The following is a 57,671-nucleotide window of genomic DNA, read 5'->3' on the forward strand; positions in this document are numbered from 1 at the left end:
TGTTTGCAAGCAGCTACTAGAATGCCAGTAGTTCATCACGGCTCACAAATCCGCCTTAAGTTAGCGCCATTCGGGACCGACCCCATGGGGTGGGTGGATCGGCCGCCAGGGACATGGTGGGCCGGAGGAGGGAGGCGATCGGGATCACCAGCCGCCGTAGTGCCATTGGTGCCAGCCGCCGCCGAGGCTCTCCTGGCTGTAGTAGTGGCTGCTTTCGACGGGGTTTCCACTAAGGCTGTAGTAGAGGCCATGCTTGCCCCACGGGATCTCGGATTTGCCGAAGGTTAGCTGGAGCCGGTCGCCCTCGTGGACGATGTAACTGAACGAGAAGAGGCCGACCCAGCACGGTCCCGAGCTCCTCTGTCCCGGGGTTGAGGCTTTGGCGAAGCGCTCGAGGCTTGGACGGCTCAATGCCAGCGCCGCCTTGAATGGCAGCTGATAGAAGGCGAGAGCTACGAGCCCGACCGTAACGCAGAAGAACAGCCCCCAGGTGGATGCCCCCTCGAAGACCCGCGGAGTGTCCGGCCTGCGCTTCCATGCGAGGATCATGCGCACTAGAATCCGGATGACGATGAGGAGCGGGGCAAGTACGAAGAGGATCGTAATTGCAGCGAGGAGGATGGAGTCCAATCCCGGCGTCCTCAGTGCCCAGAGGGCGAGCCCGCTGCCGAGAGCGAGGGCACCGTGGAGGAGCCGGTCATTCCGGGAAGCCAGGTAGCGGAGGATCGAAATCATTGGCGCGCGTCAGGATGTGCGATGTCGTGTGGTGTCGTGGATGAGAATTGCAGGTCCTTCGCAGTTCCACGAATCGGTTCTCTCGGTCGAACCATCGCTCCTGGCGATGTTCGCGGACATGCCTTCGGGACACACGGTCTTGACTGCCGCAGGCGGGAAAATGAACTGACCGGAAACTTTAGGTGATAAAATCACACGACCGGTGCCGCTGAGGGGGCGATGAAGACGCAATTCGGCTTTTTGGCGGTGGGCATTGGGATCGGCTTGGGGATGGGTTGGATGATGGGATCGAGCTCCGCTTCGCCCGATGCTCCGGCCATGGCTGCGGCCACCAAGAGCGATCGGCCGGTAACGGGATCGGACGCCTCCACCGCCGCGGGGCCGGATGAGAAACGCGCCACCAAGCGCGAACGTCCCGAGGCCGCGGACAAGAAGCCCGACGAGCCGAAGGTCATGACCTTCTCCTCCACCGCGGGTGGCGAGATGACGCCGGAGATGAAGGAAATGTTCGCCAAGATGGAGGAACAACAGAAGGAGGCGCGGGCCCGCAAGATCGATGAGCGGCTCGCCGCGCTGAAATCGCGGCTGAAGCTGACCCCGGATCAGGAAACCAAGGTGCGGGCGCTGCTCGAAGCATCGCCCGATATGGGGCGTGGCGCCGGGCTCATGGATGCCGTCAGTTTTGCCGTGAATGGCAGCTCCGGCACGGTCTCGGCCGCAGGCGCAACGAGCGCTGCTAGCGCGACCGCCGGAAACTTCAACGAGCAGCTTCAGGCCTTGTTGTCGCCTGACCAGCAGGAGGAATTCGGAGCCTTCCAACAGGAGCAGAAGGAGAACCGCGTGGAGATCGCGACCAACCGCGAGATGACCCACCTGCAACAGCAACTCACGCTCACGCCGGAGCAAAAAGACCAGGCGTTCCAGGCCTTGGGAAACGTCGCGCGGAATGAAGCGGAGGAATCCTCCGGCAACCGACTCGACCTCGAGACGATCAAGGCGGCGAAGCAAGCCCGCGTCGAGGCGATGCGTCCGATCCTCACCCCGGAACAACTGAAGGTCTATGAAAGCAACCCGGCGACTCTCCTCAACATCCCGGAAGTCACCGTGACGCCGGGTGGCGGTTCGGTCGGAGCCATTCAATTGCACGTGGGGCCGGGCGAGTGACGGAGACTCCCGGACGAGGGGGCAACGGCTGACGATTTCGGCATCGATGTTCTCTTGCAGAAAATTCGATGAGCGCCGGGTGGCAACACGTTACGACAAACTCGCTGAGGTGTTCTTCAACTTCATGCTCCTGGCCTCAACCTTGGGCGGGTTACATTCTCGAGAACGTCTTGAATCACGCCCTGGGGTGGTTTTCTTGAGATCCGGGTAAGGTTAGGGCTGAGCTACAAACTCTTTGAGGATGGCCACGAATCGTTCGGCGTGGGGACTATGTTGCGTCTCGAGTATGCCCACTTTCGCCACGACGGGATCAAACTTCGGGTGGAAGGGGCGCCCTACAAGTGAACGTGGGAGAATCTCTGAAACCGTGTCGGCAAGGATGGCGGCCGCGTTGTAAGCCTCCACGCCAGCGAACAGTGTCGACACCCCGTCTTCCTCCAGCGCGACAAAATGAGGAGTGCACCCGAAAGGCTTCAAACTCCGTCGTATGGAAGGCACATATTCCGGGAAATTTTTCCGGCCCAGACCTACGAGTGGGAGACCGCACAGGAGCTTCGGAGAAATACGTTTCCTGCGCGCCAGCGGATGATCGGCTCGCATGATCAGGATCAGTGACAGTCGGCGGAATTCGGACCATTTAAAGCCGGGGGTGGCCACCACCGACGGCTCAAGCGCGATGACGACATCCAGTTGCCCACTGACCGCCATCCGGATCATTTCCGGGGGAGAGACGTCAAACAGCTCCACCTTCACCTGGGGCATTGCAGCGTGGAAGCGCTCCAAAGCACGCGGAAGAATTCCGGCAGTGGCCGACGGCGCATATCCTACACGCAGCACCTCTGCACGATGATCCGTCCGGACCTTTTGCACGGCAGTCGCCACCCGCGCCAATAGGTCTTGCGCCTCCTCATAAAATCGCTCACCCGCATCCGTCAGCTTCACGGAGTTCTTCCCCCGGTCAAACAGCGGCACACCCAACTCATCCTCCAAATCCCTTACCTGGCGGCTAAGGGCGGGCTGGGTGAGGTGCAGGGATTGAGAAGCTCGATTGAAGGAGCCATGCGCCGCCACTGCCACAAAGTAACGGAGGTGACGGAGTTCCATTCCCCTGACCTGACTCATACTTTGGGTATGAGCCAGCCCAAAAACACGGCATTGGCCCGTTTTCCCGAGGAGACATAGCGTCGGGGCAACTTCCACCCGCTATGAATACCAACAACACAATCTCCCTGCCCGCGGTGGTGGCGAGCTACTTAGAAGCCGCCAACCAGTTCGATGCCGTAGCTGCTGCCGCTTGTTTTACTCCCGACGCGAGGGTCTGCGACAATGGTCGTGAATTCATTGGCACTGCTGCCATTGAGCGCCTGATGGAGGAGTCGAACGATGTTCAGCCGCAGGTCACCGTGACCCGCGCGAAGGTTGATGGCGAGATCGCGAAGATCGTCGGCACCGTGGAGGGGAACTTCCCCGAAAGCCCCGTGGAACTGGACTTCGAGTTCCATCTTCAAGACGGAAAAATTTCGCAACTAACAGTCTCATGAAAACCGAACAACCTAACTTCCCGATCGCTCCCGAGGAATTCGCAGGGCGCCTTGTATTTGTCACCGGCGGTACGAAAGGTGCGGGTGAAGCCATGGTCCGCCGCTTTGCCGCCGGGGGCGCCACCGTCATTACGACAGCGCGGCAGGCACCGGAGGATCCGGGCTTCCCCGCCTCGGTGATCACGGGTGATCTGGCCACCGCCGAGGGCGCTGCCGACGTGGCCGCTCAAATCACCGAGACATTTGGCGTGCCCGACATTCTGGTGCATAACCTGGGCGGTTCCGACTCGCCCGGCGGAGGCTTCGCCGCCCTGACCGATAATATGTGGATGAAGGAACTGAACCAGAATCTTCTCGCCGCCGTTCGCCTCGATCGTGCGTTCGTCCCCGCCATGCTGGAGCGGCAGTCCGGCGTGGTGATTCACATTTCATCCATTCAAAGGCTGCTCCCGCTTCATGAATCCACGACCGCGTATGCGGCAGCGAAGGCGGCCCTTACTACCTACAGCAAGGCGCTCTCGAAGGAAGTGGGACCGAAAGGCGTTCGCGTCACCGCGGTGTCCCCCGGTTGGATCAAAACCGACAATACCGCGGCCTTCCTTCAGCGTCTTGCGGATAGCGGTGGCATCACCACCGAGCAGGCACAGCAAAATGTGATGGCAGCGCTGGGCGGGATTCCCTTGGGTCGGCCAGCCTGGCCGTGGGAAGTCGCTGAACTTGTTGCTTTCCTTGCTTCGGACCGCGCCGCCTCTATCCAAGGAACGGAATACATCATCGACGGAGGAACCATTCCAACCATCTGAGTCCAGCGGGATCGGGAACGTCTTAAGCCATCCTGCGGTAGATCCTTACCGGGACCTCTTCGGCGACGATCATCACGACGACCACTGCGATCAAAGCCACAACCCCGTGAAACGGGCCATCAAAACGCACCTTGTCGCCAAAGGCCAAGGTGATTACTTCCAGAATCGCGAACTTCGATCCGAACAGGACGAGCCAGGCCCCGAAGAAGCGCATGAAGGTCATGAAACCGCCAGCCCGAGCCTTGAAGAATACCGCCACCTGATGTTCAAGGGCGATCGTCAGCTTCAGCATGAGCTGCAATAGCACCGCCGCGAGCAAGGCAATCGAGAAGGAATCGACCGATACAAGGTCCCAGAATTCAGCGAACAGGCCGAGCACCACCAGATCGATCAATACGCCTAAGGTATAGCGAACGAACAGACGCTGACGGTTATTCGGCGTCTCGGCTGTGGCGGGTAGGAAACCGTGGATTTTGTCTGACATCACTCCGATAGTGGATCTGGCTCGGCCACGAAGCTATCGTTGCGGTCGGTGATGTCGAGTTGCCATTATGCGGCAGGCGTTCCAACGAGGCTCGTCATTGCCGGTGCCAAGCATGGAGACCAAGTGACCTCCGGCCGAAAAACCGATTACGCCCTAACAACCCGCCCGAGGGTTTCCGCGATGGAAGCCTGATCCTGCTGATGGTGGTGCTTCTTTCCGCGGCCGTCGCCTTCGGGCTGGTGCTGGTCCTCCAGTAGGGAGCGGGTCATTCGGGACCGGCTTCCTTTCGGCTGTCTGCCGACTCACTCGTCGTCCGGCAGGCGCTCCCACCAGGTCTCGCGGAGGACCAGCGCGCAGGCGGTGCCGATCACCACGACGGCGGCGGCCCATGCCCACCAGCGGCCGAGCAGGTAGAACGGACTGAGGAACAAACACAGCAGGCCGACGTGCGATGCGAGCAGGGTGACGAAGGTGCTGCGTCCTTCACCGGCGGGTGGGGGGGGCGTGCCGGCCGCGGCTTTCACCGGGCCCCATGAGCCGAACGGGCGGACCTTGCGATAGAATCCCACCAGCGTTTCCATCGCGACCGGCTGGCCGGCGAGCGACACGATGACCGACCCTAACAGCGCGGCGACGTGGATCACCGGGGCATAGCCGTATTCCGGCCACGGCACGGGCGCGGAGCGATTGTGGAAGAAGACGACGGTGGCCACCGCCATGCCGGCCAGCACCCCGGCGGCATAGCCTGCGCCGGTCATCCGCCACCAGTACCAGCGGAGCACGTTAGGCACCATCATCGGTCCCATCAGGCCGAGCAGGATCCACATCCACAGGTCATTCACCCGTTCGAAATGCAGGCCGATGCCGATGCCGCTCACCACCAGGAAGGCGATGAAGACATAGCCGGTGGCCATTAGCGTGCGCTCGCCGGTTTGCGGGCGCAGGACCTGCACCACATCGCGCACGAAGATCGCCGAGCCGGCATTCAGCGCGGAGCTGAAGCTGGCCATGAAGGCGGAGAGGAAACCGGCGACCACCAGCCCGCGCAGGCCGGCCGGCATGGCGCTGAGAACGACCTCCGGCAGCACTTTCTCCGGGTCGCCGCTGGTCCCCGAGAAGCCACTCGCCGCGAGCACGAGCACGGCGGCCACCAGCACCCAGCGGAACCACAGCACCAGGCCCCAGCCGAGGCCCGCCAGCGCGGCGTCGCGCCCGGTGGCGGCGGCAAGGAAACGCTGCTCGCCATAGTGGCCGCCGGCTCCGCCGAAGCCGAGCAGCAAGCCATTGCTCAGCCAGACCAGGATCATCAGCCCGAAGGGTGCGAAGGTCGCGTAGTCGGTCGGCAAATTTTCAAGCCGCCAGACGGGCATCGGCGATGGATCGACGGCGGCATGCACCGCCGCGACATCGGTGTGGAAGATCGCAAAGCCGGCGATGACCAGCGAGGCCACGCCCATCAGGCCGGCTTGCACGGCATCCGTCACCACCACCGCGCGGAAGCCACCGACGACCGCATAGCAGAAGGTGAAGAGCATCGCCGCGGTGGCGCATTGCGCGGGCGACCATGGAAAGAAGACCGCCAGGAATTTGCCGCCGCCGGCGAAGGCGTAGGCCGACATGAAGACCAGCAGCACCAGCGTGGCGATCGCGGACATCAGCCGCGCCAGCACCGCGCCGCGGGTGACGCCGAAGCGCACTTGCAACAACTCCACGCCCGTCAGCACGCCGGTTCCGCGGATCCAGCGTGCCATCCACGACATCAGCACCGCCGAGATGAGAAAGGCGAAGCTCCAGAAGACCCAGAACGACTTCACCCCGAGCAGCGCGACCATCGAGACCAGCCAGAGGGTGCCGGAAATGTCGAAATTCGACGCGCTGCCCGACAGCGCGAGAGCCCACCAAGACATCTTGCGATCGCCGAGGAAGTAGGCGGCCAGTCCCTGCGACGAGCCCCGTGCGAACCACACGCCGACGCCGAGCATCGCGATCAGGTAGAGCGCGATCACGATCAAATCGCCGAATGGGAGCGGGGAGTTCGCGGGCATGATGAGGGAAGGGCTCAGCAAACAGATTCGCTGTCGCCGCCAGCAAGCGCGGAATCGCTGACGGTCAATTCAGCATGTGGATTTTAGTAATGGAATACCGGCATTTCCCGGCCGCACATGGGTATTCTCCACCCTTCCCAGGCCGCGAAAGCTTTTCGCCTCGATGTCGAGGACCTGCCCGAAACCGGGGGGAAACACGCCGCATGCCGGAGCGTCGGGCGGATTTGCACGTTTTGTCACCTGGCCTGCATGATTTGGAAATTGAGGGCAGCACCCTCAAGCGGCGAGCCTCCAAGGCGTTTCCATGGCGTGTTGTTTCCCGTCCCCCTGCACTCCCGTCTTGGCTCATTTCGGCTTGATCGCCGCACCGCAGGGCAATTCCGGAGCCGACGTGAGGTGACGCGGACTGCCGACGATAAACCACATCCGGAAAAAATTTTCAGAGCCCCATCATCCAACGAATCGAACCCTGAGCCTCCCAAAACCCATGCAAAACCGGTACTTCCCTGTGGCCTCCCGCGCCACCCTCCTTACCACCAGCCTCGGCATGGCCCTCGCCAGCCATGGTGCGGTCACTCCCATCAATTGGTCCGGCGCTTCCGGCGTTGACCCCACCGCTTGGGCCGACACCGGCAACTGGACCGGCGGCGCCGCTCCGGCGAACGACCTGGTCACCGATCTGGCAGTCTTCGAGCTCGCCGACTTCACCGGCAAGCAGCCCAACGCCGGCACGCGATCGGTGGCGGGCGTCCAGATCGGCAGCGGAGCCGCCACCGGCGCGCTGACCCTCTCCGGTGCGCAAGTCACGCTCGGTGCCAGCGGCATCGACATGAAAGCGAATGCCGCCGCCGCGACGATCTCCGCAGCGGTCGTCCTCGGCGCCGCCCAGACCTGGGCGAACGAGTCCGCCAATGCGCTGACCATTTCCGCACCCACCAGCGGCGCCTTCGCGCTCGCGAAAGGTGGCAGCGGGAGAATCATCCTGACCGGCGCGAACACCCGCAGCGGCACCACGACCCTCAGCGGCGGCACTCTTCAAGTGGGCAGCAACGCCGCCAACGCCCCGATCGGCTCGGGCACCTATGACATCGGGGCCGGCAGCACCTTGCGGATCGAGTATGCCACCACCAACACGGCAGCGACGAATCTCGGCAGTCTCCCGTGGGCCAACTTCTCGGGCGGTGGAACGCTCAACATCGCGACCAACGGCGCGTTCGACTACATCAGCAACGCCACGGCCCTTCCGGCCGGCTTCACCGGGACGCTGCAAATCGATGGCGGCCGGGTTCAGGCCGCTCCATCGACGGGCGGTCTCGGCAGCACCAGCACGATCGTGGTGAAAAGCGGCGGCCAGTTCGGCATGTGGGAAGGCGGCACCTTTAGCCAAAACTTCACCATCGCCGGCGCCGGCTATGGCGAAGGGGGCTACGAGGCGGCCCTGCGCCTCTCCAATGACGCCGCCACCAACGTCACGCTGAACGGGACGATCACGCTCGCGGGCGATGCCACCATCGGTGCGCGGAGTACCGGCGTGGCCACGATCAGCAACCCGATCGGCCAGTCCACCGCCTCCAACCTGACAGTTGGCACGGGGTTCTTGAACGGCACGGTGATCTTCCAAGCCGTCAACACCTACACCGGCAACACCATCGTCCGGAACGGCGTGCTCTCGCTCAACGGTTCGGCTCCGACGGTGCTCGGCAACCTGCAGATGATCGGCGGCGACGGGACCTACCTCCGCACGCAACAGGCGAACCAATTTGCGGCTGGCTCGGTCGCCAACTTCACCTCGGCAAGCGGGTCGTGGAACCGCTTTGAATTCTTCGGCAAGGACCAGACCTTCGCCGGCATCAATACCGGCACCACCACCGTCCAAGGTGGCGGCATCTTCCAGAACAGCGAGGCCAATGGTGCGGCCGGCGCGAACGCCACGCTGACTTTGAATGGCAGCGGCAATTACGTCTTCAACGGTCACATTCGCGACTGGGGAAGCCCCAATGTCGGCACCCACAAGGTGTCGCTGGTCAAGAATGGCGCGGGGACCCAGACGCTGGCCGGGAGTGTGGTGACGTATTCGGGCACCACTTCGATCAATAACGGGACCCTGGAGCTGATCAGTACCTCGGGCTTCAAGAGCGCCACGACGGTTGCCAGCGGCACCACTCTCAAGCTCGGGAACAATGGCAACACCGGTACGGGAACCGGGTTCACCGTCGATCTCAGCAACGGCGCGACGCTTGTGCACGATGGCCAGTCGGCGAGCCATTTCTGGACGATCGGCGGCGCGACGACCAATACCGGCACCACCACGGTCAACCAGAGTTCGATTGCGGCCGGCCTGCTCGACAAGGGCTTGTTCTTCGACGGCGGCTTGAAGGGCAGCGGCACCGTCACGATCAACGCGACCAACGCTGGCAACGGCGTGGTCTTCCGCAACAACAACACCAGCTTCAGCGGGACGCTCATCGTCAACGGCATCGCCGACGCGACCGTCAATCTCGGCAGCGGCATCGGTGTGGGCGGCTGCACCACCGGCCTCCAGAACGCCGACATCCAATTGAACGGCACCATGGAACTCCTGAATCAGGGTGTCAGCTGGGCTGGCAGTGCTTCGGGCGCCTTCCAGATGGGCGCGCTGTCGGGATCCGGCGTGATGGTCGGCAACTACACCACCGGCGGTAATACCACCGTCACGATCGGCAAGACCAACAACAGCGGCAGCTACTCCGGCGTGATTGCCAACGGCACTGGCAACACGGTGCATCTCGTCAAGGACGGCAGCGGCACGCAGACGCTGTCCGGCACCAACAGCTACACCGGCAACACGACGGTCAACGGCGGCACGCTCAGCCTCAGCGGAGGCAGCTCCCTATCCGACACCGGCAACTTGACGCTGGCCAATACCGCCGGCGTGCAGGTGGTCTTCAACGACAGCGAAACCACCGGCGCCCTGGCCGGCGGTGGCGTGACCGGTGGCGACGTGAATCTTCAAGACAACACGCTGACCCTGGCGGGCGATGCGAACACGACGTTCAGTGGTGTAATTTCCGGAACCGACGGCGCCTTGGCCAAGACCGGCACGGGCACGCTGACGCTGGCGGGTGCCAGCACCTATACCGGAGCGACCACCATCGATGCCGGGCGGCTCAATCTCACCGGCGCGCTGCCTAACAGCTCGCTGACAGTTGCCGACGGAGCCTTCGTCGGCGGCGAAGGCAGTGCCGCGGCGATGACGCTCGGATCGAGCGTCGGCGTCGATATTGTCACGTCACCGGCCACTGCCGAGGTGCTTACGGCGAACGGTCCGCTCAGCGTGACCGGCACGACCCTGGTCGATTTCTCCGGCCCGATGCCCACGCCGGCCTTCAAGGTGCTGCAGTTCGGCAGCAACGCGAACGGCTTCACCGCGGCGAACTTCGACCTTGTTGACCCGACCAGCTACCGCCCGGGCTATGCCTTCACGGTGAATGCCAACGACGTGACCCTGACGATGGCGAAGAAGTCGCTCGAGTGGACCGGCAGCCAGGACGCGACGTGGGAAAACGACATGCTCGCCAACTTCCGCGACACCACGACCCTGGCGGACGAGAAGTTCTTCACCGCGGACGACGTGCTGTTCGGCAACCTGCCGGCGACCGATCCGACCGTCACCGTGATCGGGACGGTCGCGCCATCGAGTTTCACCTTCAACTCCACCTTGAACTACACGATCGAGGGCGGTGCCATCACCGGACCCGGCGGGCTCACCAAGGAGGGCAGCGGCACCGCCACGCTCTCCGGTCCTAACACCTTCACCGGTGCCATTGCCGTGAACACGGGCACGCTTGTCTTCAAGGCCCCGGCCAATGCCGCGTGGACGATGCCGACCGGAGCCAAGACCATCGCCAGCGGTGCCGTGATGCAGATCGATTTCACGCCGCAGACGACCCTGCATCTGCAGACGAACCCCGGCTCCACCGCGATCAGCGCCGGCGCTGTGCTCGATCTCTACAGCACGGCGTACAACGTCAATTCCTACCATCTCCTCAACGGCGGCTGGACGGCGACCGGCACCGGCACCATTCGCATCAGCGGGGGCGGTGCGGTCGCGTGCTGGACGGGCGGGAACAATGCGCTGGCGGGGTTCACGGGCCTGCTCGACATCCAGAACGGCCAGTTCGCCGTCAATGTGGACAACGCGACGACGCTGGGCGGAACGCTGGACGTCAACGTCACCGCGACCGGCAAGCTCGACATGCGCTCCGGTCACTTCACCGTCGACTCGCTGGATGGGGCGGCTGGCAGTGAGATCATCAAGTCGCACAATACCGCCGTGACCCTGACCGTGGGGAATAACAGCGGCTCGGGTGCCTTCGCCGGCAACCTGTCCAACGCGACCGGCACCATCGGCCTGACCAAGGTCGGCACCGGTACCCAGACGTTGTCCGGCACCAATACCCACACCGGCCCCACCACCGTCAATGGCGGCACGCTCGCCCTCACCGGCGGCGCGGCGATCGCGGATACTGGTGCGGTCGTGCTGGCCGATGCCGCGGGCGCCCAGGTGGTGCTCAATGCCAGCGAAGCCATCGGCTCGCTGGCGGGTGGCGGCGCCACCGGCGGCACCGTGAACTTGCAAGCGAACACGCTGACGGTTGGCAATGCCAGCAACACGGCCTTCGCCGGCAGCCTGTCCGGCAGCGGCGGGCTGACCAAGGTGGGTGCCGGCACCCTCACCCTGAGCGGGGCGAACAGCTACGCGGGCAACACCGCGGTCAACGCCGGCGTCTTGTCGGTGGCCAGCGCCTTCTTCGGCGACGCCTCCACCGTGACGGTGCTCACCGGCGCGGTGCTCAACCTCAACACGGGCACCGACGACACCGTGGGCACACTGATCCTCGGCGAAACCACGGTCCCGGGAGGCACCTACAATGCCAGCCATCCGACCTACGGCAGCTACTTCACCGGCAGCGGCAGCCTGGTGGTCGAGGGCAATGCCTACGACTCGTGGGCTGCGACCAAGGGACTCACCGCGCTCAACAAGGGCTCCGCGGTGGATGCCGACTTCGACGGCGTGAGCAACCTGCTCGAGTACTACCTCGACGGCAATCCGCTCGCCTCGGACCACTCGATCCTGCCGGCCGTGACCCGCGACGCCACCCATCTGATCCTCACCTTCAAGCGCCGCGACGACGCGAGAGCGGATGTGAGCGCCCAGGTCGTCGAGTATGGCACGAACCTCACGGCATGGCCGCTGAGCGCGGTGCTGGGGACCGCACCCGGCACGACGACCGACGGCAATGGCGTGGTCGTGACGGTGGCGGAAAACGGCAGCAATCCGGACGACATCATGGTGAAGATCCCACGGACTCCGCACGGTGCGGGTGGCAAACTCTTCGCTCGTCTCAAGGTGACCGAGTGATCCTCTTCGTTCCGACGAATGCAATTCAGGGTGGCCGGCGGGATTCCGTCGGCCGCCTTTTAGAGTAAGCCCGATCGCCCTCACCGCCAAGCGCTGGCGCTTCCGGCAGTCAATCCAGTATCGGATTAATAGCAACGGAATACCAGAAACTCCCGGAAGGACCGGGTAGAATGGAGAGTTCTCGCGCTGCCCTGTCGCCACCGACGGACCGTTTCCAAAGACAAAAGCCCACTCCCCGATCCTCCTAAGTTCCATGCAAATCCCATCGCTCCCGTTTCTAGCCTCTTCCCGCACGACCCTTCTCACCACCAGCCTCGGCATGGCCTTGGCCGGTCACGCCGCCGCCGCGCCCATCACGTGGTCCGGTGCTTCCGGCGTCGATACCACCGCGTGGGCCGATGGCACCAACTGGGCCGGCAGTGTCGCCCCCGCCGACGATGCCACCACGGACCTCGCCATTTTCGCGCTGGCTGACTTCACCGGCAAGCAGCCGAACTCGGGCACCCGCTCGGTCACCGGCATCCAGATCGGCACCGGCGTGGCCACCGGTGCGCTCACGCTCAGCGGCAGCCAGCTCACGCTGGGAGCCTCGGGCATTGATATGAAAGCCCTGGCGGGCGCTTCGACCATTTCCGCTCCCGTCGTGCTGGGTGCCAATCAAACGTGGGCGAGCGCTTCCGCCAACAACCTCACCATCTCCGGTGTCATCAGCGGCACGGCCAACCTGACCCGCAGCGGTACCGGCATCGTCCGCTTCGAGGGCACCGCGAGCAACACCTTCACCGGCGAGCTCAACATCAGCACCCTGGGCGGCACCGGCAACATCGCCAATACCACCACCTATTTCGGCAAGACCGGCGGCGCGCTGGCCGTGCCCGCCAATACGGTGGTCACCTTTGGCAGGGGCACCACGGGCCAAGGCAACCTGGTGATGTCGGCTTCCGACCAGTTCGGCAGCGGTGTCGAACTGAAATACCTCAATGCGAACGCGCAATGGGCGCGTCTCGACCTGCGCGGCACCAGCCAGACTCTGGCGGGCCTGAGTGCGGGTGCGGTGGCGAACACCAACCAATCAGGCGCCATCGTCCAGAACCGCAGCGTGGGCAACGGCACCGCCAGCTCCCACGGCCCGGCCACGCTGACGCTTACCGGCAGCGCGGACTACGTGTTCTACGGCTACGCGCGCAGTGTGGACGGCGGCACGGTCGGCACCGACACCCTGGCGCTGACCAAGACCGGCAGCGGCAAGCAGACGCTGGTGGGCAACCAGATCACCTATACCGGGGCCACCACGGTCAGCGGCGGCACCCTGGCTTTCGCCAAGACCAGCGCGCTCAATACCTCGATCACCAATAACGCGGTGGTCGAAATCAATTCCATCACCGGCGATGACTGGATCCTCGGTGCCAGCAACACGCTTTCCGGCGCGGGCACATGGAGAAAAACCGGCGCGGGAAGGGCGACCTTCAACAGCGCCACGCTGACCACGAGCGGCAAGTTCGAGATCCAAGCGGGCAGCCTCCGCAACAACAGCAACGCGGGCAACTGGAGCGGCAGCACCGCCGACATGGACATCAGCAGCGGAGCCATCCTCGATCTGTTCGCGGATGCCATCCATGTCGATGAACTGACCGGTGACGGCATCGTTCAAAATGGATTTGGCAATACCGCCCCCAACCAGTCCGGCGCGTCGGCTTTCATCGAAAAGCTCGTCGTGGGAGTCGCCAATGGGAGTTCCACGTTCTCCGGAGTCATTCGCAACAATGCCGCAGGAACTGCGCCTGCCAGCGGCACCGCGGGCGGCGGAGTCCAACTCGAAAAGGTTGGCACCGGCAGCCTGACCTTGACGGGAACGAACACCTATACCGGCCTTACTTCGGTGAACGCCGGGCAGTTGATCCTGGACTACGGCGCGAGCACCGATGTCCTCGCCCCGACCACTCCGCTGCGGATGCAAGGAGGCGAGCTGGTGTTTCTAAATCTGGGGTCTAACAGCCCCATCTTCCCTTCGACCACGGTTGCGTCCGGCGCGACCAATGAGATCACCCGCGGCAGCGGTTACATCAGCGGTGTCGTGGATCTGGGGACCCTGTCCGCCACCGGCGGATCGGTGGATGTTTCCGATATTGCGGGAGCGCCGGGGTGGATCAAGGCCTCCGGCAATCCTTCGTCACCGGCCTTGCTCTACGGCACGGTCACGGCCAACGGCGGTGCGAGTCTGGTGGGGACGGATGCGGATGGTTTCCTGATTCAGGCGGCCACCACGAACCGGAGTCGCGGCGGCGCGGCGACCGGGGGCGGCGTCCTGCGATTGGTCGGCACCGGCACCGGCCCGAATACGCCTGGTGCTCCAGTCACGCTTGCCGCGGGAGCGGGAACCGTGACCGATGTCGAGGGCGTCTTGAATTCCTACACCGCTGCCACCGCGAGTCCGGACACCGGGATCGCCTTGAACATCGGGGCCACCAAGACCCTGCGCCTCGGCGCGGCCGGCTTCGTCTCGTCCTTCGCCGGGACCAGCCTCGCGATCTCCAATGGAACCCTCACCGCCGGTGGTGCGGACAACACCGACGGCGTGATCACGGTCAACGCGGTCAACGACATCAGCATCGGTTCGACGATCTCGAACAATGGCAGCGGCACGGTCGGCCTCACCAAAATCGGAGCCGGAACGCTGACGCTCACCGGCACCCACACCTATACCGGCACTACCACGCTGAGCGGTGGCACCTTGGATATCTCCGGGGCGAGTGGCATCCTGCCTGCCGGTGCGCCCGTGCATTTCAAGGGGGGAAGCCTCAGCATCGGATCGCAGAGCCCGACGCTCGCCTTGTCGGTGGCGGACGGGATTTCCGCAACGATCTCGGGCGCAGGGGTGGTCCTCCAGGGTGATGCCGACCTTAAGATCGGCGGCAGCGGCGCGGGCAACCAAGCGCTCGATCTGAGCGGGCTCAGCTCGTTCACCTACAACGCTCCCACCCGCTTGCTGCAAGTCGGGCCCAGCGTGGCGGGAGTGACCGCGGCTAACAAGAGCGGCACGCTCACCCTGCCTCCCTCGGCCACCATCACCACCGCCACCATCAACGTCGGCGGGGAAGATGGTAACGAACACAGTGCCGATCAGGCACAGCCCAACGCCCAACTCTACATGGGAGCTTCCACGATCCTTAACGTGGACAATCTCAGGGTCGGGCAAGAAGGCGGCGTTCGTTCCACGCTTGCCTTCAAGAGTGGCACTGCCAATCCGGTCCTCACCATCCGGGGGGCTGCGGGCGGATCCAGCCGCGCCAACATCTCCGTCGGGAAGGCACACGACGTTTACACGGTGCCCTTCTCCACCATCGACCTCGTCACCGGAGTCACTGGCACGAGCACCCTGGACGCCATGGTGAACACCCTGGATGTCCACTTCGGGACGACGGGCAACAACTCCGGCAGCACGTTCCTGATGGGGGCCGGCACGCTGGATGCCACCACCCTCCGCCTGGCCAACGTTTACGCCGGGACTCACAACAACACGATCACCGGCACGTTCACGACCGGCGGCGGCACGGTGAAGGCCAGCAGCCTGGTCTTCACCAATGACGCGGGCGGCAACGGCCAAGCGACGGGCGTCTTCAACCTCAACTCCGGCTCCACGCTCAGGGCCGCCTCGGTGACGCCTGGGAACGGAGCTGGCAAGACGCTCAACTGGAACGACGGCACCATCGCCAACTACGATGGCTCCACCGACCTGACGATCGCCTCCGGCATCACGATTGCCTTGGCGACCGCTGGCACGCACGCCTTCAACATCGAAACGGGCCGCACCGGCAGCGTCGCCAGCGTCCTGTCCAATGCGGCCGCCGCCACCGGCACGCTTGCCAAGACGGGAGCGGGCATCCTCACCCTCACCGGCGCGAGCACCTACAGCGGTACCACCACGGTGGACGGCGGCACCTTGCGCGCGAGCAACGCCACCGGCTCCGCCACCGGCACCGGCGCAGTCTCCATCAATACCACCGCCACCTTTGGTGGCACCGGTGCGGTGAGCGGCGCGGTCACCGTCAACTCCGGCGGCACCCTGGCTCCCGGCACTTCCATCGAGTCGCTGGCCACCGGCGAGCTGACCTTGGCCGCCGGCTCGACCTTCGCCGTCGAGTACAGCTCCAGCGGCGCGCCGACCACCGACGTGGCCAATGTCACCGGCAATGTCACGCTCGCCGGCAGCCTGAGCCTGACCGACCTGGCCGCCGTGCCCATCGGGATCACGCTCGGGAACAAGCTGACGATCATCACCTACAGTGGCACCCTCACCGGCACCTTTGCCGGCCTGCCGGAAGGCGCGACCGTCACCTCCGGGGCAAACGCCTTCATCGTCCGCTACGCCGATGGTAACGCGGTCACGCTGGAATCCACCAACGCGGTCGCAAACCCGTACGACTCGTGGGCTTCCTCCAAGGGACTCACCGCGCTCAACAAGGGCTCCGCGGTGGATGCCGACTTCGACGGCGCGAGCAACCTGCTCGAGTACTACCTCGACGGCAATCCGCTCACCTCGGACAGCTCGATCCTGCCGGCCGTGACGCGCGACGCCACGCATCTGATCCTCACCTTCAAGCGCCGCGACGACGCGAGAGCCGATGTGAGCGCCCAGGTGGTGGAGTACGGCACGAACCTCACGGCATGGCCACTGAGCGCGGTGCTGGGGACCGCACCCGGCACGACGACGGACGGCAATGGCGTGATCGTGACGGTGGCGGAGAACGGCAGCAATCCGGACGACATCACGGTGAAGATCCCACGGACTCCGCACGGCGCCGGCGGTAAACTCTTCGCTCGTCTCAAGGTGACCGAGTGATCCTCTTCGTTCCGACGAATGCAATCCAAGGTGGCCGGCGGGCTTTCGCTGGCCGCCTTTTTCTGCAAAAATGTGGCAATAAAGTGAAAAAAGTGTGCAGTTAAACCCGATTCAGTGACCTTTTCCGTGATCCTCATGCATCCGCTCCTCCGCCTGCTCGCTTGTGCCACGCTGCCGTCGCTGGCCTTGGCCGCCGCTCCTGACATCGTTCCTGCCGTTCGCTCGTGGACTCCAGCTGCGGGAACCCTCGATGCGGGTCATGCCACCGTCGAAATCGATCCGGCGCACGCCGCCGCGCTCTCCGCGACGGCCGCGGTGATCCGTGAGGACCTCGCCGCACTCCAGGCTCCGGGCAAGGCGGCGGCAGGGAAGGGCACCGTCTTGTTCCTTACGCTCGGCGGCGATGCGGCCCGGCCGGAAGGCTACACCGTGGAAGTCGCGGATCGCATTACCATCCGCGGTGCCACGCCGGCCGGGGTCTTCCTCGGCTCGCGCAGTGTGCTGCAATTGCTGCGGCAGTCGCCGGAGCTGCCGAAGGGCACGATCAGCGATTGGCCGGACTACAAGGGCCGCATGCTGATGCTCGATGTGGGCCGCAAGGCTTACCCGATGTCCGCGCTCAAGGACTTCATCCGCCTGATGGCCTGGTACAAGATGAATGAGCTGCACCTTCACCTGAGCGACGAGGCCTTCGGCGGGACCTATGCTGCCTTCCGCGTGGAGAGCAAGACGTTCCCGGGACTCGCGGCGAAGGACCTCCACTACACCGCGGCCGACATCCGCGAGTTGCAGGATTTCGCGAAGGCCCGCGGCATCGTCATCACGCCGGAGATCGACATGCCCGGCCACGCGCGCTGCTTCACGAACTACTGGCCGGAGATCACGCTGAAGGGCTACCCGGACTACATGGACGTCACGAATCCGAAGACGATCGAGGTGATGAAGAAGCTGCTGGATGAAATGATCCCGCTGTTCGATGCGCCGGACTTCCACATCGGCACGGACGAGTATCGCGTCAGCGGCCCGCGCAAGGACGAGCTGCACGAGGGCTTCCGCCAGTTCATCAATACGATGAACGCGCATGTCCGCTCGCGCGGGAAGAATTGCCGGATCTGGTCGGGCTTCGAGCACATGGGCGGCACCACCCAGATCGATCCCACGGTGATCATCGACATGTGGGAGACGGACGATGCGAAGGGCCAGATCGCGAAGGGCCACCCGATCATCAATTCCAACCACGGCCGCACCTACCTCGTGCCCGGCGCGCACTACTATGGCATTAGTAGAGCGGGGATCTATCAGGGCTGGGAGCCGTGGATGGTGAGCGGCGACATGGCCAAGAACCCGGCGAAGGACGATCCGAAGCTGCTCGGCGGCAAGCTCCACGTGTGGTTCGACCAGGGGCCGACCGGCTGGACGCTGACCGAGGTCGGCGAGGACACGCTGACGGGCATGCACGTCTTCTCCGAGAAGCTGTGGGGGACCAAGGGGTCGCCGGATTACAAGGCTTTCACCGAGCGTGCGGGCAAGACCTTGCCGGTGCCGGCGGTCACGCTGCTCGACCGCATCGCGGCTGGGAAGAATGGCGTGCTGCTCGACCTGCCGCGCGAGGTGAGCCTGAAGAACGAGTCGTCGGTGATCCCGCTGCCGCTGGCCAAGGCAGAGCGCGGCGACCTCGAGTCGCCGTGGACGCTGACCATGGAAGTCCGCCGCACGGCCGACACCAAGGGCCGCGGCGTCATCATCTCGTCCGACCTCGCCGAGATCTGCGCGAACTATACGCGCCAGGAAGAGATCACGGTCACCGATCCCAACGGCCAGAAGAGCAAGAAGAAGCTCGCCTTCCAAGGCATCTCCACCTTGCGCGCCGCCGGCACCCTGGAAGGGAATGGCACGCCGGGGAAATCCCGCGTCGCCCATGACACGGCGAAGTCGTCTAACAAGATGCTGCCGCTCAATGAATGGGTGACCCTCACGGTGGTCGGCGAGACCGGCCGCAACACGATGTGGCTGAATGGCGAGAAGATCGGTGAATCCGGAAACCAGCTTGTCTGTCCGCTGCGCCAGCTCGGCGGCGGGGCAGGGGAGTCCTTCGTCGGCAGCATCCGCAAGCTGCGGGTGATCAACCGCGTGCTCACCCCGAAGGAGATCGGCCGCGCCGCGGGACTCGACATTCCCGACAACCAAGCCGCGAAGGCCAAGGTCACGGCGACCGCCTCGGATACCGCCCATGCTTTCACTCCCGACCTGGCGACCGATGAAGACCCGAAGAGCCGCTGGTCATCCGGCCCTACCCAGGCACCGCAGTCGCTGGCGATCGACCTCGGCCGTAGCGCCACTTTCAACACCGTGGCGATCGATTGGGAAAGCGCGACGCCCGGCGAGTATCACGTGGAGGTTTCGGCCGATGGCGAGAAGTGGAAGGACGTCTTCACCGGCAAGGCCGAGCCGGGCCGGACGACGGCGCGCTTCGCGAATGCCAGCGGCCGCCACGTCCGCATCGTGATGAGCAAGCCGACGACGCCCTGGGGCTACTCGATCCACGAGGTGGAAGTCCTTCACGCGAAGAAGCCGTGAGACGCTGGCTCGCTGGCATCACCCGCATGGCGGCGATCTCGCTGATCGCCGCTTTCTCTCTGCCCGCGATGGGGCAGGCGGAACCTTATCCCGCGGCTGCGGCCTTGGTCGCATCGCCCGGTGGCACGACCTATCATGTCGATCCGGCGAAGGGCGACGACACCCGCGATGGCACCAAGCCGGACACGGCGTGGAAGAGCTTCGTGCGGGTCAACGGGCTGAAGCTGGCCGCGGGCGACCGGGTGCTGGTGGCACCGGGCGTGCACGAGCTTTCTCTAACACCTCATGCGGCGGGCACGGCAGAGAAGCCGGTGGTGATCCGTTTTCTCCGCGGCGTCCACGAGTTTGCGGTGGGGCGATCGTTGCGGCGGCCGTGGCATATTTCGAATGCCAGCGACGCGCCCGACGTGCCGAAGCCGATGGCGATCCTCGTCGAGGATTCGCGGCACTTACAATTCGAAGGTGCGGGGCCTGCAGGCAAGGATCGTAGCCTACTGCTGATGGGCGGGCGGATGATCGAGTTCGTGAACAGCCACTCGCAGGACATCGGCTATCGCGGTCTCGCCTTCGACCTCAAGCGGCCGACGGTGTCGGAGTTTCGCGTGGAGGAGGTCGCGGCCGACAGCGCCGTGATCCGGATTGCGGAGGGCTCGACCTTCGCCATCGACGGCGGCAAGTTCCGCTGGACCGGCGACATCGGCAGCGGGGGAGTGATGGTCCAACAGGCAATCCCGGAGGAAGGCCGGGCGTGGCGGGTCGGCATCGACTGGGATCCTTTTTCAACAGCGACCGCGACCAGCGTCGGCGAAGGCAAGGTCCGGCTGGTGTGGGACAAAGGGAACTTCGGAATGACCAAGGGCCGGCAGTTCCAGTTCCGCCACATCTTCCGCGACTCCGCGGGCGGCTTCAACCAGCGCTGCAAGAACATCTCATTCCGCGACTGCACCTTTCACGCCCTGACGAACATGGGCATCATCAGCCAATTCACCGAGAACATCGCTTTCCAGCGGGTCGAGTTCGTCCCGCCGCCGGGCACCATCCGCACGTGCCCGTGCTGGGCGGACGCGCTGCATTTCTCCGGCTGCAAAGGCCGGCTCACGGTCGAGGACTGCCGCTTCTCCGGCCTGCAGGATGATGCGATCAATGTCCACGGCACCCACCTGCGGATCATTGGCAAGACGACGGACAACCAACTGCACCTGCGCTTCATGCAGCCGCAGACTTATGGCTTCGCGGCCTTCATGCCGGGCGATGAGATTGCGGTGATCAGCCACGCCAGCCTGCGCGAGCTTCCTGATAACCCGCGCCGCAAGGTGACGGCGATCGAGCCGAAGGCCGGCAGCAATGGCAAGGACTGGCTGCTCACGCTCGATGGTCCGGCTCCGGCCTTCGGCACCGATGATGTGGTGGACAATGTCACGTGGTATCCCGAGCTGATCGCGAAGAACAACCGGGTCGAGATGGCCTCGTGCCGCGGCTTTCTTATCACCACGCGGGGCAAGTCGCTGGTGGAGGGCAATACCTTCCACCGCTGCACGATGCCCGGGATCCTGATCGAAGACGATGCCAATGGCTGGTTCGAGTCGGGGCCGATCCGCGATCTAACGGTTCGCGACAATCGCTTCATCGGCTGCGGGATTGAGATCAGCCCGAAGACCCGCACGCCGGAGCAGCCGGTGCACGAGAATGTCCGCCTGCTTGAAAATCAGTTCGATGGCGGCGGGATCTCCGTGCACTCGGTTGGCGGCCTGACGCTCCGCGGCAATAAGTTCACCGGCAAGGAAGCGATCTCGCTGCATCACTGTACGGACGTGAGCCGCTGAGAAGCGTCGACATTCTGTCGACACGGCGTGGACAGGATGTCCACGCTCCTTATCCGTGGCAGCGCCAATTCCGCCAGCGGAGTTTGAAAGCGGGTATGGAGAAAGCGGGTATGGGTCTTCCTGCAAGCGAGTATGGGTTTCGGGATGAGCTCTCGCGTATGATGGGGAATCCCGTCGGAGATCAGGTCGAGAAGCCAGGCCATGGGCGATCCTGATTTCAGGCCAAGCGTTCGACGGTCACGGGAGAGCGGTTTTTTCCGAAAGAACGGAACGGTTTTCGGTAATCAAGAGTGAGAGATGAAATGTCCGCCCGCCCATCCGCAGGAGCATCCTGTCGCGCCGATCACGCGCCACCAGGGAGTATGGTCCGGCGACATGCAGTCGCTGATCTCGCCGAAAACTGTCCGACCAAGCCTCCTTCAGCATTCCGCAGCCTGATGACTTCCATCCATCGACATTCCCTGAGAAATGATTGCCGGTTGAAGGACCAAGGCAGGGGACAAGGGGCGGGACGCCCCTTGAACGGACTGGGGCAAGATGCCCCAGCTACATTTTTCAGACAGGCATGGAGAGGAGCCTTTGTTGCGTTCTTCGCGGTTACTTTGCCCCTCGTTGCCCACGGGGAGATCCGCTATGGGCGGGACATTCGGCCGATCCTCTCGGACAAGTGCTTTTTCTGCCACGGCCCTGACCCGAAGACGCGCGAGGAGGACCTGCGGCTGGACATTCGCGAGGAGGCCATCGAGGCGAAGGCATTCGTGCCGGGAAACCCGGAGAAGAGCCGGCTAATCAAGTTCATCAATGCCACGGATGAGGATGACTTGATGCCGCCGCCGGAGAGCCACAAGACGCTGACGCAGGCAGAGAAGCAGCTTCTTCAAGACTGGATCAAGGCGGGTGCGGAGTATGAACCGCACTGGGCCTACGCGGCTCCCAATCGCGAGCCGAACCAGACGATCGACAGTCTGGTGGCGCGGGACTTGGAAGCGCGGAAGCTGGGGTTTTCGCCGCCGGCGGATCCGACGACGCTGCTGCGTCGCTTGCACTATGATGTGATCGGTTTGCCGCCGACGCCGGAGCAGGTGGCGGCATTCCAGCAGGCCCATGCGAAGGACCCCGAGGCGGCGATCCGCGGGGTGGTGGAGCAGTTGCTCGCCTCGCCTCATTTCGGCGAGCGGATGGCGGTGGGATGGCTGGATGCCGTGCGCTACTCCGATACCGTGGGCTACCACGGCGATCAGGAGCGCTCGGCTTCGCCCTATCGCGACTACGTCATCGACGCCTTCAATTCCGACAAGCCCTTCGATCAATTCACCATCGAGCAGATCGCCGGCGACCTGTTGCCCGAGGCCACGCTGTCGCAGAAGGTCGCGGCTTCGTACAACCGCCTCAACCAGCTTTCCGAGGAAGGCGGCATCCAGGACGCCGAGTATCTGGCGAAGTATCAGGCGGAACGGGTGCGCACGACGTCCGCCGCTTGGCTGGGATCGACGATGGCTTGCTGCGAGTGCCACGATCACAAGTTCGATCCCTTCACCGCGAAGGATTTCTATTCGTTCGCCGCTTACTTCAGCGACATCCTGGAACGAGGCGCGTGCAACAATGACGGCAAGTATCAGGAAGACCTGGGGAAATGGACGTCGCAGGGCATCGCTTTCAACGAATGGGGGCCGCTGCTTCCGGTGCCCTCGGCGGAGCAGAGCGCGCGGGTCCAGCAAGTCGATGCGGAGCTCGGCCGCCTGCGCCAGCAGCATGAGAGCCGCGGTGGTGTGGACCCGCGGGAACTCGATGCATGGATTTCCAAGCAACGGGCGATGCTGGCTTCGAAGGCGCCGTACGATGCGCCGCTGCTGGATGAGACCTTGCCCAATCCCGCGTCAATCGATCAGCCCGGATTCGTGGACCGTGCCGCCGCGCCGGTGCAGGCCGGCACGCACTCGCGCAAGCAGGAGTCCACGGGGCTGGTCCAGCACATCGCCACGCTGAAGAAGCCGGTGACGGTTCGCGAGAAGGACGAGCTGTATGTGTGGGTCTATCTCGACCGGGCCAAGCCGACCAAGGCCTTGATGCTGCAGGCGAACGTGGCCGGCGATTGGTCGCACCGCGCCTACTGGGGCGATGATGCGATCAGCTATGGCAAGGGTGGGCCAACCACTGCCTACCATCACGCGGGCAAGCTGCCGCGCGCCGGTGGCTGGGTCCGGCTCACCGTGCCGGCCGCTGCGATGGGGCTGCCTGCGGGGTCCGTGGTCGGCCAGCTCGCCTGCACCCAATTCGGCGGCCTGATTTACTGGGACAATGTCGGCATTCACACCAGCGATCCCGCGCTGCGCATGAGCCATCTGCCGGCGGAGGCCATCGCACTGCTGCAAGCCGCAGCACCGGACAAGGCCAAGCTGGCGACGATCTATCAGCAGACGACACCGGCGTGGCAGAAGCTCGCGGGTGAGATCGCGACCTTGGAAACCGAGCGGACGAACCTTCTGAAATCGGCACCCACCGTGCCGATGACGATCTCGGCGAAGCCGCGCGAGATCCGGCTGCTCGACCGCGGCGATTGGCAGGACAAGTCCGGGCCGATCGTCGATCCTGCGCCGCCCGCTTTCCTCACCGCGGCGGCTCCACCCGCCACCGGACGTGCGACCCGCCTCGATCTCGCGCGCTGGATCGTCCGCAAGGACAACCCTCTAACAGCTCGCGTGTTCGTCAACCGCCAGTGGGCGCGGCTCTTCGGCACCGGCCTGTCGAAGGACACCGGCGACCTGGGGTTGCAGGGCGAATATCCGGTCCATCCCGAGCTGCTCGATTGGCTGGCCGTCGAGTTCATGGAGAACCGCTGGAGCGTGAAGCACGTGATGCGCTCCATCCTGCTGTCGCGGACCTATCAGCAGGCGAGCACGCCGTCGCCCGCGCTGGCGGAGAGCGATCCGCAGAACCGCCTGCTGGCCCGCCAGAGCCAGCTTCGTTTGCCGGCGGAACTCATCCGCGACAACGCGCTCGCCGTGTCCGGACTGCTCAACCCCGCGATCGGCGGACGGAGCGCCAAGCCCTATCAGCCGGCGGGCTACTATCGCCATCTCAACTTCCCGGAACGCGAGTACCAAGCGGACAAGGGCGCGCAGCTCTACCGGCGCGGCCTCTACACGCACTGGCAGCGGACCTTCCTGCACCCGATGCTCAAGGCCTTCGATGCGCCGACACGCGAGGAATGTTCCCCCGAAAGGACCTCGTCCAACACCCCGCTCCAAGCGCTGAACCTGCTCAACGACCCGTCTTTCAACGAGGCCGCGCGCGTCTTGGCCACCCGCTTGCTGACGGAGAAGGAAGGCGAGAATCAACTGGTGGCCCGCGCCTGGTTGCGCTGCCTGAGCCGGCCGCCGACGGCCGAAGAACTCCGGATCCTCGGCGAGTTCCATGCCCAGGAGCTGGCTCGCTTCAACTCCACTCCGGCGGCCGCCGCGCAGTTGCTAGCTATCGGCGAGCTACCCGCCGCCAAGGAAATTCCCCCGGCCCGGCTTGCCGCCGCGACCTCGCTGGCCCGTGCGATCCTCAACCTTCACGAAGCCATCACCCGCTACTGAAACCGAGATCAGAGTCTTTGGTTGAGTGTTGAGAGTTCAGAACCCGTTGCAGCGCGGATTGCTCCTCACCAACTATCAACTCTCAACCATAAGCTCTCAACTTCCCCGCCATGTTCCACGATTCCTCTCGCCGCACCTTCCTCGGTCATGGCTTGACCGGCCTCGGGTCGATCGCCCTCTCGCGACTTCTGGCCGCCGATCTCGCCGGAGGCTTGGCGACGCCCACCCACCAGGCGAAGGTGAAGCGCGTCATCTTCCTCAGCATGTCCGGCGGGCCGTCGCACTTGGAATCCTTCGATTTCAAGGCCAAGCTGCGCGAGCTTCATGGCAAGCCGATGCCCGAGTCCTTCACCAAGGGCCAGCAGCTGGCGCAGCTCCAGGGGAAGGCGCTCAACTGCATGGGCGCGCAGCATGATTTCTCCCGCCACGGCAAATGCGGCATGGAGATCTGTAATATCTTCCCCCACATCGCGAAACACGCGGACGAGATCGCGGTGATCCGGTCGATGCATACCAAGCAGATCAACCACGATCCCGCACAGACGTTCTTGAACACCGGCTCGATCATTCCCGGCCGGCCATCGATGGGGTCCTGGGTGCTGTATGGGCTCGGCAGTGAAAGCCAGAACCTGCCGGGCTTCGTGGTGCTCACCAGCGTCGGGGGCGGCCAAGCCCAGCCGATTTCGTCACGGCAGTGGAGCAGCGGCTTCCTGCCCGGGCACCTGCAGGGAGTGGAATTCCAATCGGCCGGCGATCCGGTGCACTATGTGCGCACCCCGCCGGGCAACACCGCGGAGTCCCAGAAGAACCTCATTCAAACGGTGAACCGGCTCAACCAACTGAACTCGCAGAAGACCCGCGACCCGGAGGTGGCCACGCGGATCGAGCAGTACGAACTCGCCTTCCGCATGCAGGCGTCGGTGCCGGAGCTGATGTCGAACCACGGTGAGTCGAAGGAGACGCTGGAGATGTATGGCTGCACCCCGGGCGATGGCTCATTCGCGTCGAATTGTCTGCTGGCACGCCGGCTCGCCGAGCGCGGCACCCGCTTCATCCAGCTCTATCACCGCGGGTGGGACCACCACGGCGGCATCAAGAACGGCATCGCCACCACCGCGAAGATCGTCGATCAGGCGACCTCCGCGCTGCTCACCGATCTCAAGCAGCGCGGCATGCTGGAAGACACGCTGGTGGTTTGGGGCGGGGAATTCGGCCGCACCCCAATGGCCCAAGGCGATGGGCGTGATCATCACATCAAGGCATTCTCCATCTTCCTCGCCGGTGGCGGGATCAAGGGCGGCAAGGTGCATGGCGAGACCGATGAACTCGGCTACGGCATCGTCCGCGATCCGGTCTCCGTGCATGACCTGCACGCGACCCTGCTGCACCTGTTAGGGCTGGATTTCCAGCGCTTCACCTACCGCTACCAAGGCCTCGACCAGAAGCTGACGGGGGTAGAGCCCGCGTCGGTGATCCGGCAGGTGCTGGCGTAGGCGGGCGGGACCTCAGAGGTTCTCGGCGGGGGCCGCGGACTTGCGGGCGCGGTAGGCAGCCTGCTTGTGGGCATTCGAGCAGTAGCTTGCCTGGCGTCCCCCATTGCCACGCGCCGGCGCGGTGAAGAGCTGGTGGCACCACTCGCAGCGCCTTTTGACCGATCGGTCGGAGGCGGTGGTCGGGATTGGACTCGGGTTTGTAGTGGCCACTGGTCGGCTATTGTAGGGGTAGAACCCTACAAGGCAATACCGGGATCGCGGGGGGACGCAAAAAATTGCCTCCTCTCCTCGCAAGGCGCGAGCTTGTCCAATGGCGACGGGACTTTCTCAAGCGGTATTTCACCATTGCTCATTTTCGTGACGGGATTCCCGCGGGCGATCAGGGCGGCGGCGGCAGACCGAGCCAGAAGCTCTTCGGGCGATGGAAGGGGGCGGGGATGCATGGGTTCGGCTTTCGGGCTAACTTGTAGTCAGGTTATATTGATAAGGTGGCGGTTTGGATATTTTAAGGAGAAGAGGTTAGAGGGTTGATAAAGATAAGGGATGGAGCAGCCATCGCTTGACTAACAGAATGCGGGTGGCGTTGCATTCTTCACGAGAAGTCGACCCTGGTCCCCCTAGGCTTCTTCACGCTCATGCGGGCTCCTCTCTCTCGAATGGAAGAGGCTTGGAGCCCGTCAGGCTATCAATACCCCCGTTCCTCCCCCCCTATGAAATTCGAGTGCAGCAACAACGAGTTTGCGGAAAAGATCAGTGAGCTCCTGGCCGAGGGTTTCGGCATCACGCCATTCTTGGGCAGCGGCTGTTCCGCTGCTTCCGGGATCATGATGGGCCAGGAATTCACCGACTATCTGGGGCATGCGGTCTATATCTGCGTCGGAGGAAAGGGCGGGAAGGGGGAGGCGCGGTGGGACATCGCGAAAAAGGGCTGGCCGGAAACTCCGAGCGAGAGCGAGATCGCGGAAGCGCGGGTCTGGGTCGCCGACCGGTTCGACACGGTGATCAAGGAGTACGGCATGCGCGCGCTCTACGACCCAGAGAAGCGGGTCACCGATTGCCGGCTGGACGGCACGGTTTCCTCGCCGGAGCTGTTCGCCAAACTTTTCAGTGCCCCGACGGTTCCTCCATTCCTGCGCTCGCCGGTGTTGAAGACGGAGGATGCTTCGGTGCGTTCCTTCCAAGAGAGGATGATGGGCAAGAAGAAAGCGAACGAGCGCATCATCTTCACCCACTCGAAATCCGAGACCTCCCATGCCGCCATCTGCGAGATGGCCATCCGGGCGCTCTCGGACTGGCGCGCGACCCTCCATTTCATTGCGATGCTCCGCTACGTGAAGACGGTGAGCGGGAGTCGCCTGAGCATCGGCGATGTGGATCTTTCCGTGATCGACCGTTTCAACGTTCACATCACCAAGAACCGGAAGCCGAACCTGACCCACCAGATGATCGCGCAGCTCGCCATGAGCGCGCGCATCCGCATCATCCTCACGACCAATTTCGACCGGCTGATCGAGAACGCCTTCGAGTCCTTCGGACGCCCGGTGTCGAACATCCCGGTGGGGATCCACGGCGGGCTGCCGCATCCGGACCTGGTGCATGCTAACGACTGCCTCGTGAAGCTCCACGGCGACTGTCACGAAACGCGCGCGGACTACTCGCTGGATGACCCCCCCTCCGGGGAGGACAAGCGCCGATTCTTCCACTACGTCCGCGGGGACTATCCGGATTCGGACGATGCCTCGGGGTCGCACCGTTATATCCCCAGCCAGCTCCTCGTCGTCGGCTACTCGGGCTCCGACCGCCGGTGCAACGACATGATCAAGTACGTCCTGGATTCGGACGAGCGGGCGAAGATCTATTGGGTCTGCCACAGCAAGCGCGACATCGAGCGCCTGAGTGGCAGCTTCAACGAGAGCGACTACACGAGCGACCGGATCATCGCGACGCAGACGGAGCGGCCCGACCTGCTGCTCTACGATATCTATCAGAAGCTCAATCTCACGCTGCCGAGCCCGGGAGTCACCTATCACTTCCCGGACCGCGTGATTCCCGCGAGGTCGCCCTTGCCGAAGGATGAGGACCTGCGGGTGGCGGAGGGTGATGCGGAGACGATCGAGGGACTGCTCTCCACGAAGCACGAGGATCACCGGGGGGCGATCGTCATCCTGAAGGGGAAGTCCGGGGTGCTGACGGTGATTCACCAGACCTTCGAGCTGCTGCGGACGAAGGGGAAGCATCGCATCTGGCTGGAGCTGGAGGATTTCTCGGATGCCGCTTCGGTGGGTGCGGAGATCCGCACCGGGGTGTCCGTGCGGACGGGTTCCCTGCCGCTGGGCCACCTCAAGCCGCTGCCGCGGGCGATCATCGATCGGGAGGCCAACCCGGGCGCGACGAAGGTGCAGAGGGAGAAGAAGTCCGCCGACATCATCGAGGCCTGGAAGACCTACTTCAGCGAATCCTGCAAGGAGCTGGGCATCACCGCGGGGATGTGGACGGTAGGTCTCTACGGGCGCAATGGGGCGGGCGGTTGCTCAGGGTGGGACGGGATTCACAAGACCTGGGAAGCCGAGGAGTATGAGGAGCTCCAGGAACTCATCCGCGGTCTTTCCAAGGCCGGGTTCAACATCCTGTATGCGCCCTACACGAGGGAAAGGGACGCCAGGGACAAGGAGCGGTTGGCCACGCTTGATGAGCTGCGGGTCACGCCGAGCAAGTGGGTTCAAGACAACGAGATTAGGGAAAATCTGCCACGGCCTGCCTGGGATAGCATCTCGCCGGATGTGACGCCGCTCGTCATGGACGATCCTGTGCCGGGCGAGAACGTGTTCATTCACCAATGCCGGTACCGGCAGCCCAAGCAGCTCAATATGGAGCGCGTGATCCGTGAGGTGAGCGCGCACATTCTAGAACTCCACACGGGAGTGGATGGGACCGGCGGCCTCGGCTACAAGAAGATGGACCGGGACCGGTGGCTGGAAGGCGTGCGAGCGCTCTACTCCGCCACCCTCTTCCGCCAGTCCCGTCACTTCTCCGCCTTCATCAACGACGCGGTCTATCGCTGCCCGAACCAGTTCAATACGGATCGTGACGACAATGATGAGACGCGTCAGGCCACCATCCAGAAGTGGATCGGGGATCTGAAGGAATACGGGGTGTTTTACACGAAGCCGGGCGGATTCGCGTGGGCCTACCGGGACGTCCGCCTCGGGATCCGGAATGTGATCCATACCCTCCACTTCGATCCTGGCATCGCGAAAGCCGGTAGATTCATCCGGATGCGGAACTTCACGCCCGGCTGCCATTTCTATATCGGCGAGTGGTATGCCAAGGCCCACCGGGTGACACGCCATCCCCTGCCGATGATCGAGGGCCTGCACCACTTCTTCGAGTCGATCCGGACGCTTCCCGACTTTGGCTCGCTGTATACGGGGAAGGCCGATGTGGGAGACGGGCACACGGTGGAGGTAAGGGAGGCGCTTTTTGCGAGCCGCCGGAAGATGATCTTCTTCGGTGCCATCATCGCGCTGCTGAATCTGCTCAAGAATGGAGAGTCCAGCCTTAGGTACTGGGCTTCGATCCCGCTCCGCAGGTCGATGTTTTCTCCGGGCGAGGCGGACAAGGTTTTGAAGCAAATCGCGGAGGTCATGGCGTTCATCTTCGACGCCGAGATTGTCGCGAAGGTGAATCATCCCGCCAACTTCGGGCTGCTGGATCTTGGCAAGGTCGCTTGGTCCCGTCTTGCGTCGCTCTATCAAGGCCTGCCGGAGGAGGGTAAGCCGGACCCGTCAGGCGGATCGAAGAATGACTTCGCCGTCGAAAGGGTGGGTCTGACCCTCGAACAGATGAACGTGAATCCGCGGGGGGTGGATTACTATGCCTGGACGCTCCTGGACGATGTGGCAAGGGAGCTCCGGTATATCGAGAAGCGCATCGCCTCGGACTACCGGGTGACGGATATTCCGTTCCAGAAGAGCATCCCAGCGACGGGCCGATTCACGTATGAGTTCGACGGGAACTCGGCTGTTTCCGCGTGGGCTGCGGGGAAGATTTCGGGGCTCCTCAGGGGCGTCGGCATCCTGAATTCGGCAGCGATCAAAGAAAGCTTCGCAGGAGGTCCCGCGAAGATGTTTTGCCTCGATTCCAGAATTTTCGAGATCGTCGATTTGATCCAGAAGGAGCGTGCCTCCACGAAGGCCTCCGACGCGACGGAGACCCCGCTTTCACGGAAAATCCGCAAGGTGATGGAAGGGGTGAACTTCGCGTTCCTGCTGAAAGAGGATGCATGTGTCGCCAATCCGCATGAGATCAACCTCTTCATCCAGTCGCTGGTGGAGTGGGCATTCCTCTACATCCGGCGGGCGAAGAAACTCTACCGAGCCCGGGTAACTCCCCCCAGTGTACAGGCGGACGGAGAGGTCTCGATCGAAGACTACCAAGGGTGCTTCCTTACCTCGACGGTCTTTTGTTATATGGCGATCAACCTGTGCCGGTTGCTGCCGCCTGCCTATGCGGAGTCTGCCGCCAAGGAGCAGGCGAAGGCCCAGGCCATCTATGGTCTGGCGCTCGGGCACCTGGGGAGATTCCGCGAAGCATACCGCCGGCTGGGGGAAGCCCGTGTCCTCTGCCGCTCCATGAAATCGGAAGATGGCATCGTGCTGCTCGGCATCGCGGAGCTGAGGCGGGCCGAAGTCCTCTGCTTGGAGGCCCGCGAGTACGGAGCGGTGCTCCGGTGGCTGCTCACACGGCCGGAAGGGGAGACTGTGGAGGACGAGGAAAAGAAGTTCGCCGGGATGACCGAGGAACAGAAGAAAAGCGCGATCGAGAAACAGAAGAAGATCGCCACCGAGGAAGAGCAGATGCTGCTTGGGAAGGTCTTCCGGGAGCACGTGGAGCATCACGAACTCTCCTCGCTGGATCGCAAACCTCCCTCGGATGAAGTGATCCAATCGGTGGTCGATCTTCTCTCCGAGAATGGAGAGAGGGAGGCCGGAGAGAAACTGGCGGCCTGGGTCGAGGGGGCCAGGAAGACGCGTGATGGGAAGGTCGCGGGAGTGAAGGACTCATTCCCGATCAATCCGAAGGCGATGGGCAACATCCTGCACCGGAGGGGACTGTCCCTCTCCCAACAGGACTTCACGAACGCCCCTGAGAAAATCCGGGAAACGGCGGAGAAGCTGAACCGTGTCTTGCAAGCGAAGATCGGGGATGCGTGGCGCTGCCTGGAGGAGAGCCGGCGGGGCTTCTCCGGCAGGACGCACTCGTCGCGTTGGTGGGGTCGCCTCTACTCCATGGAGCTGCGGGTCTTCGGGGAAGCAGGTCTCGCGATCAAGCACGCGGCTGACTACCCGGCTCCGCTGGAATGGTACCGGATGCTGCCATGCCGGAACCGCAGGGATCTGGCACAGCACCTCGACAAGATCTGGCGCGCGGGCATCGCCGTCGCCGGAGACGGGCCGGTGGAAGACCGCTACTACCGGCTCAAGGTGACGTATATCTACCTCTTCGCCTTGACGCTGGGAGACGTGCGACAGCCGGAGCTTGAGAACTCCGCGGAAAGCTATCTCGACCACCTGCGGCTCACCCGGGACGAGGTGAGGACGGGCGTCCGCGAGGTGCTCAAGTTCCTTGAGAAGGAGTTTCCGGGACGGAAGGATGAAAATCCGGAGGATGAAAAACCCAAGGACGAAGGAGCCGTGGTTGGAGGAGCTCCGGTTGGAGGATCCGTTGGTAAAGGCACCAAGCCGGAACCCTACGGCTTGCCCTATCTGCTCGAAAAGGAACGGGAGATGGAAGATGGCGGGATCAAGCCCAAGAAGACACCCGAGAGCGATCGCGAGAAGATCCGAAAGAACAGGGACGACATTACCCACAAGGATCTCTTCGGACCGGAACCCGAGGATCTCGACCACTCCTACTTCCTCATCATCGTCAAGAAGGCCTTGCGGATGGAGATCGATGTAAGGAAGTGAGATGCCGTCCCGAGGGGCGACTAGCGCCAGCCCGGCACGCAAGTGCCGGGTTGGCGGGGCGGATGTGAACGGGTCGTGTTGGATCCTCCGGCAAGCCGCAGCTCTGCTTGCGGCTGACGGCGACGGCGTGGTAGGCGTTACTTTCCCGCGCTAGTGAAGTTCACCGCGATGTCCGCTTCGTTGTCCTTCCAGCGGACGGTCGAAAAGCGGCGGCGTTTCTGCGGAACAGCATCCGCTACGGGGAGTACGAAACGGCACTGAAGTGGTACGATAGCTTCGTCTCACCGGCGTGGAAATCCGCGCTGGTCGATGCGCAGCGGGATGCGATGAACGGGATGAAGAAGGATGCCGCGACGGAGCAGGAGAGTCGCTGAGAGGCTGCCTGGAAAACATCTTTGCACCCGCGTTTCCTTGAGATTCCGTATGGGGAAATCAAGGGAACGGGCGGGACGCCCATTCAACGGACTCGGGAAAGATGCCCCAGCTACATTTTTCAGACGCTGTGAATACGGGGTGCGCCGGTAATGGGATGACCCGTCGGCCGGGGTCAGCGGCTTTCCAATCTTCCGAGGTGGTGTTCGAGCATGCGTTCCAGCCGGTCTGCCGCGCCTTGGACGGCATCTGATAGAGCGGCGGCATCATGATGGACGCCGAGCGGCTGAAAGCCTTCCAGCCGCGCTTCGATCGCGCAGCGGACGTCGGCGTCTCCACCCTTCTCGCTATTCTGGTCGCTGAGATGGACCTCGACGCGGGTGGTGCGGCTCGCGTGATTCGTGAGGGTGGCTTCGACAATGGAGGCGACATCTTCCTGGAGTTCGAGGCTGCCGTGGATGTGGCGATCGGTGTTTACTTGGACCATCATGGTGACCGCAACCTCCGTCACGGTGGGCACTTGTAAAGCGACCTTGGGGTGGAAAAATTCATGCGTAATTCCAACTCCTACGGTTGCAGTAGTCACGCCGGTCACGGCGGCGAAGGTGTGGACGGCACGATGAGTTCGCCCGGAGCAGGCATCACGGGCCGGCTGACCGGCAGGTCGTCGGTCCGGATGTTTCTCAAGATGGCGGCGATGGCCAGGATCAGGGCGGCGACCATCATGGCGATGGTAAGGATCCATGCGGATCTTGTCCGAGAACCATGGGATGGAGCTTGGTGGGTCGCATTCATGCATGGACTTTCGCACGTCGCATGCGCTTTTCCAGCGGAGTCGTTGCCTTGGCTCTGCGTCAGGTGTGCTGCGGCCGAGGGAAACGGGGCGGGAGTCCCGTCAACGGACTGGGGCAAGATGCCTTCGGCTACATTTTTGAGATGGCTCCTTACCCGGTGAAGGGCATGGCGGTGAGGGATGATATCATCCGCCTGGCCGTGGATCCGGAGCGGTTTTGAGGAGGCTGATAGAAGCGACGCGCCGGCTTCGGGGCCGTGAAAAAGAAAGGCCGGGCGATGGTCCGGGAGGGTCTCCCCGGGCACCTTGGTCAGCGGGATTTTGTCTCAGTGCAGGACGGAACCCAATGGCACGGCATTAAGCCCGTGATCGGAGCGTCGTGGAACACTGGGAGCGCGGAATTTATTCCGCCTGATAGGTAGGTTCGCCGGGCTTTCGGCGCTCCCGTAGTGCGAAGCTGCTAGCGCATTTCGGCATGCCCGCGTGTCCGAAGCGCGTAGTTCCTTTGAGGAGATCATTCACCCGGTGCTTCCCCGCGGCAGGGCTGCTGGCATTGGGCGGCAGCAGGGCTGCGCGCAGTCCGGGTCTCCGACGACTCGGGGAGCGCCTGGAAGGCAGGTTCGCGGGGTCTGCCAGGCGGAATGAATTCCGCGCGCCCAGTGCGATTCCGCGAGTCGCTGGATGATCGTGCCCGAGTGAGATTGAGCCAGCGCATCCTGCATTGAGCCTGCGCAAATTGACATGTGAGGGAAGGGGGCGGACCACCGGCTACGAGGATTTTTCGGGAAAGTGCCATCGGCATGCGGCTTGCGAGAGGGGCGTCTCCGCGCGGGTCAACCCCTGCGCGCACACATCGCCATGGCCTCAAAGAAATCTCCTCCTTCGCCTCCTGCCGCCGCTCCCTCTCCCAAGCTCCCCGCCGAGACGCATCAAACCGCGGTCGAGGGCGAGCAGCACCTGACCACGAATCACGGTCTTCCCATCTCGGACAACCAGAACTCGCTGAAGTCCGGTGTGCGTGGCGCGGTATTGCTCGAGGATTTCATTCTCCGCGAGAAGATCACGCACTTCGACCATGAGCGCATCCCCGAGCGGATCGTTCATGCGCGCGGCTCGGGGGCGCATGGTTTTTTCCAGCCGTATGAATCCGCAGCGGATATCACGGAGGCAGGGTTCCTTCAGGATCCGAAGAAGAAGACGGAGGTGTTCGCCCGCTTCTCGACGGTGGCGGGTGGTGCCGGGTCGGTGGACCTGCCGCGGGACGTGCGCGGATTCGCGGTGAAGTTCTACACCGAGCAGGGAAACTTCGATCTGGTGGGCAATAACATCCCGGTCTTCTTCATCCAGGATGCGATGAAATTCCCGGATGTGATCCATGCGGTGAAGATGGAGCCGGACCGCGGCTTCCCGCAGGCTGCCTCCGCGCACGCGACCTTCTGGGACTTCATCTCGCTGACGCCGGAGAGCATGCACATGATCATGTGGGCGATGTCCGACCGGGCGATCCCGCGTTCGCTGCGGATGATCGAGGGCTTCGGCGTGCATACCTTCCGCTTCATCACTGCGGAGGGCATGAGCCGCTTCGTGAAGTTCCACTGGCGGCCGACCATTGGCAGCGCCGCGGTGGTGTGGGATGAGGCGATCAAGATCAGTGGAGCTGACCCGGACTTTCATCGCCGGGATCTGTGGGAGGCGATCGAGCGCGGGGACTTCCCGGAGTGGGAGCTGGGTGTGCAGGTCATCGAGGAAAGCCAGGCCGCGGAGCTCGACTTCGATCTGCTGGATCCTACCAAGCTGATCCCGGAGGAGATCATCCCGATCCGGATGCTTGGCAAGATGGTGCTGAACCGGAATCCCGACAATCACTTCGCGGAGACCGAGCAGGTCGCCTATTGCCCGAGTCACATCGTGCCGGGGATCGGCTTCTCGGATGACCCGCTGCTGCAGGGGCGGCTCTTCTCGTATCTGGACACGCAGCTCAGCCGTCTCGGCGGGCCGAACTTCCATCAGATCCCGGTCAATGCGCCGCGCTGCCCCTTTGCCAACAACCAGCGCGATGGGCTGCGGCAGATGCAGGTGCACAAGGGCAGGGTCGCCTATGAGCCGAGCCAGATTTCTCCACCGGGCGCGCCACGCGAGTGTCCCGTGCATGGCTTCCGGACGCATCCGGAAACGGAGACGGGCGAGAAGATCCGGAAGCGCTCGGAGACCTTCGCGGATCACTATTCGCAGGCGCGGCTGTTCTTCCGCTCGATGACTCCGCCGGAGCAGAATCACATCGCCAGCGCGCTCGCCTTCGAGCTCGCGAAGGTGGAGGTGGTGAAGATCCGCGAGCTGATGCTCGGGCACCTGGGCCACATCGATGCCGACCTGCAACAGACCGTGGCGGATGCCCTGGGCATGCCGGTGAAGAACAGCGCGAAGGTGCAGCCGGCGGTGTCGCCGAGAGACCTCGCTCCTTCACCCTCGCTCAGCCTGATCGGGAAGGATCCCCACACGCTGAAGGGACGCAAGGCTGGCATCCTGATCACGGATGGGGCCGACGCGGGGCAACTGGCGGCGCTGCAAGCCGCTTTCAAGAAGGAGAAGGCGGCGGTGGAATTGATCGCGCCGAAGATCGGCGGGGCCACCACTTCGGATGGCACGCTGGTGGAGCCTCATCATTCGCTTTCCGGCGGGCCGTCGGTATTCTTCGATACGGTGGTGATCCTCGCCTCGGAAGCGGCGATGGGGGACTTGGTCCGTGAAGCTGCCGCGGTGAACTGGGTGCGCGATGCCTTCGGCCACCTCAAGGTGATCGGCTACTCGCCCGAAGCGGTGCCGCTGCTGGAGGCGGCGGGTGTCGAGCTCGATGACGGCACGATCGCGCTGGATGGCGCGAAGGCGATCAAGGGCTACGTCACCACTGCCAAGGGCGGCCGACGCTGGGAGCGGGAGCCGAGTCTTCGCAGCATCGGCTGAGGCGCATTTGGGGGAGCATCAACGAACCTTCAACCGACGAATCATGAAACCGAAAATCATCTTCATTCACGGGATGTTCCAGAATCCCAAAAGCTGGAATCGATGGTTGTCTCACTTCGAGTCGGCAGGCTTCGAAGCGGTAGCTCCCGCTTGGCCGCTCCACGACGGTGAACCTGCCGAGCTCAGGGCGAATATGCCGTATGGGCTGGGATCGCTGCCGCTGGAGCGCGTGTACGGCCACTATCGCGACATCGTCCGTGAAGCGGTGGAACCACCGGTCGTCATCGGGCATTCGCTCGGGGGACTGATCGCGCAGAAGCTGCTTGCGGAGGGATTGGTGCGGGCGGCCATCGGCATCGCTTCGGTGGCTCCGAACAAGATGTTGGCGTTGGACTGGGGCTTCATGCGCAACAGCGCTTCCATCACCAATCCCTTCGCTGGCGATGAACCTTACGAGATGACGCCGGAGCTATTCCACAAGAACTTCGCGAACACGCTCAGCCGCGAGGAAAGCGATGCGGCATGGGAGGCTTACGCGGTCCACGAGAGCCGGCAGGTGCTGCGCGACATCCTGGGGGAGGAGGGCGAGATTGACATGAAGCTGCCTCACCATCCGCTGCTACTGATCGGTGCGGAGAAGGATGAGATCATTCCCGCCTCACTGGTCCGGAGGAATGCGCACGCCTACGAGGACGAGCGGTCTCACCACGAATACAAGGAGTTCACCGGGCGCGGGCATTTCATCTGCGGCGAACCGGGCTGGGAAGAGGTGGCCGCTTCCATTTCCAACTGGCTTCAAGGGCATCTTACCGCGCTTCGTTCCTGAAATCCGTAGTACTGCTAAATCTTATGAAAGCACTTTGTTGGCACGGCGTGGGAGATGTGCGGGTGGACACCGTACCCGATCCCGAGATCCTCGATCCGAAGGACATCATCATCCAGATCACCGCGAGCGGGATTTGCGGCTCCGACCTTCACCTCTATGACGGCCTGATGCCGACGATGGAGGAGGGAGATATCATCGGCCACGAGCCGATGGGAATCGTAGTGGAAGTGGGGAGCGAGGTGAAGAAATTCAGGAAGGGCGATCGCGTGGTGGTTCCCTTTGTGATCGCGTGCGGTTCCTGTTTCTTCTGCGAGAAGCAGCTCTACTCGGCCTGCGATACCACGAATCCGGGGGCGGATCTGGCGAAGGTGGCCATGGGCCACGCGCCGGCCGGGCTCTTCGGCTACTCCGGGATGATGGGCCGCTACCCGGGCGGGCAGGCGGAGTATCTCCGGGTGCCGCATGCCGATGTCGGACCCATCAAGATCGAGTCCGACCTGCCGGATGAGAAGGTGCTTTTCCTCTCGGACATTTACCCGACCGGGTACATGGCGGCGGAGAATGCTGGCATCGAGCCCGGCGATACCGTGGCCATCTGGGGCTGCGGTCCGGTGGGCCAGTTCGCCATCCAGTCCGCGTGGATGTTCGGTGCCGGCCGCGTGATCGCGATCGACCGGGTGCCAGAGCGTCTGGAGATGGCAAGGGTCCACGGACGGGCGGAGGTGATGAACTTCGAGGAGGAGGAGGTCCACGAGCGCCTTATTGAAATGACCGGTGGACGTGGCCCGGACCGGTGCATCGACGCCGTCGGCGCGGAAGCCCACGGGACGGGATCGCTGGATGCCGTGGTGGATCGTGCGAAGCAGGCGATGCATCTCTCCATGGACCGGCCCCACGTGCTCCGGCAGGCGATCATGGCTTGCCGGAAGGCGGGCACGCTATCGATCCCGGGCGTCTATATCGGCTTGCTCGACAAGATTCCCTTCGGAGCGCTGGTCAACAAGGGCCTGACCGTGCGGTCCGGCCAGACCCATGTGCAGCGCTACCTTGCGCCTTTGTTAGAGAAGGTGGAGGCGGGCGAGATCGATCCGTCCTTTGTGGTCACCCACCGGGTATCGCTCGAAGGTGCGCCGGATGCTTACGAGAAATTCCGGAAGAAAGAGGACGGCTGCATCAAGGTGGTGATCAAACCGGGGATGGCCCGGGAAAGGGAAGGAGACGAGGTGCGCGCTGGTTGAATTGAGTGAAGCCGCCTTAACGCGATCGGAGTGATGAATCCTGTTTCGGTTCCGTGCCGCCGTTGCCGGGGCCGGTCACGGCGGCTGCGTGGCGGAAGACGGCGCGCCGATGAGTTGACTCGACCTTCTCATCGTGATGCGGACGGAGCACTAGGGCTCAGTTCATGATTGCGCGCAGCAGCGGGATGGCGATAGCGTTTCGCGATGAGACATGCCCTCACCTGGCTGCTCGCCACGACGATGCTTGGTCAAGCAGCGCCGAAGGTTCACCGGGTGTCCCAGCAGGATGTCACGAGTTCAGACATCATCGTGGTGGTGAAGCAGACGAAGAGCGGGAGGTTCGAGATCGGGGAAGTGGTGAGGGGCAACGCGGATTTCCTGACGCTGTTCCTTCATCTGCTCAACCGCTTGGAATTCGCGAAGGGCAGCCGGGAGCGGCAGTTTCTGTATCTGAACCGGGAAGGGCGGGATCCACTGGACCCGCTCAAGGTAGGCCGGGTGCCGGAGATCACCGGCGGCAAGTATGTTCCCTCGCAATCAGGGCAGTGGTTCCTTTGGCGGAATGTGGTCGAGGGGCGGAAGGACTGGTGACATCCGCCGTCGGGTCACGAGGCTCTCCTGCAGAGCTGTCTTTAATGATCGCCGGCGCGGCCCAAGCACGCATCCCAGAAGCTTCGCTCCTTGGTAACAAGCGTGCCTTCGACGATCGATTTTGAGACGTCGCCCAACACATCCTCCCGGTTCTTGTATTTCTCCGCGAGTTGAAAGCCAGTCTCTCCCGAGATCTGGAAAGCACTTTTCAAAGCCGCACTCCGGATGATTGGAGGTTCGTGGTCGTCGTCCGCAATCGATTGGAGCACATCAAGCGCCGAGGTGGTTTTATCCACACCCAGGAAGGTGATTGCGTAGAGCCTGCGGGGCATTTCCGGATCTGCAACCTTTGCAGCGATGGAATCGGCCACCCTGCGAGAATGCACGATCAGGGGATCCATCAATTGCTCTTCGGAGCGGACCCCATGGTAAAAATCATCGAGAACCTCCTCCTTGGAGGGGACTAGCAGAATTGCCACCAACGCGGACAAAAGCAGCGCGACGGCAGATAGCTTGAACACTTTGCTCATGGCGGGATGGAATGGGTTCAGTCTCCGAACATCTTGGTCAACCCATTAGCCCATTCCGATCCGAAAGGCTCGGCGAACCTACCGTCCAGGCGGAATAAATTCCGCGTTCCCAGCCCCCGATGAAGCGGGGTGCTCCATCAAACAGTTGGGCTTCGCTTTTCATGCTGCCGAGGCTTGCTCACATGGCGATCTTCTGGCCGACGAAGACGAGGCAGTCGTTGGGGTCGCCGATGTGGAATTCACGCATGCCGTAGTCGCGGTCGTGGAGGTCGCGGATGCGGTAGTGGTCCTTGAAGGATTCGACGTGGTTCCAGAGGGGCGCGATGTCGTCCACCTCGATGTAGATCTCGGTGTGGCCGCGGACGGCGGTCAGGACGGATTCGTCCGCTGCCTTCATCAGGTGGAGCGTCGCGCCGTCGCGGTCGAGGATGGTGTAGTCCGCGGAGTAGAAGGTGACATCGAAGCCGAGGACCTGGACATAGAAGTCGAGGGTCTGCTGCATGTCGCCCACCGCGAGCATGGGGCTGATTCGCGTGGTGGGGGATTGGATCATGCCCATGAGTCATCTCATGGCGGAATCCGGAGCGGATATCAATCGGGATTGTTTGGGTTGTCGATCAGGTTTGTGAATGGGCGGGATGGGATGGGATGGGATGGGATGGGATGGGATGGGATGGGATGGGATGGGATGGGATGGGATGGGATGGATGGGAATGCGGAGGGGCTGTTAGATTGGGGGCTTTTCGGGTGGCTTCGGGCCAGGACTCCGCAGAGGCACAGGGGAAAGGCAGGGGGTCACGGAGAGAAGGCAAAGGGTGGGAGTGCCTTGATGGATGGCTTTTGAAGGGTGCGGGCTACTAGGGTTCTAGGAGATGGGCGCTTGGCGTGCGGGCTGCATTGGGAGGTTGGGGACCCTATTTGGTGAAGCGGCGCGCTCCCAGCCGGAACGACGAAGTCGTCCCGCTACGAAGAGGACGGGCGAGACGCCCCTCCAACGGACTGGGGCAAGATGCCCCAGCTACTGGAGAGGGCCCGGCTGGTGCAACGTGGCCCGGCTGGTGGCTTCCGCGGTGTTACCACCGCGCCTACGGAGATGAGGGGCGGGCTACCAGGGTTCTAGGAGCCGCACGCGGAGCGTGCGGGCCACATTGGTGGTGCCGCGGGCGCTCTCAGGCCAGGGGCATGCGGAAGATGAAGTCGGTGGACTGGGGGGTGGAGGCGGCGGTGAGGGTGCCGCCGTGGGCTTTGGCGACTTCGGCGGCGATGTAGAGGCCGAGGCCGAGGCCATTCTGGCTGGGCCGCTCGGCTTCGCGGGTGAAGGGCTGGAAGATGGAGTCGATGACGTCCGGCGGGATCTGGTGGCCGTGGTTGCGGACTGTTAGAACAAGCGAGTCGTTTTCCCGCCGGCAGGTGACTTGCACGGGCTGCTGGGCGGCGCCGTGGGTGAGGGCATTGGCGAGGAGATTGGAGAGGATCTGGGAGAGCCGCGCGGGGTCGCAATCGACGGAGCCGCCGAGGTCGAGGTCGCGATCGACCTGGCGGTCGGGATAGATGACCTGGAGCTCATCGATGACCTCGCCGAAGATCTTTTCCAGAGCGACGGGCGTGCGCTTGAGGGCGATGCCGCCGCCGAGACGGAAGCGGGCGAAGTCCATGAGGTTTCCGATGAGCTCATTCATGCGCTGCGCGCTGGAGTCCATGGCGGCGACGAGCTTGGCATCGCGGGGGCTGAGCTCGGAGCCGGCGAGCAGGGCGGTGCCCATGGTGATGGCGCCGAGGGGATTCCGCAGGTCGTGGCCGAGCACGGCGATGAATTGCTCGCGCAGGGCGGCGGCCTCGCGCTCGGTGAGCAGGCTGATCTCGGCGGCATTCCGCTCGTGGCGGAGGTTTGCCTCGTAGGCCTGGCGCTCCCTGGCGAGGAAGACGGTGAGGCGGGTGAAGAGCAATTCACCGCTATCCGGATCGCGGCGCTCCATGGCATTCACGAGCACGGGGAGCCGGCTGCCATCGTGGCAGACGAACTCGAGCGAGACCTCCGAGTAGTGGCCCTGCATCCGCAGCAGCGGTGCGAGGTGGGTCTCATGGAAAATCTTGCCACCGATGGAGAGGAACTCGGCGAAGCTGCGGCCGCGCATGGTGTCCGCGGGGTGGCCGAGCCACTGGGCGAGCGGGCCATTGCAGAGGACGATGCAGCCGGCGGCATCGAGGATGGCGTGGCCGCAGAGGCTGTGCTCGAAGAAGTCCGCGAAGTCGCGGAGCAGCGGGTGCTGGTGATGATGACCTTTCCTCTTCGTCATAGGAAATCGCGGATGGCGGCGATGGTTTCCTCCGGTGCGCTGAGATTCGGGCAATGGCCGGTGGCCTGCATGACGACGAGGGTGCTGCCGGGCATGCGCTGGTGAAGGTAGCTGCCGACGGACAGCGGGGCGATGACGTCGCTGGAGCACTGGAGGATGAGCGCGGGCAGGCCGGTCCGGCCCACGAGCTCGCGGGCGTCGGTGAGGAAGGTGGTGCGGGCGAAGTGCTTGGCGATTTCGGGATTGGTGCGGCAGAAGCTGTTAGATAACTCGTCGGACAGTTCCTTGCGCTCGGGATTGCCCATGATGACGGGTGCCATGTTCATGGACCAGCCCATGTGGTTCTTGTCGAGGGCGTCGAGGAGTTCCTCGATCTCGGCGCGGGTGAAGCCGCCGATGTAGCTGCCGTCCTCGTCATTGATGTAGCAGGGCGAGGGGGCGACGAGGATGAGGCGGCTGAACATGCCGGGGGCCTTCAGCGCGGCGATGATGCCAATGACGGCGCTGACGGAGTGGCCGACGAAGATGGCATCCTGGAGGCCGAGCTCGCGGCCGATCTCGACGATGTCGTCGGCATAGCCATCGAGGGTCGCGTATTTCTCGCGGCGGAAGGCGGAGTGATCGGAGTGGCCGGCCCCGACGTGGTCGAAGAGGACGATGCGGTGGTCGTCCTCGAAGGCGGGGGCGACGAAGCGCCACATGTTTTGATCGCAGCCGAAGCCGTGCGCGAAAAGCATGGCGGTGGCCCCGGACTGGCCGGTGACCGAAACGTTGTTTCTTTCCAGAACGGGCATGGGAGGGCGCTGCTGGCTTTGCTGTCGCTTTTCCTGATTCGCGCGCCATTGGATGCACCGAATGGCTGGGGGTTCAAGGGGTATCGGATGGGGGCTTGGAAATTGGGGGATTTGATAATCGGGGATTGTTAGGCTTGGTGGCCGGAAAGCGGGTGTTTTGGGGATTGTCTTAGCCGCCGCTGGCGCCAGGCGAGGGCGGCGGTCCAGAGGGCGAGGTAGGTGAGGAAGACGAGGGGGTCGGGGAGTCGCATCCATCGCACGTCGAGGCCTTCCGCGGTGGAAAGGGCGTCCTCGAGATCGGGGCAGGAGGCGCGGGGTTCGACATCGATCCAGTGGCGGGCCATGCCCTGGTCCGGAGGGGTGAAGACGAAGGTGGCGCCGTCTTGCCGGGCGGCGCTGATTTGCGCTCCTGCGAATGCCACACCCGCGCCGGGGCAGTAGCGGTAGGAGTGCCACCACGCCCAGCCGAGGAAGCAGGCGATGAAGAGCCCGAGCCAAAACGAGACGCGGCGGTGGAGCGGGCGCGGGGTCATGTCGTGGGGAAAGAGAAATCACCAATCATTAATCTTCCAATCATCAATCAAAGTGCCGCTGCGCGGAGATGGGTGGGGAATTCGATCTGTCGAAAGCGACAGTAAGGTCGCTGCTCCTTATGGCGAGGTCGCGGTGCGGAGGGCAGGGGATTTCATGCGCCGCCAGCGCCAGGCGAGGAAGGCGGATGAGGGCACGAGGTAGAGGAGGATGAGAAGCCAGTGGGCGACGGTGACCGTCCATCCTCCGTGGGCTCCGAACGGCTGGCAGGTCACAGCTCCGGGGAACCACCCGGCAGGCGGCTTGTGCGGATAGGTGTAAACCTGGAACATGGGAGTCACGGGGCTGATAGAGTAGTGAGGGCCGCTCACTTGCAGCTCCACAAGTCCGCCTAGGGAGCGGGCAAAGACGCCCTGGGTCCCACCGCGATACACCCAGCCCACGATATCCATGCGGGACATGGACCGCCCCCATGCCCAGCCGAGGAAGGCGAGGAGGATGATGCCGAGCCAGAAGCTCTTCCATCGATAGATGGGGCGCGGGGTCATGGCGTGGGGAAAGACAAATCATCAATCATCAATCCTCCAATCACCAATCGAAGTGCGCTGCGCGGAGGTGGTGAGCGTGGTGGCGATGCGGGCATGAAGAGGAAAGTGTGGCGGGTCAGGTGCTGCTGCGGACCAGCGCTTGTCGGCCCCGTTGGGGATTTGAATCAGGCCGACCACCTCCGCGGCGCTACGGTTCCGCGGTCCCAGCGGGGAGGCGCATGAGGCGCCGCCAGCGCCACGCGAGGAAGGCGGACCAAGGGAGGAGGAAGAGGAGGATGAGAAGCCAGTGGGCGACGGTAACCCTCCATCTTCCGTAGACTGGGAATGGCTGGTAGGTCACCGGCGGGCGGAACCATCCGGCAGGCGGCTTGGGATGGATGGGATTGAAATCCTCGGGAAGCACGGAGCGAGTTCACTCCCGTCCCATCCTATCTATCCTATCCATCCCAGTCTGCTTGATTGGATCCGCGTTCGTCGCGTTCGTGCGCGTTTCACATGTCGATCGCAAGGGGCAGGCTGTGCTCGATGGCTTCGTCGAAGGCTCCGATGATGGGGTGCAGGGCTTCGGGCGGAATGCCGCGCCAATCGCCGGTTTCGAGTTCGTTCTTCGCGCGGGGGAGCGAGCCGAAGACCTTGCCTTCGAGATCGAGCGGGGCGTCGAAGGTGATGGGCAGGAAGATGACCGACTTGCCAAGATGGGAGGCGGTTTCCTTCCGCCCGGTGAGGCGCCCGAGCAGGCCGGGCTTTTGGGTGAATTGCTGGCCGGCCCTTTTCAAGAGTTCGCCAAAGGCCTCGGGATCGACGCGGTGAAAGCCGAAGTGATTCGATCGCTCGTCCCAGGCGGCACCCGCAGCGCCCCGGGACAAGAGGGCGGTCATGAGTTTCTCGACAAACGGCACCAGCTCCTCGCGTTCGGCCTTGGCGTCCTCGCCGCCGTAGGGTGTGCCTTCCGTGCGGCTGGTCATCCCCTGCGGCGTGACGACATTGTAGGCCACGCCCATCTGCCAGGCATACTCCATGACGGGCGTGATGTAGTCGCCGCTCCAGTATTTGCTCAGGGGGCTTACGATGAGGTCGACGGCCATGGAGTGGGTGAGTGATTTGAGAGGATGTTAGGGGATGGTGGAGGCGGGGAGGAAGGGGGAAATGGTGGGTGAGGTCTTCTCTTTCCGTCGCCTGAAAGCCCCCGCGTTGGTCCAGATGTCCACCGGACCGGGCGTGACAACTCTCTGCTCCCGACGCAAGTGCATTGACGCGGAAAATGCCGCTCGATAGAGTTCGTCTGAACAATCAAGGGCATGGCAGACGTAGACGTCCGCACGATCAGCGAGCATCTGGGAAACCTCTATGAGACCGGGGAAATCGACCGGGAGGCAACTCTCCGGAAATTCCGGATAGTTCAGAGGGAGGGTTCCCGCGAGGTCGCGCGCCAGGTGGATTACTACAATCTGGACGCGATCATATCCACAGGCTACCGGGTCAACTCGGTGCGGGCCACGCAATTCCGGCAATGGGCGACGCGTGTGCTCCGGGACTTCGCCATCCGGGGCTACGTGCTGGACCGCAAGCGGATGGCTATCCGGCGTGGTCGCCCGTACGATCAGCGAACATCTGGAATGGTCTTGCACGGGGCGGCGAAGGGGGCTTGTCTCATGACATATGAAAAGTTACTTGGCTCCGGTTTTCGCGCTCGTGATGGTGGTGGGCCTGCTGTTGACGGGGGATGAGAGTTCGGCCCAGAATCAGGTCCAGCATGCGGCGATCACGGAGGTGAAGTTGATCACTGAAGTCCCGTCTCCCAACGGTCTGAACGCGGGGATCAAACTCTTCTCCGCCGGGGGTGAGTGCACGATCGTGCTGGTGGGCGATGTATTCCGCATCAATGAGGGGAAGGATGAGATGCGCATCCCGATGTCGAATGTGGCCTACTACCGGCTGGATGGCGGGAAGTAAGGGTGGTGCCGGTGTGAAGACAGGCGCATCCCGGGGATGAATTGTGTGAAGGAGCGTGAACGTGCCGTCCACGCCGTGTCGACAGAATGTCGACACTCCTTAGGGCTTCGCTTCGCTCCGCTTGCGATGCGTCCTTGAACTTGGGCGGGGGATGGCGGAGAAAGGGTGAACTGGAATTCTTTTCCGCAGGATCATGGCGATGGACAACGGGCAGGGTAGCAATTCACCGATGAAGGAGGATCGCGAGGGCGGGAGGGGTGAGGGGCTTGATGAGAGAAAGAACAAGAATGGGGATGTTGATGTGGATGGGGATGAGAATGAGGTGGGGTCGCTGGCTCGGCGGCGGTGGTTCGGGGTGGGGGTGTGCGTGGTGATGATGGCGGTGGGGGCGCTGACGTTTTCGCTGGGGTTCCCGCAGGCGGGGCCGGCGCTGAGTGGGCGGGTAGTGGTGGAGATTTTCCGGGGGCCGTTTTGTGAGCCGTCTTACTTCCCGTGGTTCGGGCGGGTGGATCGTTCGTGGGCGCCGTGGTTGGCGGTGGTGTTGCTGATGTCGCATCCGGTGTTTCCGCGGCCGGTGACGGTGGTGACGACGTGTCTGGGCGGCGGGTTGTGGTGGCTGATGGGGTGGTATGCGATCGCGGCGGGGGCGTGAGGGATTGGTTATTGAAAATTGAAAATTGAATATTGGAGATTGGGGAGCGGGGAAGAGCGCCGGGTAATCGGTGAAACAGCCAGAGGATCGAACCGCGGAGGCGCAGAGGTCGCAGAGAGAGCGCGGAGGTCGGGGATGGGTAGGTGTTGAACCGCCAAGACGCGAAGGACGCCAAGTTTGGAAAGTGGATGGGTTGCCATTGCTTGCGAGCTTGGCGGTGGATCATTCGGCTAGCTGTTAGGTCTGCGGATGCTTTCGCGGTCGATTCGGGCCTGTTTACCGCAGAGGCACAGAGGAAAGGCAGGAGGTCACAGAGAGAGGAGAGCGGAGAAGATTGGCTCAAGCGGCGCTGGGGTCGCTGCGATCTGTTAGATGGGGTGGGCTTCTGCCTTCACTCGAGAGCTGCGGATGACCGCAGCAGTCCGAGGGCGGCTGCGCCGCGGTGATGGGGCGGGGGCGCGGTGGTGAGTGAGGGGCCTTGAGGGACGTTCGCGCGATCGCAGGTGGAGTGGTGGCAATGCGGGAGCGCGGGGACTGCGGGCTTTGAGGGACCACTCCGCACTTTCACAAGTGCGCCTACCGAAGAGACGTGGTGGACGCATGGGTGGCGATGCGGGGGCGCGGGGGCGGCGGGCTTCGAGGGACCACTCCGCACTTTTACAAGTGCGCCTACCGGAAAGCTGGACCTCCTCCTCGCGGATCAGTCAGCGGCTACGAGATTTTGCTCTGGCCGTGGGGCTTGCGGCGTTTGTGGCGGGCGGCGCAGAGGAGGCTGGCGCCGTAGGCGAGGCCGCTGGCGGCGAGGCAGATGATGACGGCGTCGGAGAAGGGCTTCGTCCACGGGGGCTGGACATCGCCGGCGGCGAGGAACATGCAGACGACGGTGGCGGCAAGGAACAAGCCTGCAACGATCTCCAGCAGTCTGACGACAGCTCGCATGGGTTATCATGGCTTGTAGCAAAAGCAGCCGGGGGACGCAAGGGGGCGATTTTTGGGGGACGGTCTGGCGGGGGAGGAGCTACTTCGGGGGAGGCTGCGGTGCGGCGGCGGGTGCGGGTTTCTTTTCGCTGCCGGGTTTGGCTTTCTCCGTTTCAGTCTCCGCCTCCGGCGCGGGGGCGGGGGCGGGGGCGGCGGTGATGGTGGTGATGGTGGTGATTTTGGCGGCGGTGGTGGGTGAGGTCGAGGGCTGGAACTCGAGGATGACGTCCTTCGACTTCGCGCCCATTTGATCGATGGCATGCTTCGTGAAGAAATCGTCGTGGGGCATGCGGATGCTGAACCGGTTGTCGCCGATGAGTTCGCACCAGGCTTCCACCATGAGGCAACCGGGCTCGATATTGAGCATCTGGGTGCCCTTGAGCTTGGCCATGCCGCGCATTGCATCCTGGGGGAGGATGTTGATCGAGAGGAGTTCGCCGTTGATTTTTCCGGAGAGGTGATGGGGCAGGCTGGCCTTTTCCGCGGGCGATGCTTCGGTCTTCGGCTGATCGAGCGCGTGGGCGGACGCGGCGAGTGCGGGGATGAGCACGAGGGGAAGGAGGCGGCGAATGGGCATGGTGGGTGGGTGTATCAGGTGGGGTAGTTTTGTCAGGTCGATTTGGCGGACGTGGGACTGAAGAGCCGCTCACGGATCGCACCCCTTTGGGGCGCAGGCGTGTGTGAACTGCGGACCCGGGCCGATGGTCCGGGCTGAGGGATGGCGGGCCGTTGGCCCTGAGAAGGGGGTGAATTTTTCGGGATTGCGCTCGGGGCGGGAATGGTGTTCAGATGAATACATGAACGCGCTCCACCCTTCGCCGCCCCGTTGCACGACCCTTCCGGAATGCCGACCGGGGGATTGGGAGGATGCGCGGTATGTGCGGGAGTGGTCGCTGCGGGAGGGGGTGCAGCGTTATCAGCCGCTGGCGCTGGGCGAGCGGTGCCGGGATCCTTTCGATGAGGCGCGGTTCGACTACTCGCGGCCGATCTGGGAATTCAAGCGGTGCCTCTCGCCGCGGGCGGATGACCTGGGCGGGCACTCGGTGTGGAAGCGGATCTCGTGAGTGGGATTGAGGATTGAGGATTGATTATTGAATCTTGGAGATTGCCGCGATGGCCACGGACGAGAGTCCTTCTTCCTTGCCTCCGCTGCCACGACCGGAAGCGGTGTGGCGGGAGGCGGAGCCGCGGCTGGGTAAGGCGCGGGTGAAGGGCTATGTGGGCCGGCTGCGACCGGGGATCGTGGTGGAGGTGAAGGAGCTGCGGCACCAGGATCTGGTGGCGTGGGTGGAGACGGATTGGGGGCTGGCGAGGCAGATGTTTTGCCATCACTTGTGCTTCGGCCATGAGTTCCGCACGGCAGCGGGCGAGTGGATCCCGGAGAGTGATCCGCGGGCGCTGCGATGGCTGCGGCGGGTGCGGGCGGAGCTGATGGCGGGCAAGCCGCCGCGGCATGCGGGGGACTATGGGTACCTGCTGGATCTGGAGATGGTGGAGAAGATCCTGCGGTGGAACGGAGCGCGGAGGATGGGGGATTGATTATTGGAGATTGGAGATTGGAGATTGGAGATTGGAGATTGGAGATTGGAGATTGGAGATTGGAGATTGGAGATTCGATCACCGGTGTCTAACAGGTCTGACGGAGGCAAAAAAAGAACTCCCGCTCCGCATGATGCGAAGGGGGAGCTGGGTCGTGATAAATCGGGTGGCCCTGCTTAGCGGATGGAGCCATTGAGGCCGGCCGGGAAGAAGAGGCCCGAGGTGGCATTGGGTGCGCCGTAGACGATGTTCAGCACTTGGCGCGTCGAGCGGCTGAAGGCGATCGAATTGCCATCGGCCGGGACGATGTTGGCGGTGTCGTTGATGCGCACGCCTTGATCGAGTCGGGGTGATCCCACTGGCCGGGCATCGAGCGAGGCGCGGACATCGGAGATGGCGTTCGCGAGATTCTGGGCGGTGGTTCCTGCGCCGTAGATGAGCGTGCGGATCGACCCTGCATGATAGGCTTCCACGCCGAGGATGCCGGCGGCGGCCTCGAGGTAGGTCTTGTTCGTGAGGAGCGGGCTGGCGCCCTTGTAGGCGGTGACGCCGACATCCTCGAAGATGAAGGCACCTAGCAAGAAGTTCAGCTCGTTCGCGAAGGGGTCGAAGTTTTCGACGCCGATCAGCGAGCCGAGCGCGGTGAAGCTATTGAGCAGGTCGATCTGCGGGCGGGCGACCTGGTCATACTTTGATGCGCCGAGAACCTCGCGGAGGAAGCGGACGTGATTGGCTTCATCGGTCGCGATCTCGTTGGCGTATTGCTCGATGGCGGGGGTGGTGAAGGTGACCTTGGGATTGGCCTTCACGATGACGTCACCCCTGACGCCGGCCCCATCGGTGCCGATGACTGCGCCCTCCAGGCCCACGCCGGTGGTGCCGAGGAGGTAGTATTCGGCTTCGAGGTATTCGAGATTGAGGGCGAAGTTCAGCACCGCGGCATCGGTGCGGGCCTTCTTGTTGAATGCGTTCGGCCTCGGGTCCGCGAATGCCATGGGAGCGGCAGCGAGGGATGCTCCGCCTGCGCCGAGCATGCCCAGCCTTCGCATGAAGGCGCGGCGTCCGGCGAGGGGATCAGTGGAGGGAGAAGACGACTTGTGGTCTTGAGTAGCTTTCATTGTTGGTGGGATTGTAATACATCCGCTCCAAACAACGGGCCTGGAGGAGGGGCGAGTCTCTTTGCTTGGCGCATGCCATGGTGCGCCGGCTCCGGGACCCTTCTCGCAGGAAGGGCGGGATGAGCGTGAGAGGGAGCCGGCCAAGGGAGCGCCATTGCAATCGGCAGGGAAGGCATGCGCAAAGCGCATGAGGGAATGGCGATCGCCTCGATCAAAGGGGGCTATTCCGCTGGCCGCAGTGAGAGCGCCTAGCTTTGAAACGCAGCCGCCCCGAGCCGAGATCGGGGGAAGAAATTGAACCGCGAAAGAACGGGAAAAAGCGCGAAAGCTAAGGACAGATGAAGTCCTTCCTTCTAACAGAACTCGTGTGTTTCCGGGTTCTTTCGCGGTTCACTTCAAGTTTCCGAATCGCTCTGAAAACCGGAGCCATGAGTCGCGAGTCAGTGGCTATGAGATTTCGGAAAATGGTCTCTAGCCCGCGCTCTCCAAGAACTCGCGGACGCGCTCGCAGGCGGTGGGGAAGGGGAGGTCCTCGCGGAGGTGGAGGAGGTGGGGGCAGCTTGAGATGAGGAATGCGTGGTCGGTGGTGAGGTTCCGGCCGCGGTCGCTGCGGAGCTCGTAGGCCTCGGCCCACTTCATGAAATCGTGATGCTCGGCGTGGAGGTCGCCGCCGGGGTCGAGGCGGGTGCCGAAGCGCTGGCGTTCGCGTTGGGCGAGGCGGGTGATTCGCGCGGCGGGGCCGATGTCGAGGAGGATGCCGTGGGTTGGTGCGAGACCGGTGAGGCCCCAGCTGGCGACGGAGCCGCTGAGGATCCATGCGGACGAGGTCGCGGCGTGGGTTTTGAGGTCGAGGCCGAGGTCGCGGGTGATGAGTTCGCGTCGCTCTTCCGGCGAATACTGTTCCTGATAGGGCGGGTCGGTGGGCTTGTGGAAGTAGCGGTCGGAATCGAAGTGGGCGAGGCCGAGGTGCTGGGCGATCCACGCGGCGGTGGTGGTGCAGCCGGAGCCGGGGCCTCCTGTGATGAGTGCACGCAATGGCTCGGGCATGGGCATGGGGTTGCTATCCGGGTTGCGGGGTTCCGGGGCAACAAGATTTGGCGTGGTGGCGAGGGGCGGGAATGGCAGGCAGGGGATTGAGGTTGTGCTCTAACAGTGGAGGTGACCGCAGAGACGCAGAGGTCGCAGAGGATCGCGGAGATCTTTTTTGGGTGGTGGGAAACGTGGGCGATCGCGGGATCGTCATCCTGTCGTTCGCTGCTCTGCGTTTCTCCGCGATCTCTTCTAAGCGGAGCGCCACGGCATTCTGGGAGCGCGGAATTCAGGTCACTCTTGAAAAGGCAGTTCAAGGAACAACGAAAGAGACGAAAGCTCACGAAAGAAAGGCAGAGGTCCTTTGATTTCGTTCGTTTCGATCTTTTCGTTGTTCCCGTCTAACACGACCACGGAATCTTCAGGCGTTCCCTTTGTTCCGCGTGGACGGTAGGTTCGCCGGGTTTGCCAGGCGGAATAAATTCCGCGTTCCCAGTGAATCCGAGCGGCGTAACTGGTCTTACTTCCGTGTCACTCGGGACGGGCGCGTCACTGCACGCCGTTGTGATCGACGAGGGAGACCTTGGCGGGATCGTCGGGAGAGATGCGGACTTTCATGCGGCTGCCGGGCTTGAGGAGGTCGGCCCAGTTGTGGTGGTCGGTGCGTTCCCATTGGCCGGCGTAGTGGCCGTGGGCGGGCTGGCCATTGAGATGATAGGTGAATCTGGCACTGACGTGCAGGCGGGTGGAGAAGGAGGTCTCGGTGGAGACATTGACTTCATGGATCTGCGACGAGACGACTTGGGCTTCGACCTGGGGCCAGGTGGCGGCGGCTTTTGCGTCGTCACCCCGCTTGGCCTGGATCCGGTCGCCGAAGTATAGGATGAGGCAGAACGCGAGGAAGGCGAGCAGGAGGCAGGCGTGGGACCGTGCTTCGCAATCGAGGTAGATCTGGAGTCGCCGGAGAAGTGACATGGGGAATCTGCGCGGACGGTGATGCGATGCCGTGCGTCGGGGCGTCACGGGGCTACTTGGTGAAAGGCGACGGCGGAGAGAAGTGGGATGAGCAGCAGGGCGCGCTTCAGGCTGAGGCGCTTGGTTTCGGATTTCCGGAAGTAGGGGACCTGGGCGGCGCACCAGAGCACGGCGACGGCGGGGACGCCGGCGGAGAGGAGGAAGAGGCCGGCGGTGGCGAGGTCTTCCACGGCACCGCTCGAGATCGCGGGGTGGGAGTACCAGTCGAGCAGCCGCCACGCGACGAAGTAGCCGGCCTCGAAGAGGGCAAACAGGAGGAGAGTTCTGACAGGATCGAGAAACCCGCTGGCGACGGGGACCACGCAGGCTAGGCGGAAGATGACGAAGAGATACCACGTGGGCATCGGGGCATCGTAGGTGAACTGCGGACCCGCGAGCAGGGAGAAGAGGGTGGTGATCGCGGGGTCTGCGGTCATGTGACGGCAGGGATTTCCTGCCTCTACCTGTATAGATGGCGCGCGGTGGTTTTCAAGGCGGGATCCTAGGGGGCCGCGGGGTGTTGCGGGCGTGGCTGGAATCCCCTTCGGGATTCGTTGTGCGACTTCGTGGTCCGGTGGTCTTTGTCGCTGCGCGACTGCGACGCACCGGCTACTGGCGGGGATCCCTCCGGGATCATGCAGGGCGGAGCATGGATCTGTAAGAAGTTGATCGAGGGCGCCGTCGGAAGCGTGCTTGGAAAGATCGATGGTGATGAAAGCGAACCGCGACCGATTCGTTTCGTTTCACACGAGGGTCTCGAAGAACGCCCTATCGATCGCGATGTAGTCGCGGAGGCAGGTAGGGCATTTCAGTTCATCGATCGCATATTCGGCCGAGTAGTCGGCTTCCTCTGCGAAGGCGCTCAGGCGAGGGTAGAGGAGAAAGGAGCTGCCTTTCATCCAGTCGCGCAGTTCCGGATCGGCATCCAGGGCGGCGTCGAACTCGGGATCCGGCTCGATGCGCCGGGTGATGACCGGCTGGGTGTGGGTGGGCCGGGAGTCGAGGATGAGGTGATATTGGTTGTCCGGGCCGGCCTTGGAAGTGGTGACCCTCACCTTGTCGCGGTGAAGCGAATCGGGGAAACGGCGGACGAGGGCATCGAGTCGCAGTAGCATGTCCCTTTCGTGATTCCACTCGAGCTCGTGGGATCGTTCGACGATGCCGTGCAGGGTGGCCTCGCCGGGCGTTGCGATCGTGGCGGTGTATCCGCACGCGGGGCAATAGATGGGAAGCGTGGCCTGGTGCCGTGCCGCTCTGAGTGGGTCTGCGATCATCGGGTGGAGCTCCGGGTGGAGGTGGAGTGGATGATGCGAGTCTTGCGAGGATGCGTAGGCCTGCCAATGGGTTTCGTTTTCGCGGGGTGGGCCGGCAGGCGTCCGCGGGGTGATGCGGGGTGATGCGGGCGTGGCTGGAATGCCCTCCGGGATTCGTTGTGCGACTTCGTGGTCCGGTGGTCTTCGTCGCTGCGCGACTGCGACGCACCGGCTACTGGCTGGGATCCCTCCGGGATCATGCAGGGCGGAGCATGGAGACAGGTTTGCGGCCGGTGGGCGCGTCTGTTAGAAAAGGCGCAGGGTAGGGTGGACCGCTTGCGGATTCCTCAGAGGGCGGAGAGGGATGCCTTGTCAGGCGTTGCCGCGCAGTGGTGCCTCGGTAAACGAGAAGGTGAGCCTGCTGGTGTGGCCGGTGTGGAGAGGATGATCGCTGCCGCGGGATGGCTTGGGGGCGGCGGCTGGGGTGATGGGGGCGGTGGAGCCGACGCGGTCGCTGTGGTTGGCGCTGGCTTTGGCGCTGGCGTTGTCGAGCGCGTGATCGCATGGGGATGCGAGGCCGGCAGCCGGGGCGGGCGCGGTCTGGCAGGCGATGGCGCTGCCGGGTTCGCGGTCGACGATGTTAGAGAGGACTTCTTCCAACATGCGGGCACGGCGTTCCCAGCCCATGGCGAGGGCGCAGCGAAGTCGCTGGCGAAGGACGGGGCTGGTAAATCTCAGTCGCGGGGGGAGGTCATCGATTGCCTTCCACGCGGCTTCGAGGTTGCCAGACTTGATGAGGGCATCCACGGGCATATCACGGTTCTTCGTTTGAAAAGGTGATGGGGGTTTTGCATCCGGATTGGCGGGGAGTTTCTCACGGAATCGTTGGTTTTCAAGATTCGAGGATTACGGGATCGCGTAGGGGGTGGATTGGGGGATTGGGGGATTGGGTGATTGGGGGATTGGGTGATTGGGGGATTGGGAGATTGAGAAATTGAGAAATTGAGAAATTGAGAAATTGGGGGAGTGAGAGATTGGGTGAGGAAGTGCCGGGTGATCAGTGATCGGTGATCGGTGATCGGTGAAAAGCCAAAGGCACGGGGGATGGGCGGGAAGGAACCGCGGAGGCGCGGGGGTCGCAGGGAGAGCGCGGAGGTGGGGGATGGTGCGGAGGGCTTAATGGGGAGGCGGGAGTGGCGATTCGTTGCGGAGTTCGCCCTGCCGGAATGGCGCAGCGATTTCGCTACGAGGCGGGTGGTGGCGGGAGGGCTTCGGTCTCACTTGGGGAGGGTGGGCTGCTTTTTGGTGAAGTGTGGACTGCGTGGGGTGAGGCGGGGCGCGGGGACCATTCAGCGGGCCAGCGGCCCGCGCCCCCAGCGGGGGAGCGGGGCAAGGTGCATGAAGGCCCGGCAATTTGCTTGGTCTGCGCGGGTGAGGGCGCGTGCGGAACGACGGTGTGCCGGGCATTTTTGCTTTGGCATCGGGTTTGCGATTTGGGGGGAGGCAATGAAGCCGATTTGAACAATCATGAAAACCAAGGACGAAGAACTGAAGGACGCGCGCAATGAAGACCCGATCACTGGCGAACCCGGAAGCCATCCGGTGGGCGTGGGTGTGGGGACGGCGGCGGGTGCCGCGGCAGGCGGCGCGATGGGCGCGATCGGCGGACCGGTAGGTGCCGCTGTGGGTGCCGTGGTCGGCGGGATCGCCGGGGCGATCGCGGGCAAGGCTGGCGGCGAGGCGGTGAATCCTACGGTGGAGGATGCCTACTGGCGCGAGCATCACGGGGAGCAGGCATTCGTGGATGCCGACTCCGATCTCACGTATGAGGACTACGCGCCTGCCTACCGCGTGGGCTACAGCGGGCCGGCACGTCATCGGACGGACTTCGATTCGGCCGATAGCGCGCTGCGCTCGGATTGGGAGGCGCAGAAGGGCGCGTCGAAGCTCAATTGGGAGCGGGCGAAGCATGCGGCCCGCGCGGGCTGGCACCGGGTGGAGTCGCGTCTTCCCGGTGATGCGGACAAGGATGGGATCTGACTCGATTGATGCGATCCTGTGGTTGCGCGGGCACGGCCGGAAGCGGCGTGCCCGCATTCCATTCCATTCTACTCCATTCCATTTCTCTCTACGATTTCTGCGCTGCGATGAAGATGAATGACGGATCTAACAGGTCAGGGGCGGCGAGCGAGGGTTTCACGGTCTGGCAACGGGCGGCGAACCTGGCGGCGGAGTTTCATGAGGGGTCGTGCTGTCCGGGCACGGAGACGCCTTACATCATTCATCCGTGCCGGGTGGCGCTGCTGGTGAGCAGTGTCTTCGGATGCGATGATCCGGAGGTGCTGGCGGCGGCGTTGTTGCACGATGTGCTGGAGAAGACGCGGTGCGATCGGCCGACGCTGGCGGTGGCGATGGGGAGCACGATCTCGGAATGGGTGGAGTGGCTTTCGAAGGATCCGCAGGGGAGCAAGGAGCGCTATTGGGAGCGCCTGCACGTGGCGCCATGGCAGGTGCGGATGATCAAGATGGCGGACGCGCTGGATCACCTGAATGGGCCGGCCGAGTATCTCGCGGACCGGCTGAAGGCGGCGCGGAAGGCGGTGGCGCTGGGGGATTCGAGTTCGCCGGAGCCGTTGTTGCAGCGGGCGAGGGAGGTGTTGGGGAGGGAAATTGAGAGGTTGGAGATTGGGTGAATTGGGAGATTGGGGAGATTGGGGTGATTGGGGAAAGTGCCCGGTGATCAGTGATCAGTGAAAGGCATCGGGGATGGTGATGATGCGCGAGGATGGTGGATGTTTTGTCACCGCCAAGACGCGAAGGACGCCACGGAAGGCAAGGGAAGAGCCGCGCAGGTCTGAGGGGAGAGCTGATTCTGTTTTCAATCTTGGCGTCTTGGCGGTGAGTCGTTCTTTTTGCCGTGCCGTTCAGTCCGGGACACCCTTTGCCCGCACGAGGTCTTGAGGTGGGGAGGCCGGTCTGTCCAAAGCGACAGTAAGGTCGCTGCTCCTTATGGGAGGCACGAAGTGACTAGGAATGCTGCGCAGGATTTGACGGGAAGGTTTTCCTCCGGAGCGTGCGGGATGCAGGGGGCTCCTCTGGCTGGCACTGCGCGTGCAAAAGAGAGGTGGTGAATCGGGCCTAACATTGCGCGATTTGCACGATCACGCGGGGTGTCGGATTTCAAAATTCCGATTCTTGCCGATCAGCTCCGTTACAATCCGATTCGATCCATTCCGCCTGAATCCAAACCTGGAACCTGATTCTTTTCTCGATCTCTCATTCAAATCCAATGAACTACATTTTGACACCGGAAGGGGATGCCTTCGTGGCGAACATCGCGAGTCGCCATGGCATCAGTGAAACGACGGCGAAGCAGATGCTCGCGGCGGTGAAGCGGGGCAATGGGACGATGGCGCAATTCCAGACGCAGGAGTTTGGCAGCGGCCAATGGATGCGCGGCGGGATGACGATGGTGGGCGACATGTTCAATCACGGGATGAAGGCGAGGGTGAATGACCTTTGCTCGGAGCTCTCGGCGGCGCTTGCGGATGGCGGGGATTTCTTCAAGCAGCCGGAGGAGCACGGGAGCGGCGGTGGGAGCGGCATGAGCATGAGTATGGGCATGAGCTCGGGAGGGAATTGGTGGCCGGCGGAGCTGGGCACGCCGACTAGCAGTGGCGCGCAGAATCACATCCGCTATGCGGTCTTTCCGGGGACGCGGCGGCTGGCGATTGAGCGCGCGGGGAAGCTTACGATCTACGACACGAGTGATCATGTGATCGGCGGGGTGAGCCAGCAGCAGGGCGGCGATAGTTCGCTGAGTTTCAGCAGCCAGCACGGGACGATCGCGGTGAGCAGCTTGCCGGTGGTCGCAGGTGCCAGCGTGGTGGAGAAGCCGCGTGAGAACCGGAACTTCGCGGTGGAGCAGGAGCCCAAGAAACCTGATGCGAAGGAGGGCAAGACGGCGGTTGCGGGCAAGTCCGCGGGAACGGCCTCGGCTTCAACTCCGGGTGATCCGGCGCCGCCGCTGCCGGATGTGCTGGCGCTGTTAGAGAAGCTGGGTTCCCTGCGCGATGGCGGGGTGCTGACCGCGGAGGAATTCGCAGAGAAGAAGAAGGATCTGCTGTCGCGGCTGTGATGTGTGTGTGCGTGCGAGGAAGCAGACGAAGCATTCGATCCCACTCCCTTGATTTATGAA

At 63.4% G+C, this 57,671-nt stretch carries 45 protein-coding genes and 1 pseudogene (1 of these 46 running past the window's edge); 23 read left to right on the top strand and 23 right to left on the bottom strand.

Annotated features, from left to right (window positions below):
* Positions 1-144: 144 nt before the first annotated feature.
* On the bottom strand, positions 145-735 hold the full coding sequence (locus OKA05_RS27745; RefSeq protein ID WP_264490479.1) for a hypothetical protein: 591 nt from the start codon (positions 733-735) through the stop codon (positions 145-147).
* 219 nt (positions 736-954) lie between these two features.
* Between OKA05_RS27745 and OKA05_RS27750 the strand changes: the two genes are divergently transcribed.
* Positions 955-1,899: a hypothetical protein gene (locus OKA05_RS27750; RefSeq protein ID WP_264490480.1), complete on the top strand. Its 945-nt coding sequence runs from the start codon at positions 955-957 to the stop codon at positions 1,897-1,899.
* Between the two features lie 213 nt (positions 1,900-2,112).
* On the opposite strand, the gene OKA05_RS27755 is transcribed toward OKA05_RS27750, so the two are convergent.
* Positions 2,113-3,003 carry a LysR family transcriptional regulator gene (locus tag OKA05_RS27755; protein WP_264490481.1) on the bottom strand — a complete coding sequence of 297 codons (891 nt, stop codon included), beginning with the start codon at positions 3,001-3,003 and terminating at the stop codon, positions 2,113-2,115.
* 101 nt (positions 3,004-3,104) lie between these two features.
* Between OKA05_RS27755 and OKA05_RS27760 the strand changes: the two genes are divergently transcribed.
* Positions 3,105-3,440 carry a nuclear transport factor 2 family protein gene (locus OKA05_RS27760; protein ID WP_264490482.1) on the top strand — a complete coding sequence of 112 codons (336 nt, stop codon included), beginning with the start codon at positions 3,105-3,107 and terminating at the stop codon, positions 3,438-3,440.
* Positions 3,437-4,243: an SDR family oxidoreductase gene (locus OKA05_RS27765; RefSeq protein WP_264490483.1), complete on the top strand. Its 807-nt coding sequence runs from the start codon at positions 3,437-3,439 to the stop codon at positions 4,241-4,243. The genes OKA05_RS27760 and OKA05_RS27765 overlap by 4 nt, the downstream gene beginning before the upstream one ends.
* Positions 4,244-4,265: 22 nt before the next feature.
* On the opposite strand, the gene OKA05_RS27770 is transcribed toward OKA05_RS27765, so the two are convergent.
* The 3 genes from OKA05_RS27770 to OKA05_RS27780 form a co-directional block, all read right to left on the bottom strand.
* Positions 4,266-4,727 carry a hypothetical protein gene (locus OKA05_RS27770; protein ID WP_264490484.1) on the bottom strand — a complete coding sequence of 154 codons (462 nt, stop codon included), beginning with the start codon at positions 4,725-4,727 and terminating at the stop codon, positions 4,266-4,268.
* A 146-nt stretch (positions 4,728-4,873) separates the two neighbouring features.
* A complete protein-coding gene (locus tag OKA05_RS27775) occupies positions 4,874-4,996 on the bottom strand; it encodes a hypothetical protein (protein WP_264490485.1) in 123 nt (40 codons plus the stop codon).
* A 33-nt stretch (positions 4,997-5,029) separates the two neighbouring features.
* On the bottom strand, positions 5,030-6,772 hold the full coding sequence (locus OKA05_RS27780; protein ID WP_264490486.1) for a sodium:solute symporter family transporter: 1,743 nt from the start codon (positions 6,770-6,772) through the stop codon (positions 5,030-5,032).
* A gap of 487 nt (positions 6,773-7,259) precedes the next feature.
* Between OKA05_RS27780 and OKA05_RS27785 the strand changes: the two genes are divergently transcribed.
* The 6 genes from OKA05_RS27785 to OKA05_RS27810 all read left to right on the top strand — a co-directional run bounded on the left by OKA05_RS27785 (position 7,260) and on the right by OKA05_RS27810 (position 26,487).
* Entirely contained in the window at positions 7,260-12,173 is a 4,914-nt protein-coding gene (locus tag OKA05_RS27785) for a beta strand repeat-containing protein (protein WP_264490487.1), read from the top strand.
* A gap of 253 nt (positions 12,174-12,426) precedes the next feature.
* Positions 12,427-17,013, top strand: a complete 4,587-nt coding sequence (locus OKA05_RS27790) for a beta strand repeat-containing protein (protein ID WP_264490488.1) — start codon at positions 12,427-12,429, stop codon at positions 17,011-17,013.
* Positions 17,014-17,148: 135 nt separating this feature from the next.
* Complete coding sequence (locus OKA05_RS27795; RefSeq protein WP_264490489.1) at positions 17,149-19,590, top strand: family 20 glycosylhydrolase; 2,442 nt, start codon at positions 17,149-17,151, stop codon at positions 19,588-19,590.
* Positions 19,587-21,413 carry a right-handed parallel beta-helix repeat-containing protein gene (locus OKA05_RS27800; RefSeq protein ID WP_264490490.1) on the top strand — a complete coding sequence of 609 codons (1,827 nt, stop codon included), beginning with the start codon at positions 19,587-19,589 and terminating at the stop codon, positions 21,411-21,413. Before OKA05_RS27795 ends, OKA05_RS27800 begins: the two co-directional genes overlap by 4 nt.
* 602 nt (positions 21,414-22,015) lie before the next feature.
* The gene (locus OKA05_RS27805) at positions 22,016-24,994 is read left to right on the top strand and encodes a PSD1 and planctomycete cytochrome C domain-containing protein (protein ID WP_264490491.1); all 2,979 of its coding nucleotides are present in this window, start codon (positions 22,016-22,018) and stop codon (positions 24,992-24,994) included.
* A 110-nt stretch (positions 24,995-25,104) separates the two neighbouring features.
* Positions 25,105-26,487 (top strand): DUF1501 domain-containing protein, encoded by a 1,383-nt coding sequence (locus OKA05_RS27810; protein ID WP_264490492.1) that lies wholly within the window; start codon positions 25,105-25,107, stop codon positions 26,485-26,487.
* A 12-nt stretch (positions 26,488-26,499) separates the two neighbouring features.
* Here the strand turns inward: OKA05_RS27810 and OKA05_RS27815 are convergent, their stop codons facing one another.
* On the bottom strand, positions 26,500-26,697 hold the full coding sequence (locus tag OKA05_RS27815; protein ID WP_264490493.1) for a hypothetical protein: 198 nt from the start codon (positions 26,695-26,697) through the stop codon (positions 26,500-26,502).
* Between the two features lie 500 nt (positions 26,698-27,197).
* On the opposite strand from OKA05_RS27815, the gene OKA05_RS27820 reads away from it, so the two are divergent.
* On the top strand, positions 27,198-32,456 hold the full coding sequence (locus tag OKA05_RS27820) for an SIR2 family protein (protein WP_264490494.1): 5,259 nt from the start codon (positions 27,198-27,200) through the stop codon (positions 32,454-32,456).
* Between the two features lie 547 nt (positions 32,457-33,003).
* Here OKA05_RS27820 and OKA05_RS27825 read toward each other — a convergent pair.
* Both OKA05_RS27825 and OKA05_RS27830 read right to left on the bottom strand, forming a co-directional pair.
* A complete protein-coding gene (locus OKA05_RS27825) occupies positions 33,004-33,339 on the bottom strand; it encodes an HPF/RaiA family ribosome-associated protein (protein ID WP_264490495.1) in 336 nt (111 codons plus the stop codon).
* A gap of 80 nt (positions 33,340-33,419) precedes the next feature.
* Positions 33,420-33,554 carry a hypothetical protein gene (locus OKA05_RS27830; protein ID WP_264490496.1) on the bottom strand — a complete coding sequence of 45 codons (135 nt, stop codon included), beginning with the start codon at positions 33,552-33,554 and terminating at the stop codon, positions 33,420-33,422.
* Positions 33,555-34,479: 925 nt separating this feature from the next.
* Here OKA05_RS27830 and OKA05_RS27835 point away from each other — a divergent pair.
* The 4 genes from OKA05_RS27835 to OKA05_RS27850 all read left to right on the top strand — a co-directional run bounded on the left by OKA05_RS27835 (position 34,480) and on the right by OKA05_RS27850 (position 39,237).
* Positions 34,480-36,582: a catalase gene (locus OKA05_RS27835; RefSeq protein WP_264490497.1), complete on the top strand. Its 2,103-nt coding sequence runs from the start codon at positions 34,480-34,482 to the stop codon at positions 36,580-36,582.
* 43 nt (positions 36,583-36,625) lie between these two features.
* Positions 36,626-37,408: an alpha/beta hydrolase gene (locus OKA05_RS27840; RefSeq protein WP_264490498.1), complete on the top strand. Its 783-nt coding sequence runs from the start codon at positions 36,626-36,628 to the stop codon at positions 37,406-37,408.
* Positions 37,409-37,431: 23 nt separating this feature from the next.
* Entirely contained in the window at positions 37,432-38,646 is a 1,215-nt protein-coding gene (locus OKA05_RS27845; RefSeq protein ID WP_264490499.1) for a zinc-dependent alcohol dehydrogenase, read from the top strand.
* A gap of 204 nt (positions 38,647-38,850) precedes the next feature.
* On the top strand, positions 38,851-39,237 hold the full coding sequence (locus tag OKA05_RS27850) for a hypothetical protein (RefSeq protein ID WP_264490500.1): 387 nt from the start codon (positions 38,851-38,853) through the stop codon (positions 39,235-39,237).
* A gap of 41 nt (positions 39,238-39,278) precedes the next feature.
* Here the strand turns inward: OKA05_RS27850 and OKA05_RS27855 are convergent, their stop codons facing one another.
* From OKA05_RS27855 to OKA05_RS27885, 7 genes are all read right to left on the bottom strand, one after another.
* Positions 39,279-39,767 (bottom strand): hypothetical protein, encoded by a 489-nt coding sequence (locus OKA05_RS27855; RefSeq protein ID WP_264490501.1) that lies wholly within the window; start codon positions 39,765-39,767, stop codon positions 39,279-39,281.
* A 178-nt stretch (positions 39,768-39,945) separates the two neighbouring features.
* Entirely contained in the window at positions 39,946-40,320 is a 375-nt protein-coding gene (locus OKA05_RS27860) for a VOC family protein (RefSeq protein WP_264490502.1), read from the bottom strand.
* A 616-nt stretch (positions 40,321-40,936) separates the two neighbouring features.
* Entirely contained in the window at positions 40,937-42,064 is a 1,128-nt protein-coding gene (locus OKA05_RS27865; protein WP_264490503.1) for a sensor histidine kinase, read from the bottom strand.
* The gene (locus OKA05_RS27870) at positions 42,061-42,858 is read right to left on the bottom strand and encodes an alpha/beta fold hydrolase (protein WP_264490504.1); all 798 of its coding nucleotides are present in this window, start codon (positions 42,856-42,858) and stop codon (positions 42,061-42,063) included. The genes OKA05_RS27865 and OKA05_RS27870 overlap by 4 nt, the downstream gene beginning before the upstream one ends.
* A 128-nt stretch (positions 42,859-42,986) precedes the next feature.
* Positions 42,987-43,391: a hypothetical protein gene (locus tag OKA05_RS27875; protein ID WP_264490505.1), complete on the bottom strand. Its 405-nt coding sequence runs from the start codon at positions 43,389-43,391 to the stop codon at positions 42,987-42,989.
* Between the two features lie 117 nt (positions 43,392-43,508).
* The gene (locus tag OKA05_RS27880; RefSeq protein WP_264490506.1) at positions 43,509-43,937 is read right to left on the bottom strand and encodes a hypothetical protein; all 429 of its coding nucleotides are present in this window, start codon (positions 43,935-43,937) and stop codon (positions 43,509-43,511) included.
* A 491-nt stretch (positions 43,938-44,428) separates the two neighbouring features.
* Positions 44,429-45,022 carry a hypothetical protein gene (locus tag OKA05_RS27885; RefSeq protein WP_264490507.1) on the bottom strand — a complete coding sequence of 198 codons (594 nt, stop codon included), beginning with the start codon at positions 45,020-45,022 and terminating at the stop codon, positions 44,429-44,431.
* Positions 45,023-45,241: 219 nt separating this feature from the next.
* Between OKA05_RS27885 and rhuM the strand changes: the two are divergent.
* From rhuM to OKA05_RS27895, 3 genes and pseudogenes are all read left to right on the top strand, one after another.
* Positions 45,242-45,511, top strand: a pseudogene (gene rhuM, locus OKA05_RS29400) (RhuM family protein); the annotation flags it as partial.
* Positions 45,512-45,596: 85 nt separating this feature from the next.
* On the top strand, positions 45,597-45,890 hold the full coding sequence (locus OKA05_RS27890) for a hypothetical protein (protein WP_264490508.1): 294 nt from the start codon (positions 45,597-45,599) through the stop codon (positions 45,888-45,890).
* Between the two features lie 193 nt (positions 45,891-46,083).
* Positions 46,084-46,542 carry a hypothetical protein gene (locus tag OKA05_RS27895; RefSeq protein ID WP_264490509.1) on the top strand — a complete coding sequence of 153 codons (459 nt, stop codon included), beginning with the start codon at positions 46,084-46,086 and terminating at the stop codon, positions 46,540-46,542.
* A gap of 711 nt (positions 46,543-47,253) precedes the next feature.
* On the opposite strand, the gene OKA05_RS27900 is transcribed toward OKA05_RS27895, so the two are convergent.
* Both OKA05_RS27900 and OKA05_RS27905 read right to left on the bottom strand, forming a co-directional pair.
* Positions 47,254-47,481, bottom strand: a complete 228-nt coding sequence (locus OKA05_RS27900) for a hypothetical protein (RefSeq protein WP_264490510.1) — start codon at positions 47,479-47,481, stop codon at positions 47,254-47,256.
* Between the two features lie 79 nt (positions 47,482-47,560).
* On the bottom strand, positions 47,561-48,097 hold the full coding sequence (locus tag OKA05_RS27905) for a hypothetical protein (protein ID WP_264490511.1): 537 nt from the start codon (positions 48,095-48,097) through the stop codon (positions 47,561-47,563).
* Between the two features lie 220 nt (positions 48,098-48,317).
* Between OKA05_RS27905 and OKA05_RS27910 the strand changes: the two genes are divergently transcribed.
* Together OKA05_RS27910 and OKA05_RS27915 are read left to right on the top strand one after the other, a co-directional pair.
* Positions 48,318-48,584 carry a hypothetical protein gene (locus OKA05_RS27910; protein WP_264490512.1) on the top strand — a complete coding sequence of 89 codons (267 nt, stop codon included), beginning with the start codon at positions 48,318-48,320 and terminating at the stop codon, positions 48,582-48,584.
* A 49-nt stretch (positions 48,585-48,633) separates the two neighbouring features.
* Positions 48,634-49,059 carry a hypothetical protein gene (locus OKA05_RS27915; RefSeq protein ID WP_264490513.1) on the top strand — a complete coding sequence of 142 codons (426 nt, stop codon included), beginning with the start codon at positions 48,634-48,636 and terminating at the stop codon, positions 49,057-49,059.
* A 176-nt stretch (positions 49,060-49,235) separates the two neighbouring features.
* On the opposite strand, the gene OKA05_RS27920 is transcribed toward OKA05_RS27915, so the two are convergent.
* The 6 genes from OKA05_RS27920 to OKA05_RS27945 form a co-directional block, all read right to left on the bottom strand.
* Positions 49,236-50,177 (bottom strand): ferritin-like domain-containing protein, encoded by a 942-nt coding sequence (locus OKA05_RS27920; protein ID WP_264490514.1) that lies wholly within the window; start codon positions 50,175-50,177, stop codon positions 49,236-49,238.
* A gap of 471 nt (positions 50,178-50,648) precedes the next feature.
* A complete protein-coding gene (locus tag OKA05_RS27925) occupies positions 50,649-51,224 on the bottom strand; it encodes a P-loop NTPase family protein (RefSeq protein WP_264490515.1) in 576 nt (191 codons plus the stop codon).
* A 531-nt stretch (positions 51,225-51,755) separates the two neighbouring features.
* Positions 51,756-52,181, bottom strand: coding sequence for a DUF3592 domain-containing protein (locus tag OKA05_RS27930; protein ID WP_264490516.1), 426 nt, complete (start codon positions 52,179-52,181; stop codon positions 51,756-51,758).
* A 44-nt stretch (positions 52,182-52,225) separates the two neighbouring features.
* On the bottom strand, positions 52,226-52,657 hold the full coding sequence (locus OKA05_RS27935; protein WP_264490517.1) for a hypothetical protein: 432 nt from the start codon (positions 52,655-52,657) through the stop codon (positions 52,226-52,228).
* 306 nt (positions 52,658-52,963) lie between these two features.
* Positions 52,964-53,494 carry a hypothetical protein gene (locus tag OKA05_RS27940; RefSeq protein ID WP_264490518.1) on the bottom strand — a complete coding sequence of 177 codons (531 nt, stop codon included), beginning with the start codon at positions 53,492-53,494 and terminating at the stop codon, positions 52,964-52,966.
* Between the two features lie 351 nt (positions 53,495-53,845).
* On the bottom strand, positions 53,846-54,286 hold the full coding sequence (locus OKA05_RS27945) for a hypothetical protein (protein WP_264490519.1): 441 nt from the start codon (positions 54,284-54,286) through the stop codon (positions 53,846-53,848).
* Between the two features lie 714 nt (positions 54,287-55,000).
* Between OKA05_RS27945 and OKA05_RS27950 the strand changes: the two genes are divergently transcribed.
* From OKA05_RS27950 to OKA05_RS27965, 4 genes are all read left to right on the top strand, one after another.
* Positions 55,001-55,513: a hypothetical protein gene (locus OKA05_RS27950; RefSeq protein WP_264490520.1), complete on the top strand. Its 513-nt coding sequence runs from the start codon at positions 55,001-55,003 to the stop codon at positions 55,511-55,513.
* A gap of 107 nt (positions 55,514-55,620) precedes the next feature.
* Positions 55,621-56,166: an HD domain-containing protein gene (locus tag OKA05_RS27955; RefSeq protein ID WP_264490521.1), complete on the top strand. Its 546-nt coding sequence runs from the start codon at positions 55,621-55,623 to the stop codon at positions 56,164-56,166.
* Between the two features lie 596 nt (positions 56,167-56,762).
* On the top strand, positions 56,763-57,611 hold the full coding sequence (locus tag OKA05_RS27960; protein WP_264490522.1) for an SHOCT domain-containing protein: 849 nt from the start codon (positions 56,763-56,765) through the stop codon (positions 57,609-57,611).
* A gap of 55 nt (positions 57,612-57,666) precedes the next feature.
* Positions 57,667-57,671 carry the 5' end (the start) of a DUF4235 domain-containing protein gene (locus tag OKA05_RS27965; RefSeq protein WP_264490523.1) on the top strand. It continues 274 nt past the right edge of the window, so 5 of the gene's 279 nt are visible here — the first part of the coding sequence; the start codon lies at positions 57,667-57,669; its stop codon lies beyond the right edge, outside the window.

This window comes from Luteolibacter arcticus, from assembly GCF_025950235.1.
Taxonomy (GTDB): Bacteria; Verrucomicrobiota; Verrucomicrobiia; order Verrucomicrobiales; family Akkermansiaceae; genus Haloferula; species Haloferula arctica.

Coding starts and splice junctions, on each gene's coding strand:
- OKA05_RS27745 (WP_264490479.1), bottom strand. CDS start 735: ATGATTTCGATCCTCCGCTACCTGGCTTCCCGGAATGACCGGCTCCTC.
- OKA05_RS27750 (WP_264490480.1), top strand. CDS start 955: ATGAAGACGCAATTCGGCTTTTTGGCGGTGGGCATTGGGATCGGCTTG.
- OKA05_RS27755 (WP_264490481.1), bottom strand. CDS start 3,003: ATGGAACTCCGTCACCTCCGTTACTTTGTGGCAGTGGCGGCGCATGGC.
- OKA05_RS27760 (WP_264490482.1), top strand. CDS start 3,105: ATGAATACCAACAACACAATCTCCCTGCCCGCGGTGGTGGCGAGCTAC.
- OKA05_RS27765 (WP_264490483.1), top strand. CDS start 3,437: ATGAAAACCGAACAACCTAACTTCCCGATCGCTCCCGAGGAATTCGCA.
- OKA05_RS27770 (WP_264490484.1), bottom strand. CDS start 4,727: ATGTCAGACAAAATCCACGGTTTCCTACCCGCCACAGCCGAGACGCCG.
- OKA05_RS27775 (WP_264490485.1), bottom strand. CDS start 4,996: ATGACCCGCTCCCTACTGGAGGACCAGCACCAGCCCGAAGGCGACGGC.
- OKA05_RS27780 (WP_264490486.1), bottom strand. CDS start 6,772: ATGCCCGCGAACTCCCCGCTCCCATTCGGCGATTTGATCGTGATCGCG.
- OKA05_RS27785 (WP_264490487.1), top strand. CDS start 7,260: ATGCAAAACCGGTACTTCCCTGTGGCCTCCCGCGCCACCCTCCTTACC.
- OKA05_RS27790 (WP_264490488.1), top strand. CDS start 12,427: ATGCAAATCCCATCGCTCCCGTTTCTAGCCTCTTCCCGCACGACCCTT.
- OKA05_RS27795 (WP_264490489.1), top strand. CDS start 17,149: ATGCATCCGCTCCTCCGCCTGCTCGCTTGTGCCACGCTGCCGTCGCTG.
- OKA05_RS27810 (WP_264490492.1), top strand. CDS start 25,105: ATGTTCCACGATTCCTCTCGCCGCACCTTCCTCGGTCATGGCTTGACC.
- OKA05_RS27820 (WP_264490494.1), top strand. CDS start 27,198: ATGAAATTCGAGTGCAGCAACAACGAGTTTGCGGAAAAGATCAGTGAG.
- OKA05_RS27830 (WP_264490496.1), bottom strand. CDS start 33,554: ATGATGGTCGCCGCCCTGATCCTGGCCATCGCCGCCATCTTGAGAAAC.
- OKA05_RS27835 (WP_264490497.1), top strand. CDS start 34,480: ATGGCCTCAAAGAAATCTCCTCCTTCGCCTCCTGCCGCCGCTCCCTCT.
- OKA05_RS27840 (WP_264490498.1), top strand. CDS start 36,626: ATGAAACCGAAAATCATCTTCATTCACGGGATGTTCCAGAATCCCAAA.
- OKA05_RS27845 (WP_264490499.1), top strand. CDS start 37,432: ATGAAAGCACTTTGTTGGCACGGCGTGGGAGATGTGCGGGTGGACACC.
- OKA05_RS27850 (WP_264490500.1), top strand. CDS start 38,851: ATGAGACATGCCCTCACCTGGCTGCTCGCCACGACGATGCTTGGTCAA.
- OKA05_RS27855 (WP_264490501.1), bottom strand. CDS start 39,767: ATGAGCAAAGTGTTCAAGCTATCTGCCGTCGCGCTGCTTTTGTCCGCG.
- OKA05_RS27860 (WP_264490502.1), bottom strand. CDS start 40,320: ATGATCCAATCCCCCACCACGCGAATCAGCCCCATGCTCGCGGTGGGC.
- OKA05_RS27865 (WP_264490503.1), bottom strand. CDS start 42,064: ATGACGAAGAGGAAAGGTCATCATCACCAGCACCCGCTGCTCCGCGAC.
- OKA05_RS27870 (WP_264490504.1), bottom strand. CDS start 42,858: ATGCCCGTTCTGGAAAGAAACAACGTTTCGGTCACCGGCCAGTCCGGG.
- OKA05_RS27875 (WP_264490505.1), bottom strand. CDS start 43,391: ATGACCCCGCGCCCGCTCCACCGCCGCGTCTCGTTTTGGCTCGGGCTC.
- OKA05_RS27880 (WP_264490506.1), bottom strand. CDS start 43,937: ATGACCCCGCGCCCCATCTATCGATGGAAGAGCTTCTGGCTCGGCATC.
- OKA05_RS27885 (WP_264490507.1), bottom strand. CDS start 45,022: ATGGCCGTCGACCTCATCGTAAGCCCCCTGAGCAAATACTGGAGCGGC.
- OKA05_RS27890 (WP_264490508.1), top strand. CDS start 45,597: ATGAAAAGTTACTTGGCTCCGGTTTTCGCGCTCGTGATGGTGGTGGGC.
- OKA05_RS27895 (WP_264490509.1), top strand. CDS start 46,084: ATGGCGATGGACAACGGGCAGGGTAGCAATTCACCGATGAAGGAGGAT.
- OKA05_RS27900 (WP_264490510.1), bottom strand. CDS start 47,481: ATGCGAGCTGTCGTCAGACTGCTGGAGATCGTTGCAGGCTTGTTCCTT.
- OKA05_RS27905 (WP_264490511.1), bottom strand. CDS start 48,097: ATGCCCATTCGCCGCCTCCTTCCCCTCGTGCTCATCCCCGCACTCGCC.
- OKA05_RS27910 (WP_264490512.1), top strand. CDS start 48,318: ATGAACGCGCTCCACCCTTCGCCGCCCCGTTGCACGACCCTTCCGGAA.
- OKA05_RS27915 (WP_264490513.1), top strand. CDS start 48,634: ATGGCCACGGACGAGAGTCCTTCTTCCTTGCCTCCGCTGCCACGACCG.
- OKA05_RS27920 (WP_264490514.1), bottom strand. CDS start 50,177: ATGAAAGCTACTCAAGACCACAAGTCGTCTTCTCCCTCCACTGATCCC.
- OKA05_RS27925 (WP_264490515.1), bottom strand. CDS start 51,224: ATGCCCGAGCCATTGCGTGCACTCATCACAGGAGGCCCCGGCTCCGGC.
- OKA05_RS27930 (WP_264490516.1), bottom strand. CDS start 52,181: ATGTCACTTCTCCGGCGACTCCAGATCTACCTCGATTGCGAAGCACGG.
- OKA05_RS27935 (WP_264490517.1), bottom strand. CDS start 52,657: ATGACCGCAGACCCCGCGATCACCACCCTCTTCTCCCTGCTCGCGGGT.
- OKA05_RS27940 (WP_264490518.1), bottom strand. CDS start 53,494: ATGATCGCAGACCCACTCAGAGCGGCACGGCACCAGGCCACGCTTCCC.
- OKA05_RS27945 (WP_264490519.1), bottom strand. CDS start 54,286: ATGCCCGTGGATGCCCTCATCAAGTCTGGCAACCTCGAAGCCGCGTGG.
- OKA05_RS27950 (WP_264490520.1), top strand. CDS start 55,001: ATGAAAACCAAGGACGAAGAACTGAAGGACGCGCGCAATGAAGACCCG.
- OKA05_RS27955 (WP_264490521.1), top strand. CDS start 55,621: ATGAAGATGAATGACGGATCTAACAGGTCAGGGGCGGCGAGCGAGGGT.
- OKA05_RS27960 (WP_264490522.1), top strand. CDS start 56,763: ATGAACTACATTTTGACACCGGAAGGGGATGCCTTCGTGGCGAACATC.